Genomic DNA, 56045 nt, shown 5'->3' on the forward strand with positions numbered 1-56045 from the left:
AAGGCAGCGGCGGAAACCAAGCCAGCCAAGGCAGCGGCAGAAACCAAGCCAGCCAAGGCAGCGGCGGAAACCAAGCCAGCCAAGGCAGCGGCAGAAACCAAGCCAGCCAAGGCAGCGGCGGAAACCAAGCCCGCTAAGGCAGCGGCAGAGACCAAGCCAGCCAAGGCAGCGGCGGAAACCAAGCCAGCCAAGGCGGCGGCGGAAACCAAGCCAGCTAAGGCAGCGGCGGAAACCAAGCCAGCCAAGGCAGCGGCAGAAACCAAGCCGGCTAAAGCGGCGGCTGAAACCAAACCAGCAAAAGCTGCTGCTGAACTTATGTCGGCTCGCGTAGCCGCATAAGTAAGCTCTTACGAATATCCCAGTAAACCAATTGTCTTGAACTTGCGACACCGCGCAAGTTTTCTTGCGCGGGTTTTATTGCTGAGGTGGTGAATGTCCAAGAAGGCCCAGTTTTTGAGTGAGCGAGTAACTAAACTTAAGTTTTCATATGAGGCGCTTGAGCCTATTCGCGCGTTGTATAAGGATTTTCTAAATGATTGCCTACCAGATGATATTGATATCGGGATTAAGGCTCATGAGGATTATAGCGAGGAGTTTGAGGGTGTAAGCATGCGCTGGTATTTTGCAAAGTCTGAACGAGCTATAGCTCTATTTCGGGAGGTGCTAGATGGCTGCGAGCTCCACGTAGTGCGAAATATAGTGGGCGATAAAGCTGAAAAAATGAGAGTGCTTCAGGCAAACATTATTGAAATAACAGGAAGCTATCCTACAGGCAGATGGCACTCCGATTTCACAGATGCAGGCTTGAAATTAAATCAAAGTGCAACCGTGCTCACGCCACTGTTAGATTTTAAACCTCATTTCGGAGGATTAGAAACAACCGCTGTGCTTCGAGGCGAGTCGCTGGATTTTGATGAACGCTCGACAGTTCATGCGTACTCTGAGGGCGAAGCTATATTATTTGATGGCACCGGAACAATCCATCGCACTCAGTCTTACAAGGCTAGTTCAGAGGACAAGAGGGTACTTGTATGCTGGCAACTTGGTGAGATTGACGAGACAATGATTCCTGTGTTTGAACGTATTGGCGAAAAAAATGGTGACCCAATGTTTATGCATGAACATTCTGTCTGATTTCCATAGGGTGGCGATAGGGCAATTTTTGATTTGGGTGTGTTCAGCTCGGAAATACTCCATATCGATGACTGCACCTTTGAAGCTCGGGAGCTATCCCTGCTCACCATCCCTTCGGGCAAAGCCTGGCTTAAGAGGATTTTTTAAGCCGGGCTAAACCCTGTTTGATGTGCCCGGCGTTCTCACCAATGGCCCACAAAGCACCTCGGACGTAATCCCCGACTTCAGCACCGCCCTGGGCTTCAACATGTAGCGTTAACTCCATCAACGCCGCCTCTAGGGCGAGCTGATTCTGGTACATCCTTTCCAGCACGCCGGACAACGAGTATTCGTCTGTCATTTTCTTTCTCCACTCCTTGAAATCATCTGAGCATATCCGGCGTGGCGCGGACTAGGGTATCAAGCGCATCTCGCGTAGTTTGTCGAACACGTCGAAAAATGCTTGATCACTCGCCTGGTAGGCGGTGAAGCCCATGGCACGGCTTTTCGACATATCCGTGACAACTTCGATTGGTCGACTAAGGTCTGCATCGGTGTGCCATGGGGGTATCAGGCGACCAATATCTGCTTCTTTCAGGCCGTGCTCCGCGACTAGCAACGATTCGTTTACGGCTGTTCCGTCTGTAGGTTCGTATGTGGGAAGGCATTCTAGGGCACAAGGCCGGGCTAATCGGAGCGCCACCATTTCCTTTAAGATCGACGCTTTATTTCACATCGTCTATCCGTCGGAAGTAGGTACCCAGCTGTGTAGTCGCGACGGATTAGCTACGATCATTTGTTCTTCAATCGCTGGAAAGTGATCCCTATGGAAGGCTCAGCTAACGCTCAGAACTTAGCGGGTGATATGTCGGATGAAGTCATGACGAGAGAAGCGCTTTTCGATCTGGCTTGGTCGACTCCAATGACCAAAATTAGCTCGCGATTCGGAGTCTCCTCCAGCTATCTCACGAAGGTCTTCGTCAGCCTGAATATTCCCAGGCCGCCTGTTGGCTACTGGGCGCAAGTCGCGGTAGGAAAAGCTAAGGCTCGCCCAGTCTTGCCTGAAGCTCAACCTGGCGAACCGACAGTGTGGAATCGAAATGAAGCACCGCTTTAGGTTCAGTGCCTGATGAGTGTGTGTGAAGTCGTGTGCATTGCGCACGCTAAGAGCGCGGAAAGGGGCGGATATGAGCGATTTCAATCAGCTATTGAGCACTAGCGTTGCCGGTATCCTCATAGCTGTCATAAGTAATGCTGTTGACATACCAAATGGCCTCGCCGGTTGGGGTCTGCACCACAGCCTCGTCCCCCCTCTCTTTCTTTAGCAGTGCTCGGGCCATGGGCGAGTCAATCGAGATGTAGTCGTTACGCCCATAAATTTCGTCGTAGCCCACGATTCGGAATTTCTTTAGCTCTCCTTCATCATTCTCAACCTCTACCCAGGCTCCAAAAAACACCTTTCCCTCCTGTTCGGAGGAATAATCGACGACCCTGACGTCCTCTAAGCGTTTGCGCAGATATCTAATCCGTCGATCAATTTCTCGCAGTAGCTTTTTGTTGTACTGGTAGTCCGCGTTTTCGCTCCGATCCCCAAGGGAAGCTGCCCACGTGACCTTTTGAGTGATCTCAGGTCGGTAGACGCGCCACAAGTGATCGAGCTCAGCCTTAAGGGCGTCGTGGCCACCTCGAGTGATGATGTTTGTGGCCAAAGCGGCCTCCTTTTGACGAATTACGCTACTGATCGATGGATGCGCAGGGTAGTTGGCAAGGGGATGTTTGCATTTCTTGAGCGCTCTTTTGCTGCCCCCTTGTTTGAAGCTCAGAGCCTATCATGTGGGCTTTTTTCAAAGTGAGATTGCTTGTTCGCAAAGCTGAATTGACCGGCTACGAAATACGCGAAGCGAAGCCAGAAGCGCTTGCAACTGGATGTTTTCGGAGTACCGAGAGAGTGATCGTGAAGCGGGCTTTTACGAGACCTACTATGGTGAGGAGCCTTCCGTGTATCCCACGGTGTCGGATCAAATCTCCGCCCTGAAGCGTGTTCGTGAGATCGTTATCGATGGGTATATTGAGTGCAAGCCGCGCAGAGACCTGTTGAAGGATCTGGAAATCGCGATCGCGATCATTGAAGGTTAAGCCACTAAGTAGGCCCTGCAGCCTGACAAATCAGCCGTCTACCTCCTAGTTATGGTGGTAGACGACTTTCATCGCGCAATTTTGGTTGGCAATAAGGTCAGGTCTGTTTGTGATTGATGCCGATGATCGTTTGAGCTGGCGTTGGTCTCGGCATTCGAAAAAGCATGCGAGGACGGCTGAGAAGGCGATTTGTGATCGTTTTTGGAATTGATCCGGGGACGTACATCGATCGTTCTTGCGCTGCTGAGGTGCAGGTAGCGTGATCTGAGAAAAATATTTTGATGAGGCGTAAAATTTTTCGTACTCAAAATAGTATGTTTTTCTGAGTATCAATACTATTGCTAGATGCCCGTGTTTAAAGGGCTTTGTTGGAGATAGTATGGCAGGTGCGGTGCTTGGGTGTACTCGGCGTTCTCAGAACGATCACCTTGCGCCGCCGCTTCGCTGACTGCCTGCGTCACCTGCGGGCGGCGCACATGCCACAGCTCATGGAATTCGGCGCGCATCCGCGCTTCACCTTCAGGGGTGATCAGCGCGGTGCCGGCGGTGCGGGGAGGGCGATAACGGCTCATGGCAACTTCTTGTGGTGACGAAGGCTGGAGTCTATCAACCCTCGCGCAAGACTGTCAGCGGACTCGCATTCAATGCCCGGCGCGTGCCAAACACACCTGCGCCGCCAATCAGCGCCGCACCGATCAATGGCAGTACCAGCAACCACGGATGCGGATGCCACGGCAGGTCGAAGGCAAAGCGATACAACACCAGACTCACCACTTCCGAACCAATGGCCGCGAGCAAGCCGCTGACCGCCCCGAGCAAACCGAACTCGATGCGCCGCGCCTTGACCAGCAACTGCCGTTGCGCACCCAGCGCACGCAATAGCGCGCCTTGGCGAATGCGTTCATCCAGCGTCGCCTGCAATCCGGAGAACAGCACCGCCATCCCCGCCGCCAACACGAACAACAACACGTATTCCACCGCCAGGGTGACCTGGGCGAGGATGCTGCGCAGCTGTTCGAGCAGGGCTTCGACCTGAAGGATGGTCACCGCCGGGAATGCCCGTGACAGCTCGACGATCTGCTGATCATGACCGGGTGCCAGATAGAAACTGGTCAGGTAAGTTGCCGGCAGATCCTTCAGGGTGCCGGGCTGGAAGATCATGAAGAAGTTCGGCTGGAAGTTGTCCCAATTGATCTCGCGCAGGCTGGTGACCTTGGCTTCACGATTGACCCCGCCCACGCTGAACACCATCTGATCGCCGAGTTTGAGCCTGAGGCTTTCGGCGACTTTGCCTTCAACCGACACGCCCGGTACGCCATCCGAGGGTTGCCCGGTCCACCACGAACCGGCGGTGAGCTTGTTGCCTGCCGGCAGGTCGGCGGCCCAGGTCAGGCTCAGGTCACGCTGTACCGCGCGGTCACCGGCTGAATCCTTGCTGACGATCTGTTGCACCGGTTCGCCGTTGATGCTGATCAGCCGTCCCGGTACCACCGGGTACAGTGGCGCCGCTTGTGCGGACACCTTGATCAAATGATCGGTGAAGGCCTGTTTGTCGGCCGGCAGAATGTTCAGGGCGAAGTAGTTGGGGGCGTTTTTTGGCAACTGGTTTTGCCAGGTATCGAGCAGTTCGCCGCGCAGCAGGGCGATCAACGCCATCGACAGCAGGATCAAACCGAACGCCAGCGCTTGCCCGGCTGCCGCCAGCGGATGGCGCAACAACTGGCCCAGACCGAGGCGCCACGGCAGCGGCGCGCGGGCGAGCATCCGTCGCAGGCTGTTGAGCAGCAACAGCAGCAGGCCACCCAAGACCAACGCAGCGACCACACCGCCGCCGAGCAGGGCGAAGGTCAGCAACAGATCCAGGCTCAGGCGCCACATGATCAGCCCGAGAGCGCCCAGCGCCGCGCCGTAGACCATCCAGGTACTCGACGGAATCGGCAGCATGTCACGGCGCAGTACCCGCAGCGGCGGCACCCGACCCAGCGCGGCAAGCGGCGGCAGGGCGAACCCGGCGAGCGCTACCAGCCCGGTGCCGATCCCGGCGAGCGCCGGAAACAGCCCACCCGGTGGCACATCGGCAGGCAGAAGATCATGCAACAGAGCGAACAGTCCCAATTGCGCCAGCCAGCCGAGAACCGCGCCACTGAGCGCGGCAAACAGGCCCAATACGGTCAATTGAATGCTGAACAGCAACATGGTTTCCCGGCGCGACAGACCGAGGCAGCGCAACAATGCACTGGCATCGAAGCGGCGACTGGCGAAGCGGTTGGCCGATAACGCGACTGCAACGCCGGCGAGCAACACCGCGACCAGACTGGCCATGTTCAGATAACGTTCTGCCTTGCCCAGTGCACCGCCAATCTGCCGGTTACCGTCGCGTGCATCCTGAATTCGCTGATTGGCCGCCAACCCCGGTTTGATCAGTTGGCGGTAGGTTTCCAGCGCCTGCGGTTCGCCGCGCCACAGCTCGCGATAGCTCACGCGGCTGCCGGGCTGGACCACGCCAGTGGCGGCAAGGTCGTCGAGGTTGATCATCACCCGAGGCGTGAGGCTGTAGAAGTTGCCGGCGCGATCCGGTTCGTAGGTCAGCACGCGGGTCAGCTTCAGGGTTTTCATGCCGACATCGATGCTGTCGCCGATCTTCAGATCCAGCGCAGTCAGCAGACGTGCTTCGACCCACGCTTCACCGGGTTGCGGTTCGCCGCCAGCGGTTTCAGTGGCAAACGGAGCGGCAGCGCTTTTCAGTTCGCCGCGCAGTGGGTACGTGCGGTCGACGGCTTTGATGCTCGATAACTGAATGCCGTTGTCGGTGGCGATGACGCTGGAGAACTCCACCACCTGCGCATGATTCAGGCGTAGCTCGGTGCCGCTGCGGATCTGTTCGTCGCGGGCCGGCGAGCTGCCCTCAAGCACCAGGTCGGCGCCAAGGAACTCGGTGGCGCGCAGCATCATCGCGCCGTTGAGGCGGGCGCCGAAGTAGCCGATGGCAGTACTCGCGGCCACGGCCACGACCAAGGCGAAAAACAACACCCGCAATTCCCCGGCACGGGCATCGCGCATGAGTTGACGTAGCGCAAGACTGAACAGACGCAACAGCGGCAGACGTGCCATCAAGGCTCCAGAGGGGCGACCAGCAGCCCGGCTTCAAGTCGGATCAGGCGCCGGCAGCGATGGGCCAGGCGTTCGTCGTGGGTCACCAGCACCAGGGTGGTGCCGCGTTCCTTGTTCAGTTCGAACAACAAGTCGCTGATGCGCTCGCCGGTGTGGCTGTCGAGGTTGCCGGTGGGTTCGTCGGCGAACAGCACGTCCGGCTCGGCAGCGAAGGCCCGGGCAATCGCCACGCGCTGTTGTTCGCCGCCGGAGAGCTGGCGCGGCGAGTGCGTCAGGCGCTGGCCGAGGCCGACTCGTTGCAGCAATTGAGTGGCGCGTTCGCGGGCGTCTTTGCGGCCATCGAGTTCCAGCGGCAGCATGACGTTTTCCAGGGCGTTGAGGCTGTCGAGCAACTGGAATGACTGGAAGACGAAACCCACGTGTTCGGCACGGATGCGCGCGCGCTGGTCTTCGTCGAGATTACTCAGGCCTTGCCCCGCGAGGATGACTTCGCCGCTGCTTGGCAGGTCGAGGCCGGCGAGCAGGCCGAGCAGGGTGGATTTGCCGGAACCGGACGCGCCGACGATGGCCAGGCTGTCGCCCTTGTTCAGTTCCAGGCTGAGTTCGTGCAGGATAGTCAGTTCACCTTCCGCGCTGGGAACCACTTTGCTGAGGTTCTTCGCGGTGAGAATGCTTGCGCCCATGGAGAATCCGATGCGTGTGTGGTTTTTGAGTGCTGGCCTGGCCTTGATGTGCATGGCCCAGAACGCAGCGGCGGGTACTGTCCTGATCGTTGGCGATAGTATCAGCGCCGGTTTCGGACTGGATACCCGCCTGGGGTGGGTATCGCTGCTCGAGCAACGGCTCAAACAGGAGGGTTTTGACGACAAAGTGGTCAATGCCTCCATCAGCGGCGACACCAGTGCCGGAGGCCAGGCGCGCCTGCCGGCGCTGCTTGCAGAGCATAAGCCGGAACTGGTGATCCTTGAGCTTGGGGGCAATGACGGCCTGCGCGGAATGCCGCCAACGCAATTGCAACAAAACCTTGCGGCGATGATCGACAGCTCGCGTCAGAGCGGCGCCAAGGTGCTGCTGCTGGGCATGCAATTGCCGCCCAACTACGGCAAGCGTTACACCGATGCCTTTGCCGAGGTCTACGGCAAACTCGCGGACGATAAAAAAATCCCGCTGGTGCCGTTTTTCCTCGACGGCGTAGGCGGGCATCCCGATCTCATGCAGGCCGATGGTCTGCACCCGGCAGCCGGGGCTCAGGGCAAGTTGCTGGAAAATGTCTGGCCGACGCTAAAACCGCTGTTATGAGGCTTTTCTAGCGGCAGGCTTTCGGCTAATGTGGCGCCCCCTTATTTGGAGCCCCCGATGCCGCGTCCTGCCTGGTCCCTGTTTGCCTACCAACTGATCGAGCCTGACGAACAGCTGGATCTGTTCGCCTGCCAGGAAGTGCGGGTGCATCTGGTGACCCGTCAACTCGAACTCGGTGGCTCGGCAGACCGCACGTTGTGTGGCAGTCTGCTGCCGGCGCAACCGCGCTGGTCGAGTGTGGATCGCCGGGTGTTCCAGGATCAGCGTCTGTGTTCGTTGTGTCGGGCGATCCTTGAGTCGCAGAAGCGCGGCACCTCGCCGATCTGGCCTGAATTGCGTTTCGAGCTCTAGGATCAACAGATCGCAGCCTGTGGCAGCTCCTACAGAGTCTTGCGTAATCCTGTAGGAGCTGCCGAAGGCTGCGATCTTTTCGCATTCAGCGCGGTCCATCGGCGGTCTCCCCGAATATTCAAAGTGCGGTGTACAATCGCGCTCTTATACCCTTGTTGATCATGCGAAGGATTTTCCGGATGTTGCCGCGCTTTCCTGCCGTCACCCGCTGCCTGTCACTTGCCGCCCTGTGTGTGGCCGGTCCCGTTGCTGCATTGGAGTTTCCCCTGCCACCACCCGGTGAGGACATCATCGGCCAGGTGCAGGTGATCAAGGCCAAATACGAAGACACCTTCGCTGACCTGGGAACCAAATACGACCTGGGCTATTCGGAGATGGTTGCGGCCAACCCGGGCGTCGATGCCTGGCTGCCGGGCGCCGGTACTGAAATCGTCCTGCCGACCCGGTTCATTCTGCCGCCGGGTCCGCGTGAAGGCATCGTGATCAACCTTGCCGAGTACCGTCTCTACTATTTCCCGAAAGGCCGGAACGTGGTGTACACCTTCCCGCTGGGTATCGGTCGTGAAGGTTGGGGGTCGCCGATTGCGCACACCTCGATCATCGCCAAGACGCCGAACCCGACCTGGACACCTCCAGCGTCGATCAAGGCCGAGCACGCCGCCGACGGTGATCCGCTGCCGAACGTAGTGCCGGCCGGCCCTGACAACCCGCTGGGTCCGTTCAAGTTCACCCTGGGCACGCCGGGCTACCTGATACATGGTTCGAACAAGAAGTTCGGCATCGGCATGCGCACCAGCCACGGCTGCTTCCGCATGTTCAACAACAACGTGCTGGAAATGGCGGCCATGGTGCCGGTCGGCACTTCGGTGCGCATCCTCAACGACGCGTACAAGTTCGGCAGCAGTGGCGGCAAGGTCTATCTCGAAGCGCACACGCCAATTGATGACAAGGGCAACCCGTCGGTGGTCGACAAGCACACTGCGGTGATCAACGCGATGCTCAAGCGGGAAGATGTCACCAACAATCTGCGTGTGAACTGGGATGTTGTGCGTGACGTAGTGGCGGCCGAAGATGGCCTGCCAACTGAAATCGGCACGCCGAATACCTCGGCGCCGATGGTTTCGAGCACACCGATCGACTTGCAACAGTAAGCTCGATCAGACCCGCCGATGCTTGAAGCGTCGGCGGGTTTTTTATTGCCTGGACAAAGCGACCGGCAATAAAAAAGCCGACCCAAAAAATGGGTCGGCTTGATAACAATCCCGAGGGATTATTACTTGCGGCTAGCTTTGTCCAGCATGCGCAGAGCACGCTCGTTAGCTTCGTCAGCAGTCTGTTGTGCTTTTTGAGCAGCAGCCAGAGCTTCATCAGCTTTACGGTAAGCTTCGTCTGCACGAGCTTGGGAGCGAGCAGCTGCGTCTTCAGTAGCGGTCAGACGTGCTTCGGTTTCTTTCGATGCGCTGCTGCAACCGGTAGCCAGAACTGCGGCCAGAGCCAGAGCAGAGAATTTCAGAACGTTGTTCATCGTGTTCCCCTTCAAGGACTTTCAATTAAGTGGCTTTCTCCTCCGATTGAGGAAATAGCCGGCGTACATACTACCCATTACTTGTAGTAAGTAAACTGACGTAGCGCAAGAAGCAAAAAAAATTGTAGGCGTTGATTCTTTTTCGAGCAACTTTTAACCAGGCTGTATAAAAAATATCCAGCTGCAAGCCCCGGCCTGAGCGTATTAATGAGAAAAAGTTCCCGTTGCCCGGTGCTGTTTCTGCGTCTTGCACCAAGTCTGCCTAGATGAATTCGTCTACACTTTTGTTCCGATTTTGCATGACGCCTCACATATCTTTGTCGTTCTAGAGGTGACTTTAAAGAAGCGCCTGCGTCTTAAGTCTCGACATTCGGCAATGTTCCGGTGAGCGCCTCGGGAAAATCTTCCCTGCGCCCGCCGCTGCGTCCATGGAGTCACCCGGTCAACGAGCACGATGACGAGCGCACCTTGAGCATTTTCGCCAATGGTGCCTACTATTTATCACGTGCTCGGTTGCGCGAGATCGGTGTGGTTTTTCTCGGTGTCCATCAGGCACGGGGTGGCGTAGATGTTCCTTCGCCGGAAAAACATCGGTAAGGTAGGGGTCAGAATTCAAGACCCGCGAGGAGTAGTGATGAGCGAGGCGTTGTCCATCCACCATGACCAGGCTGGTCATCAGTTCGAGACCAATGTGGACGGTCATCGTGCCTACCTGACCTATATGGATCTGGGGAAACAGACCCTGGATATCTATCGCACCTTCGTGCCCAACGCCCTGCGCGGTCGAGGCATTGCCGCCGCGCTGACCGAAAGCGCGCTGCAGTACGCCGAAGAAATGGGCTACACGGTGATCCCGTCGTGCTCTTACGTCGAGCGCTACATGGAACGTCATCAGCGCCGCGCCGCCAAGATCTGAATCGCACACACAAAAACGCCGGGCAATGCCCGGCGTTTTTTTATGCCCCTGAAACGCTGATCAGCTGCGCTGACGTTTCGGCAGAACATCCTTGAGCTTGGCGTGCATGCTGCGCAGGGTGTTCTCGGTGGCAGACCAGTCGATGCAGGCATCGGTGATCGACACGCCGTATTGCAGGTCGGCGAGGTCTTTCGGGATGGCCTGGCAGCCCCAGTTCAGATGACTCTCGACCATCAGGCCGATGATCGACTGGTTGCCTTCGAGGATCTGGTTGGCGACGTTCTCCATCACCAGCGGTTGCAGGGCCGGATCCTTGTTGGAGTTGGCGTGGCTGCAATCGACCATGATGTTCGGTTTGATTTTCGCCTTGTTCAGCGCCTGCTCGCACAGGGCGACGCTGACCGAATCGTAGTTCGGCTTGCCGTTGCCGCCACGCAGCACCACGTGACCGTAGGCGTTGCCCTTGGTGGTGACGATCGACACGCCACCTTCCTGGTTGATCCCAAGGAAACGGTGCGGGCTGGAAACCGATTGCAGGGCGTTGATCGCCACGGTCAGGCCGCCGTCGGTGCCGTTCTTGAAGCCGACTGCCGAGGACAGGCCGGAAGCCATTTCACGGTGGGTTTGGGATTCGGTGGTACGCGCGCCGATGGCCGACCAGCTGATCAGGTCCTGCAGATACTGCGGGGAGATCGGGTCGAGCGCTTCAGTAGCGGTTGGCAGGCCTTTCTCGGCCAGGTCCAGCAGCAACTGGCGACCGATGTGCAGACCATCCTGAATCTTGAACGAGTCATCCAGGTACGGATCGTTGATCAGGCCTTTCCAGCCAACGGTAGTCCGTGGCTTCTCGAAATACACGCGCATGACCAGATACAGGGTGTCGGAGACTTCCTCCGCCAGCACCTTGAGGCGATCGGCGTATTCGTGGGCAGCCTTGATATCGTGGATCGAGCACGGGCCGATCACTACGAACAGACGGTGGTCGGTGCCATCAAGAATGTTGCGAATGACTTCGCGGCCCTTGGTGACGGTGCGCAGCGCAGCATCGCTCAGAGGGATATCACGCTTGAGCTGATCGGGAGTGATCAGGGTCTCGTTAGAGGCGACGTTTAGGTCGTTGATCGGTAAATCAGCCATCGTTTACTCGTCAGGTCACGGGTGCCGGCCGCCAGCGATCCCCGCGCGGCGGAGCACAGCAGATTTAAGCGCGTCGGGGAGCCGAACCTTAGCGCGTCAGACGCGGCTCGACAATGGGCAAACGCGGCTTTAATCCAGCACTGGCTGGGCAAAAGCCTTGCGCACGCTGTCGTGGGAGAATTCGTCGGCGTGTTGTTCGACCCATTGCAGGGCCAGCGCCTGAACATCCTGCAGATCGTCGTGGGCCTCGTTCATGCGGCAAAAACGTTCGATCTGGCACACCTGTTCGCCCATCCGGGCGCTGAACAGCGTTTGCTCGTCGGTGAATGCGATCCCCAGCAGATAGCCCTTCTTGCGCCGCAGACACCACGCGACATAGCCCGGATAACAGATGTCGGCATTGAGTGTCGGCATGCGCACTTGCAGCGCCGTGCCGTGGCGCCACGCGCGGTGATAATTGCAAGCGATCCCGCCGAGGCTGATAGTGTGCAGCTGTTGCCTGGAAATACACTCGGGCTTGAGCAAGGTCAATTCAACCGGCACTTCGTCCGGATGAGGAATAAAACGTCCCATGAGCACAGACTCCCTGTGTCGGCCATTTGACATTGTTTCCCCCAGTATAGTGGTCGAATCCGAGCTGACCGATTTCGACGCCGACCAGCGGCTGCTGGCGATGAGCGGCGTTTCGCTGGTGATTTTCACCAGTGTCGGCTGTTCCAGCTGCCGCTATGCCAGAGAGGTTTTGCCCGGGTTCGAGCTGGCGGTTGAGCGCCTGTGCTGGATCGATGCCGGCAACAACGGCGGGCTGGTGGAGCGTTATCAGGTCTTTCATTTGCCGGCGCTGTTTGTGGTGCGCGACGGCGAGTTCTTTGGGGCATTGCACACGCGCCTGACTGCCGATGCGCTGAACGCGGCAGTGGCACAGGCACTGGGTCGGATTGCAGAGGAGTTGCCATAGATGGTGGAAGCACACAGCAAACCGGTGATCGGGATTATCGGCACCGGCGCAATCGGCGGGTTTTACGGTTTGATGCTGGCGCGGGCCGGTTTCGATGTGCACTTTTTGCTGCGCAGTGAATTCACCGCAGTGGCTGAACGCGGTTTGCAGGTGGACAGTGCCGTGCATGGCACGCTGACGCTGAACCCGGTGCAGGCGTATGCGAAGGCTGAGGATATGCCAGCCTGCGACTGGTTGCTGGTCGGCGCCAAGACCACCAGCGGCGCCGGGTTGGCCCCGGCGATCATTGCCGCGGCCAGGCCCGGCGCGAAAGTGCTGGTGCTGCAAAACGGTCTGGACGTCGAAGACAGCTTGCGTGAGCTGCTACCCGATTCCCTGCATCTGCTCGGTGGTCTGTGCCTGATCTGCGTGCATCGCGAAGGTCCCGGGCACATCACCCATCAGGCGCTGGGGGCGGTGAATATCGGCTACCACAGTGGCCCGGCGGCAGACGACGCGGGGCGTATGGCGCTGGTCGAGGAGGGCGCCGGTCTGTTCCGCGCCGCCGGTATCGAATCGCAGGCGATGCCCAATCTGCAACAGGCACGCTGGCAGAAACTGGTGTGGAATATTCCGTACAACGGTCTCTCGGTGCTGCTCGGTGCCGGCACCACGCCGCTGATGGCCGACGCTGACAGTCGCGCGCTGATTCAGGCGTTGATGGCTGAAGTGGTGCAGGGCGCCAGGGCTTGTGGTCACGATATACCGCCCGGTTATGCCGAGTACCTGTTCATGATGACCGAGAAAATGCCCGACTATTGGCCGAGCATGTACCACGATTTTCTGCACAAACGGCCGCTGGAACTGGAAGCGATTTACGCCCGGCCATTGGCCGCTGCCAAGGCGGCCGGGTGTGAGTTGCCACGGATCGAAGCGCTGTATCGCACGTTGAGTTTCATCGACCGACGCAACACTTGAGTCGGTTTTCAGGGGAGTGGGGAAGGCATGGCCAAGAACATCGATGACAAACTGGTGCTGGCGATTTCGTCTCGCGCCCTGTTCGACCTGAGCGAGAGTCACAAGGTCTACCTGGCGAGCGGTGTCGAAGCCTACCGGCAATATCAGATCGAACACGAAGACGAGATTCTCGCGCCCGGCGATGCGTTCCCGCTGGTGGAAAAACTCCTGAGCCTCAACAGTCGCCTCGACCGCGCCCGGGTCGAGGTGATTCTGGTCTCGCGCAACAGCGCTGACACCGGTCTGCGTGCCTTCAATTCGATTCACCACTATGGACTGGATATCTCGCGGGCGGCATTCGTCGGTGGGCGCAGTCCCTATCCGTACCTCAAAGCCTTTGGCTGTGACTTGTTTCTTTCGACGCACGCCGAGGATGTGCGCGCGGCGCTGGAAGCAGGATTCGCGGCGGCGACGATTCTCTCCGGCGGCGCCAGTCGCGCGGCCAGTGATGAGCTGCGCATCGCCTTCGATGGCGACGCGGTGCTGTTCTCCGACGAGTCCGAACGCATTTACCAGTCTGGCGGGCTGCTGGCGTTTCAGGCCAAGGAGCGTGAGTCGGCGCGCGAGCCATTGCGCGGTGGGCCGTTCAAGGGGTTTCTGGCGGCGCTCAATGCGCTGCAACGCGAGTTCCCCGAAGACGACTGCCCGATCCGCACGGCGCTGGTCACCGCACGTTCGGCGCCGGCGCATGAGCGGGTGATCCGCACCTTGCGCGAGTGGGACATCCGCCTCGACGAGTCGCTGTTTCTCGGCGGGCTGACCAAATCGGCGTTTCTCGAAGCCTTCGCTGCCGATGTGTTCTTCGACGATCAGACCGGCCACTGCGAGGCCGCGCGCGAAGTGGTCGCCACCGGTCACGTACCGCACGGCATCAGCAACGAACCGTCGATCTAAAGCCCCGGTGCTTCAAGACGTTGCGTCGCACGTCGTACTCGCCAAGGCACTGCTAAGCTGAATCAAATCTCCGCCATTTTGGCACGCGAGGAGGTCATATGATTCGTTCGATGCTGTATGCCACTGACCTCGGTCTGTACGCACCTTTAGTGATGCAGCATGCCCTGGCACTGGCGCGGACATTCAATGCCGACTTGTATGTGGTGCATGCAGTGGAACCCATGGGGCTGTTTGCCGAATCGGTGTTGCAGAGTTATCTCGACGAACAGGCATTGAACGAATTTCACAGTCAGGGTCTGAAAACTGTCATCGCCAATATCGAGCAACGGGTGCTGGACAGTTTTCGCGAAGAGCTGGGCGACGAGGGCGAGCAGGATCTGCAGCGGATTTGCGCGGTTCGGGTGGTGCAGGGTGATCCGGCGCAGGTGATTCTCGACCAGGTGCAGAAACTCTCTGTGGATTTGCTGATCGTAGGCACTCACAGCCACGGCGTAGGGGCGGAAACGCCTTTGGGGCGCACGGCGACCCGGGTCCTGCAATTGGCCAAGGTGCCGGTTTATCTGGTGCCATTGGTGGAGCGCCGGCGCCGGGGGGATCGCTGAGGCGGGAATAATGGCCTTTTGATAAAAAAGTTCTAGATTTATTCATCAAACCATTAATATAGTTATATACCGTCGCTGATGCCCGTGGCGTCTACCTGCTTTGAGGGATACATATGAAGCTTCAACAATTGCGCTACATCTGGGAAGTGGCGCACCACGACCTCAACGTTTCCGCTACCGCCCAAAGCCTTTACACCTCGCAACCGGGTATCAGTAAACAGATCCGCCTGCTGGAAGACGAACTTGGCGTCGAAGTGTTTGCCCGCAGCGGCAAGCACCTGACCCGCGTCACCCCGGCCGGCGAGCGCATCATCACCACCGCTGGCGAAATCCTGCGCAAGGTTGAAAGCATCAAGCAGATTGCCCAGGAATTCTCCAACGAGAAGAAAGGCACCCTGTCGATCGCCACCACCCACACCCAGGCGCGTTATGCATTGCCGCCGGTGATCAGCAATTTCATCAAACAATACCCGGACGTGGCGCTGCACATGCACCAGGGTTCGCCGATGCAGATCGCCGAAATGGCCGCTGACGGCACCGTCGATTTCGCCATCGCCACCGAAGCGCTGGAACTGTTCGGTGATCTGGTGATGATGCCGTGCTATCGCTGGAACCGCTGCGTGGTCGTGCCGCAGGGCCACCCGCTGACCAAGCTGCCGAAGCTGACTCTCGAAGCGCTGGCCGAATACCCGATCGTGACTTACGTGTTCGGTTTCACCGGCCGTTCGAAACTCGACGAAGCCTTCAGCCATCGTGGCCTGACGCCGAAAGTGGTGTTTACCGCGGCCGACGCCGACGTGATCAAAACCTACGTGCGCCTGGGCCTGGGTGTGGGCATCGTCGCCAAGATGGCGGTCGACACCAAACTCGATAACGACCTGGTGGTGCTGGATGCCAGCGAACTGTTCGAGTCGAGCATCACCAAGATCGGTTTCCGTCGCGGTACTTTCCTGCGTGGTTTCATGTGCGACTTCATCGAGAAGTTCGCCCCGCACCTGACCCGCGAAGTGATGGCCAAAGCCATCCAGTGCCACAACAAGCAGGAACTGGAAGAGTTGTTCGACGGTGTCGAACTGCCGGTCCACTAAGACCCTGCCTCAAAGCACCTCGGTGACAGCAAACTGTTGCCGGGTGCCCGCCACCAGAATCTCCACCTCATCACCTTCAAACTTGCCCAGCAGGCTTTTGCCCAGCGGCGAGCGCGGGGTGATGACGGTAATCGGCTGACCCACCACATCGACTTTCAGGCCCGCCGCATCCGGCGCCAGAAACAGCCATTGCTCGCGCCCCTTTTCGTCTTCCAGACCGAGCAGGGCGCCGATCTCGATGCCGCGATTTTCGTCGTAGGCGCGCAGCGTCAGGTTCTGGCACAGCGCCAGTGACTGACGGATTTCCTCGACCCGTTTCGCCTGACCCGCTGCCAGATAAGACGCCTCAAGCCCGAGGGTGTCGTACTTGTTCTCGGCGATGTTCTCTTCGTGGGTCGCGGTTTCATAAGCGGTCTGCGCGGCGCGCTCGGCGATGTCGAGGTCGACGCGCAGTTTGTCGAGGATCAGTTGGTGGACGGTGTGTTTGTTCATGATCAATCGCAGAATTGCAAAACGTTGGCGCGGCTCTTTTCGCTCGGTGCGGTCTGATCCTGTTGCAGCCAGAACTGGCACTTGGGATTCGACTGGTTGCGAGTGCTGCCGCGAGCTTGATCCAGACGAGCCTGCTGCTCGTTCTTGCGCAGGTTTTCTTCGTACTGCTCGAACAGCGGACTCTGTGGCGGAATGTCCGGTTGCACCTGGACGGCCGCTGGTGGCTTGGCCAGTTGCTGCACGGCCTGGGCAACCGGTGCCAGTTGCTCGGTCAACACAAAACGCGAAATCAGCCAGCAAGTCAGGGCAATGGCCAGAAAGCCCAGCCACATGCCCAGGGCAATGCTGCCGGTCAGTTGCAGCGCGCTAAGCTGAACGGGCAAGGGACGACGTGGGTTGGGGCGATAGGGCATGGCTGCCTCCTGGCGGATGATTGCGGGCAAGTGGCGATTGTCGCACGAAGATTAATCGCCGTCGGCTCTTCTGCGCGAGGTCATTTATGCGGACAATCAGTGCTTTTGCCAACGGGAGTCTTGCATGTCGGTACCGAAAACCCGCTGGGATATTTTTTGCACCGTGGTCGACAACTATGGCGACATCGGCGTGACCTGGCGTCTGGCCCGGCAACTGGTAGCCGAGCATGGGCTGGCGGTGCGCTTGTGGGTCGATGACCTGCGCGCCTTCGAACGTATCTGCCCCGAGATCGACATCAACCTTGCGCAGCAATTGCAACAGGGCGTCGAGGTGCGGCACTGGCCGAGCGAATGGCCGCAGACGGAGGCGGCGGACGTGGTGATCGCCGCATTTGCCTGCCAGTTGCCATCGGCGTACATGGACGCCATGACCGAGCGGCAACAGCCGCCGCTGTGGATGAACCTCGATTACCTCAGCGCCGAAGACTGGGTCACCGGCTGTCACGGGTTGCCGTCGGTGAAGTACAAGTCGGTACAGAAATTCTTTTTCTTTCCTGGATTTCGGCCTGGGACGGGCGGCTTGCTGCGTGAAAGCGGGCTGCTGGAGCGGCGTCGGCAATTTCAGCAGGATGCAGCTGCGCAGCGACAATTCCTGCAAGGCCTGGGCGTAGATCGCACAGCGGACGCGCAGCTGATCTCGTTGTTTGCCTACGAAAATGCCGGGCTGGCCAGTTGGCTGGATGTGTTGGCGGCCGATAGCACGCCGACCCATCTGCTGGTGCCGGAGGGACGGATTCTCGGTGATGTTGCGCGCTGGCTCGAGGTCGATGCATTGGCTGTCGGCGATCTGGACGTGCGTCAGGCGCTGACGGTGCAGGTACTGCCGTTCGTCCGTCAGGATCAATACGATCAGTTGTTGTGGTGCTGCGATTTCAACGCGGTGCGCGGTGAAGACTCTTTCGTCCGCGCACAATGGGCCGGGAGACCGATGCTCTGGCACATCTATCAGCAGGACGAAGACATCCACCTCGACAAGCTCGATGCCTTTCTCGCCCTCTACACGAAAGGGCTTTCACCGGCCGCTGCCGAGGCGATGAGCGGTCTGTGGCGGGCCTGGAGTGCCGGGCAACCGATCGGCGAGCACTGGCTGGAGGCCCGTAAACACTGGCCGCAACTGCAGGAAAACGCCGAAGCGTGGTGTCTGGAACAAGGCTTGCAGGCGGATCTTGCCACGGCGCTGGTACAGTTTTACCTAAATTGGATATGATACGCGGCCTAGATTTTTGTAAATCCCATCCAAATTCGGATATTCGCAATGAAAACTGGTAAAGAACTCAAACCCGGTACCGTGATCCGTATCGACAACGATCCTTGGCTGGTTCAGAAAGCTGAATTCACCAAGTCGGGCCGTAACAGCGCGATCATGAAGACCAAGCTGAAGAACCTGCTGACCGGTTACAAGACCGAAACCGTTTACGGTGCGGACGACAAGCTGGACGACGTGATCCTCGACCGCAAAGAAGCGACCCTGTCCTTCATCAGCGGCGACACCTACACGTTCATGGACACCACTGACTACACCATGTACGAGCTGAACGCCGAAGACATCGAAAGCGTTCTGCCTTTCGTTGAAGAAGGCATGACCGACGTTTGCGAAGCCGTGTTCTTCGAAGAGCGTCTGGTTTCCGTAGAGCTGCCGACCACTATCGTGCGCGTAGTTGACTACACCGAAGGCTCGGCTCGCGGCGACACTTCCGGCAAAGTAATGAAGCCTGCCAAGCTGGCTAACGGTACTGAGCTGCAAGTTGCTGACTTCATCGAAATCGGTGACAAGATCGAAATCGACACCCGCGAAGGCGGTTCCTACAAAGGCCGTGCTAAATAAGCACTGCTTTTTACGGAAAGAAAAAGCCCGACCATTGAGTCGGGCTTTTTTGTGCCTGCCGCAAAGATCAAAAGATCGCAGTCTGCGGCAGCTCCTACACTGATCCCTGTAGGAGCTGCCGCAGGCTGCGATCTTTTGCTTGAGTTACACGGTGGTGTGCAGGCGTACGTCAACGTTGCCACGGGTGGCGTTGGAGTACGGGCAGACCTGATGCGCGGCTTCGACCAGGCTCTGTGCATCCGCTTGTTCCAGGCCTGGCAGGCTGATGTGCAGGTCGATGTCCAGACCGAAACCACCAGGGATCTGGCCGATACCGACGTGCGCGGTGATCGAGGCGTCGTCCGGGATTTTGCGTTTGGTCTGGCTGGCGACGAATTTCAGCGCGCCGATGAAGCAGGCGGAGTAACCGGCAGCGAACAGTTGCTCAGGGTTGGTCGCTGCGCCGCCGGCACCGCCGAGTTCTTTCGGGGTAGCGAGTTTGACGTCGAGGACGTTGTCGCTGGAGATCGCACGACCGTCACGGCCGCCAGTGGAGGTTGCGATTGCAGTGTAGAGAGTTTGCATGGTGTGGGCCTCGTCGAGTATTTAATTTGCGCTAAATGTTTGCGCGCTAAGTAAGTGCGAGGTGAATGTAGCTCGCTAATGTTTAGCGCGCAAGATAATTTTCTGAAAAATATGCGCTTCGACGAAGGACTGGTTCGTTTGGTTAGCCTGGAAGGCGCGGTTTAGAGAGGATGGCGGGAAGGTCAGGCGTGGACAAATATTTTTCAGACAACGAGATTACCTGTAGGAGTGAGCCTGCTCGCGATAGCGGTGCAGCGGTCAACACGATGGCGGCGCGTTCACCGCTATCGCGAGCGGGCTCACTCCTGCAGTGGAACAGTAGCGGGCTCAGGTCAGGCTGTCTTGCAGGTGGCTGCGCAGGGCTTGCAACTCCGCTTGCAGTTTCTGCAGGCGTTCCAGGGTGAAGCCGCTGGCGCCAAGGATGCATTGCGGAATGGTTTGCGCCTTGTCGCGGAGTGCTCGACCTTGCTCGGTCAACTCGACAATCACCACCCGTTCGTCTTCACGGCTGCGGGTTCTGCTGAGCAAACCTTCGGCTTCCAGACGCTTGAGCAGTGGCGTCAGCGAACCCGGATCAGTGAGCAACCGCGTGCTGATTTCGCCCACGGTCAAACCATCCTTTTCCCATAGCACCATCATCGCCAGATACTGCGGGTAGGTCAGGCCCAGCGCCTGTAGCAGGGGCTTGTAGACCTTGGTCATCATCAGCGAAGTGGAGTGCAGGGCGAAACAGGCCTGGTTGTCCAGCAGCAGGTGATCGCAATTGTCGGGGGTGTCGCGTTCGGTGGTCATGGCAAAGCCTTGTTCGATGATGGGCTTGAATCTAGCGTCCGAATGTTTAATGCGCCAGATAATTATCCAGAATCTAGTGCCGGCCCAGCTCGCGCTGCAGCGCCAGATCCCACGGCGGCACCGGGCTGAAGCGGGTCTTCAGGTATTCCAGGAGCAGACGGCTGCGCGAGTGGGTCTGCTGTTCCATGCGCAGTGCATAGATGCCGGTGGTCTCTGGTTGCGGCAGGCCGTTCTCGCAGAACAGCGGCAGCAGTTCGCCACGCAGCAGGTACTCACTGGCCAGCCAGGTCGGCAAATGCGCGACGCCCAGTCCGGCCAGTGCCCCGCACACCAGCGCTTCGGCATTGTTGGCGCTCATGCGGATGCGCGCGGGGCGATGCAGTTGCATTTGCCCGTCCAGTTCGAAGCGCCAGGCGAAGGGCGGGGCGAGGCCTTCCCAATCCAGTCCGTCATGTTCACTCAACTGTGCGGGATGGCTCGGCGCGCCACGGCGCTTGAGGTAGTCGGGGCTGGCACAGGCAATGCGCACCATGCTCGCCAGCGGGGTGGCGACCAGCCGCGTATCGGCCATTTGCCCGGCGCGCAGCACCAGATCGACTTTGCCCAGATTTGAGCCGTGCATGTCGATGAAACTGTCGATCAGGTGCAACTGCACATCCAGCCCCGGGTACAGCACCAGAAAGTCAGCGATGACCGGCGCGAGATGGCGGCGACCAAAAGCGGCCGGGGCATCGATACGGATCAAGCCTTCCGGCGCACTGCTCAACGACACCGCCTCAGCACGGGCCAGTTGCAGTTCGCTGACAATGCGCCGCGCCCGCTCGGCAAACGCCAACCCGGCCGGGGTTGCCCGTACGACGTGGGTGCTGCGGATGAACAATTGGCTGCCGACCGCGTTTTCCAGGCTGTCAATGCGCCGCGCCACGGCAGAGGGCGTCAGCGGATGACGACGGGACGCCGCAGAAAAACTGCCGCTCTCCAGCACATCGAGAAACAGCCCGAGCTGTTCGGTCAACTGATTGGGATTCATAAGTGCTTCGGTGCTTGTGCGAAATTGGCATAGCCATTGTGCGTTGCTGTGCGTTTCCCCGCCAGCCTCGACTGCGTAGGATGATTCGCCTGACGGATGAGGACATCGCTGTGATCGAGTTTTTGTTGTACCTGCTGTTTGGCGCCGCCCTTGGCACACTGGGCGGGATCTTCGGCATCGGCGGTGGTTTGATCGCCATTCCGCTGCTGGGCGTGTGGTTCGGCCTCGATCAACAGATCGCCCAAGGCACGGCGCTGGTGATGGTGGTGCCCAACGTGATGCTGGCGCTGTGGCGCTATCATCAGCGCAATCGCATCGAACTGCGTCATGCGCTGCCGTTGGCAGTCATGGGTTTTTGCTTTGCGTGGATCGGTTCGATCTGGGCGGTGGGCATTGATGCGCAAACCATGCGTATCGGCTTTGTCGCGTTCCTTGTGGTGCTCTCGGCGTACAACCTGCTGAAGATGTTCGGCAAAAAAACCGCCGTGACCTCCGAGATGCGTTACTCATGGCCATGGCTGGGTGTTCTCGGCGCAGCGTCCGGGACCATGGGCGGTCTGTTTGGTGTCGGTGGGGCCGTGGTGGCAACGCCAGTGCTGACCAGCCTGTTCGGTACCAGCCAAGTGGTCGCCCAGGGCCTGTCGCTGGCGTTGGCATTGCCGAGCACCGGCGTAACCCTGGTGACCTACGCGGTGCACCACGAAGTGGACTGGATGATCGGCCTGCCGCTGGCCATTGGCGGTCTGGCCAGCATCAGTTGGGGGGTGAAAGTCGCCCACGCCATGCCGGAACGGCTCTTGCGCGGGCTGTTTTGCGGCTTTCTGGTGCTGTGCGCGGTGATGCTCGCCTTTAAAGTTTGAAGCCTTCGACGATGTGCTCGGCCAGGCATTCGGTGATCGGCGACGGATTGTTCAGATTGCGGATCAGCATGATGCTGGCCTCGGGCAGCAACGGCAGATCCTCGGCAGCGCCTAGAATGCGCATGTCCGGGGTGATCAGGCTTTCCAGCTGCGCGGTGATCGCCAGACCCGCGCTCACCACCGCCATCAGCGCCGACAGGCTGGTGCTGTTGTAGGCGATGCGGTAGTCGCGGCCCATCGCGTCCAGCGCATTGCAGGCCCACAAGCGGCAGAAACAATCACTGTTGAACATCGCCAGCGGCAACGGCGTTTGCTCGTGGGCGCTGAAATTCTGCGCCTCGGCCCAGACGAAACGCTCCTTGCGCAGCAACTGACCGATCTCGTTGCCCGGCTCGCGGGTGACGATCGACAAGTCCAGATCGGTGCGCTGCAACAACTGTTTGCTGGACTCGCAATGCACTTCGATCTGGATCAGCGGGTAGAACTGAGCGAACCGCGAGAGGATCCCGGGCAGAAACCGCATCACGTAATCGTCCGGCGTACCGATGCGCACGGTGCCGACCATGTGTGGCTCGCGCAGCGTGTTGAACACTTCGCTGTGCAATTTCAGGATGCGCCGCGCGTAACCCAACAGCACCTGGCCTTCGGCGGTCAGGCGCACCTGGCGGCCGTCGCGCTCGAACAACTGGCGTTGCAGCACGTCTTCTTCCAGCCGCTTCATCTGCATGCTCACCGCCGATTGCGTGCGGTTGACCATTTCGCCGGCGCGGGTAAACCCGCCCTGATCGGCAATTGCGACGAAGGTGCGCAGGACATCGGTATCGATACTGGGGTAGGCCGACAATTGATGAATCTCCGTGATGAATGCCATCAGAAACATTCGTTGGATTGATCTTAGCGCCAGCGCGAGACTTGAGCCATCCACAAGGAGGGCAACACGATGAAAGGTCAAAGAGAGTATGTAGACGACACAAAATTTTCCGGCCACGGCCATATCGTTTCCGATCTGCTGCACAAGTTCAGCCGCTGGTACGAACTGCACCGTGAACGCGAGTTGCTCGCCAGTCTGAGCGACGAAGCGCTGAAGGACATCGGGGTCAGCCGTGCCGATGTCGAACACGAGGCCATTCGGCCGTTCTGGGACGATCCGATGCATAAATGATCAGGGCCTTACTACACAAACCACTTTCAGGTGAGGTAGGTTGCGAGCAGACAAGGAGATGTTCATGCCCGCGACTCTGGCCTTTTCCCTCAAACAGGCGCGACGTCTGGCGCTGGCTGCCCAAGGGTTCAACGGGCGCCAGCCGCCGACCGTCAAGGCGCCGCAGCTCAACCGGCTGATCGAGCGGCTGGGTCTGCTGCAGATCGATTCAGTCAACGCCGTGGTGCGCTCGCACTATCTGCCGCTGTTTTCCCGTCTGGGTTCCTATTCTTCCGATCTGCTCGACCAGGCTGCCTGGAGTTCGGGCCGTCGGCGCACGCTGTTCGAATACTGGGGCCATGAAGCGTCGCTGCTGCCACTGGCGATGTATCCGTTGATGGGCTGGCGCATGCAGCGCGCCAGAACTGGCAGAGACATTTATCAGCAACTGGCGAAGTTTGGTCTTGAGCAGCAGGAGGTTGTGCGCCGGGTTTTAAGCGCGGTTGAGGTGCGCGGCGCATTGGGCGCCGGCAGCCTGTCGACCCGCGAGGACAAGGCCGGACAGTGGTGGGACTGGAGTGCGGAAAAGCATGCACTGGAATGGTTGTTCGCCGCCGGTGAAGTGACCGTGGCCGGCCGCCGCGGTTTTGAGCGTTTGTATGATTTGCCGGAGCGAGTCATCCCAACGCAGATCCTTCAGCGACCGATGCCGGATGAAGCCGAAGCCCAGCGTGGTCTGCTGCTGCACGCGGCCCAGGCACTGGGCGTCGGCACGGAAAAGGATCTGCGGGATTATTTCCGCTTGAACCCGGGTGATGCGCGACCGCGTCTGGCGGAACTGGTCGAGGACGGGCAGTTGCAGACCTGCGAAGTCGCTGGCTGGCGGCAGATTGCCTACTGCCTGCCGCAGTCGAAAGTCCCACGTAAAGTTGTCGCCAGTGCGCTGTTGTCGCCGTTCGATTCGTTGATCTGGGAGCGCAGCCGCACCGAGCGGCTGTTTGACTTCCGCTACCGGCTGGAGATTTACACGCCGCAGGACAAGCGGGTCTATGGCTATTACGTGCTGCCGTTTTTGCACAACGAGCGGATTGCCGCGCGGGTCGATCTACGCGCCGAGCGGGCGTCGGGGCGGTTGGCGGTGCATGCGGTGCACGAAGAGGAGCCGGGGCTGGATGAAGAGGGGATGCTGGCGCTGGCGCTGAATTTGCGGCAGATGGCCGATTGGCTGGGACTGGAGCGGGTGCAACTGAATTGTCAGCGCGAGAGTGCGGGGCGGTTGCGGGTGGCATTGGCTGAAATCTGTAGTGACTGAACTGGCCCCCACAGAGATCTTTGGGTGATCTTGATCCCTGTAGGAGCTGCCGAAGGCTCGGGCCGCGATCGGACGATCTTTTGATCTTGATCTTGATCTTAAAAACAAGATCAAAAGATCGCAGCCTTCGGCAGCTCCTACAGGGATACAGGTCAACCCATATGGGAGCCAGCCTGCTGGCGATGGGGGCGACTCGGTCTAGCGGCGGACTTGTTTCAGGGTTTCCGCAATCAAAAACGCCAGTTCCAGCGACTGGTCGGCGTTCATCCGCGGATCGCAGTGGGTGTGGTAGCGGTCCGACAGTCCGTCTTCAGTGATCGGCCGCGCGCCACCGATGCACTCGGTGACGTTCTGCCCGGTCATCTCGATGTGAATCCCGCCGGCATAAGTGCCTTCGGCTTCGTGCACCTGGAAAAACTGCTTCACTTCGCCAAGGATCTGCGCGAAGTCGCGGGTCTTGTAGCCGCTGCTGGCCTTGATGGTGTTGCCGTGCATCGGGTCCGAGCTCCACAGCACCTGCTTGCCCTCACGCTGCACCGCGCGGATCAGTGCCGGCAGGTGATCGCAGACCTTGTTCGCACCCATGCGCGCGATCAGGTTCAGGCGGCCCGGATCGTTGTCCGGGTTGAGCACGTCGATCAGGCGGATCAGATCATCCGGGTTCATGCTCGGGCCGACTTTCACCCCGATCGGGTTGTTCACCCCGCGCAGAAATTCGACGTGGGCGCCGTCGAGCTGACGGGTGCGGTCGCCGATCCACAACATGTGCGCCGAGCAATCGTAGTAATCGTTGGTCAGGCTGTCGCGACGCACGAAGGCTTCTTCGTAGTTCAGCAGCAGCGCTTCGTGGGCGGTGAAGAAACTGGTTTCGCGCAGTTGCGGCGAACTGTCCATGCCGCAGGCGCGCATGAACGCCAGGGTCTCATCGATGCGGTCGGCAAGATGGCTGTATTTTTCGGCCAGTGCCGAGTTGGCGATGAAATCCAGATTCCACTTGTGCACCTGATGCAGGTCGGCAAAACCGCCCTGGGCGAAGGCGCGCAACAGGTTCAGGGTGGCGGTGGACTGGTGATACGACTGCAGCAGGCGCTCCGGATCCGGCACGCGGCTCTTTTCGTCGAAACCGATACCGTTGACGATGTCGCCGCGGTAGGCGGGCAGGGTCACGCCGTCAATGGTTTCGTCGTTGGCCGAGCGCGGCTTGGCGAACTGGCCGGCCATGCGCCCGACCTTGACCACCGGGCAACCGGCGGCGAAGGTCATGACGATCGCCATCTGCAGCAATACTTTGAAAGTGTCACGAATCTTCGCTGCAGAGAATTCGGCAAAGCTTTCCGCGCAATCGCCGCCCTGCAGCAGGAACGCCCGACCCTGAGTCACTTCGGCAAACTGACGGCGCAGCTCGCGCGCTTCGCCGGCAAACACCAGCGGCGGATAGCTGGCCAGGGTCTGCTCGACCTGGCGCAGATGCGCCGCGTCAGGGTATTGGGGTTGTTGCTGGATCGGCAGGGCGCGCCAGCTGTCAGGGCTCCAGGGTTGGCTCATCACGGTCTCTGATTGGTTCTTCGCAGGGGAAGCCCATGGTAGCAGCAATTAGTGCGTGACCTGCTCCCGCCCCATCACCGACAATCGCCGCTTTGCCACGGCGCCGGAGCGGTGCCATCGCGTCACCGCGCCCGGTGACCATCAGGAGACGAAATGACTGAGGAGCGCGTCGAGCTGTTGCTCGCCGAGGTACAGGATGAGTTCGGCGTGATTCGCGTGCTGGAAGTGGCCGATTACCGCTTTCTGGAATTTGGCGATGCCATCGAACAGAGTTGCGTGTTCACCGCCGATCCGAGCTGGCTCGAATACGACTACACCCGGGCGATGCTGATTGGCGCGTTGTGCCATGAGCAACCGGAGAGCGCGCTGTTTCTCGGCCTCGGTGCCGGCACGCTGACCCAGGCCTGCCTCAAGTTCCTGCCGCTGGAAGACGTCGAAGCCATCGAGCTGCGCCCGGACGTGCCGCGCCTGGCCATCGAGTATCTGGGGCTGGATGACGACCCACGCTTGTACATTCGAGTCGGCGATGCGCTGGAGTTGCTGCCGACGGCCGAGCCTGCGGATCTGATCTTTGTCGACCTCTACACCGACGTGGGGCCGGGTGTCGGGCATCTGGCCTGGAGTTTTCTCGGCGACTGTCAGAAGCGCCTGAATCCGGGTGGCTGGCTGGTGATCAACCAGTGGGCCACCGATGATGGCAAGCCGTTGGGTGCAGCGTTGCTGCGCGGGCTCTACCACCGGCATTACTGGGAGCTGCCGGTGAAAGAGGGCAATGTGATTCTGATTGTGCCGGCAGATCTGGATCAGGTGCTCGACATGCAGGCCCTGACCGCCCGCGCCGAAGCGCTGGCGCCGCGATTGGGATATTCGTTGCAGTCGTTGATCAACAGTATCCGCCCGGCCACTTGAGTTTTCAGTCAAGGCCTTGTTGGCCGATCCGGCCCTATCGCGAGCAGGCTCACTCCTACATTGGAATGCGTTTTCCCTGTAGGAGTGAGCCTGCTCGCGATAGAGCCCTGACAGGCGCCATCATTCTCAGATCCCTTTGAAGACCCCGGGGCGCCGCTCCACCAGCGACCTCACTCCCTCCTTGGCATCTTCACTCCCCAGCAACTTCTTCACCAGCGCCGGCAACCCCTGTGCCGCCGCCGTCTCACCTTCATACCGCGCCTGCCGCGCCGACATCAGCGTCGCCTGCACCCCCAACGGTGCCTGCCGGGCAATCCGCTCGGCCAGTTTGATCGCCCGTGGCAACAGATCCTCGCTGGCCATCACTTCCTGCACCAGGCCCAGGTGCAGCGCATCATGCGCATCGAACTCGTCTCCGGTCAGCAGCCAGCGCATCGCGTTGCCCCAGCCGGCCACCTGATGAAAGCGTAAAGTCGCGCCACCAAAAGGAAAAATCCCACGCTGCACTTCCATTTGCGCGAAGCGGGTATTGCTCGCACACAGGTTGATGTCGGCGGCCAGCATCAACTCGATGCCGATGGTCAGGCAGTAGCCTTGCGCGGCAACAATCACCGGTTTACTCACTCGCGGTCCGACGAAAACACCCCACGGGTCGCAACCACCGGTCGGAACCTGCCAACCTTCGGTGAGGGCAGCGCTGGCATTGAGCAGATCCAGACCGGCGGTAAAGTGCTCGCCATGCCCGAACACCACCGCGACCCGCGCTTCACTGTCGGCCTCGAACTCACCGTAGGCCAGGCTCAGCTCATTGAGCAGATCAAGGTCGAACGCGTTGCGTTTGGCGGCTCGGTCAAGGCCGATCAAGTGGACATGACCACGACGTTCACGGCTGACGCGGCCGGGGCAGGGCTGATTCATGGGGAGATCCTCGGGCGGGAAGGGCGGGTGCAGCGACGGTATGCCGCACATCGGTGAATCGTTTAAGCGTCATCGCCCGCAAGGCCGGGCCTTTGAAAAATAGACCTTCGCACGATTATCCGCAAAACCCCGTCAAACAGCGCTGACACACGGATTCAGGCGATAAAAAAAGCTCCCTTTTTGGGCAAAATCCGGTATAGTGCGCGCCGGCCTTTAACCGGGCCGCGTTTAGGTAGCGCAATTTCCCGAAGTCAGCTTCGGCTGCACGTCCGCATTGCGGGCTCTTCCCGGACGATTCTTTTTTTCATTCATTCGTTTTCGCAAATCCCCGCCGACAAAGCTGCCAGGGCGACTCTAGAGTCTCAACACGGCATGCGCAGCTTTGGAGCATGGGTCTTTGCGGATGCACTTAGAGGCAGACCCATGACCCAGGAAACCGGCGGATTCGCCGCTTTTAATCTTAACCCGAATATTCTTGCAGCCGTCGCAGCGACCGGCTACGAAGAGCCTTCGGCGATTCAGCAGCAATCGATCCCGATCATCATGGCCGGCCAGGACATGATTGGCCAGGCGCAAACCGGTACCGGTAAAACCGCCGCGTTCGCACTGCCTATTCTGCACCGCATCGATCCTGCCAAGCGCGAACCGCAAGCCCTGATCCTGGCGCCAACCCGAGAGTTGGCGCTGCAAGTAGCAACCGCTTTTGAAACCTACGCCAAGCAAATGCCAGGCGTCACCGTTGTAGCCGTTTACGGCGGCGCGCCGATGGGCCCGCAACTCAAGGCTATCCGTAATGGCGCACAGATTGTTGTCGCTACCCCGGGCCGTCTGTGTGACCACCTGCGTCGCGACGAGAAAGTCCTGTCGACCGTGAACCACCTGGTTCTCGACGAAGCTGACGAAATGTTGAAACTGGGCTTCATGGATGACCTGGAAGTCATCTTCAAGGCTCTGCCAGCGACCCGTCAGACCGTTTTGTTCTCGGCTACCCTGCCGCAGTCGATCCGCGCCATTGCCGAACGCCATCTGCGCGATCCGCAACACGTCAAGATCCAGACCAAGACCCAGACCGTTACCGCGATCGAACAGGCTCATCTGTTGGTTCACGCTGACCAGAAGACCTCTGCCGTTCTCAGCTTGCTGGAAGTGGAAGACTTCGACGCGCTGATCATGTTCGTGCGCACCAAGCAGGCGACTCTGGATCTGGCCAGCGCCCTCGACGCCAAAGGCTACAAAGCCGCTGCGCTGAACGGTGACATTGCCCAGAACCAGCGTGAGCGCGTGATCGACTCGCTGAAAGATGGCCGCCTGGACATCGTTGTGGCGACCGACGTTGCTGCCCGTGGTCTGGACGTTCCGCGCATCACCCACGTATTCAACGTGGACATGCCGTACGACCCGGAATCCTACGTGCACCGTATCGGCCGTACCGGCCGTGCCGGCCGCGAAGGTCGTGCGCTGCTGCTGGTGACTCCGCGTGAGCGCCGCATGCTGCAAGTGATCGAGCGTGTCACCGGTCAGAAGGTTGCCGAAGTGCGTCTGCCGGACGCTCAGGCTGTTCTCGATGCACGCATCAAGAAACTGACCAACAGCCTGTCGCCGCTGGTCGCTGATGCCGAGTCGACTCACGGCGAACTGCTGGATCGCCTGACTGCCGACATCGGTTGCACTCCACGTGCTCTGGCTGCAGCCCTGCTGCGCAAGGCGACCAACGGTCAAGCGCTGAACCTGGCTGCGATCGAGAAGGAACGCCCACTGGTGCCGAACAACGCACCGCGTGGCGACCGTCCTGAGCGTTCCGGTGATCGTCCTGAGCGTGGTGATCGCGAGCGTCGCGCGCCAATGCCTCTGGGCGAAGGTCGTGCCCGTTGCCGTACCGCGCTGGGTGCGCGTGACGGTATCGCCGCCAAGAACCTGCTGGGCGCCATCCTCAACGAAGGTGGTCTGGCTCGCGAAGCAATCGGTCGCATCCAGGTGCGTGACAGCTTCAGCCTCGTCGAGCTGCCGGAAGATGGTCTGGACAAACTCCTGACCAAGCTGAAGGACACTCGTGTCGCTGGCAAGCAGCTGAAACTGCGTCGCTACCGCGAAGATTGATCCGCCCTTGGGCTGATTGATCGAACATAAAAAATCCCCGACTGGTTCGGGGATTTTTTTTGCTTGTCTTTCAAGATCAAAAGATCGCAGCCTGCGGCAGCTCCTACAGGGGGGAACGCATTCTGAAATGTAGGAGCTGCCGCAGGCTGCGAACTTTGCTTTTGCTGTTGCGTTTATCCGAAACGATAAATATCCATGCCTAATGCACCCATCGTGAACCCCTGGTGCGCCACACTGAACTCACCCCCGGCACCGCGGGCGAAATACAACGGCAACAAATGCTCATCACTCGGATGGCTGCGCACCGCTTGCGGTGCCTGCTGACGGTAGTCGTGCAGTGCTGCCTCATCATCGGCCGCAAGCTTGTCGATCATCCAGTCACGGAAGTCCCGTGCCCATGGCTCGACGCTTTCCGGGCCGGCGTGCCAGTCCAGTTCGCGCAGGTTGTGGGTGATGCTGCCGGAGCCGATCAGCAAAATGCCCTGAGCACGCAGGCTCGCCAACGCACGTCCGACTCGGGTTTGCAGTGCCGGGCCGCTGCGGCTCGGCAGCGAGACCTGCACCACCGGGATGTCCGCCTGCGGGTACATCAGAGACAGGGGCACCCATACGCCGTGATCGAACGGTCGTTGTGGATCAAGGCGTGCCGACAGATCAGCAGCATTCAGCAGTTGGGCAACTTCGGCCGCCAGTTGCGGATCGCCCGGTGCCGGATATTGCACCTCAAACAGGGCGCGGGGAAAACCGCCGAAGTCGTGCCAGGTTTCTGGGTGCGAGTTGCTGCTGACCAGCAACTCCTGGCTTTCCCAATGCGCGGAGACAATCACGATGGCTTTCGGCCGCGGCAGTTCGGCAGCCAGACGCGCCAGAGCCGGGCCACTGGCGCCGGGTTCCAGGGCCAGCATCGGTGAGCCGTGGGAGATAAACAGGCTGGGAAACATGGAAAGGTTCCTGAGCGGTAAGATGGCCTCATCTTCAGTCAGATCAATGATCTAAATCTAATATAAGTTTTAACGCCTTTTGATCGAATTTTTTGGGGTGATGCATGCAGCCTGAGTTTTGGCACAAGAAGTGGGAATCCAATCAGATCGGCTTTCATCTGCCTGAGGTGAACCCCTATCTGCAGCGTCACTGGGCGGTACCGGCAACGGCGCGAGTGCTCGTGCCGTTGTGTGGGAAAAGTCTGGATTTGGCGTGGCTGGCCGGGCGCGGGCATCAGGTGCTCGGAGTGGAATTGTCGCAGAAGGCCATTGATGACTTTTTCAGTGAGCAGCAGGTAACGCCGCAGGTCAGCGAGAAGGGGCTGTTTAAGGTTTATCGCGCCGATTCCATCGAATTGTGGTGCGGTGATTTCTTCGCCCTGACAGCTGACGATGTAGCGGACTGCGCTGCGTTGTACGACCGGGCAGCGCTGATCGCCTTGCCGTCAGCGATGCGTGAGCGCTATGCGGCGCATCTGCAACAAATCCTGCCGCCAATTGTGCGAGGCTTGTTGATTACACTGGATTACGATCAGACGCAGATGCCAGGGCCGCCGTTTGCAGTGAGCGATGATGAGGTGCAGCGCTTGCTGGGTGGCGCCTGGCAGGTGCGGATGCTGGATGAGCAGGATGTGCTGGGGGAGAGCTGGAAGTTTCTGCAGGCGGGGGTGACGCGGTTGGAGGAGCGGGTTTACCGGGTTTCTGGACAGTAGCAGGCAGTGCCGGCCCTATCGCGAGCAGGCTCACTCCTACAATGATTTGTTGTGAATCGCGAATTGTGTGAGTGCCACAGAACCCTGTAGGAGCGAGCCTGCTCGCGAAGAGGTCATCAGCAACAACCATTATTCGTATGTATAAAAAAGGCCCGCATCACTGCGGGCCTTTTCGTTACTGCGCCAGTCGAATCAACCGCGACGACGCAGCGCGTCGATACGCTCTTCCAGCGGCGGGTGGCTCATGAACATGCGGGCAAAGCCCTGTTTGATGCCACCGTTGATGCCGAAGGCGTTCAGGGTGTCCGGCATGTGCACCGGCAGGCCCTGTTCAGCGCGCAGGCGTTGCAGCGCACCGATCATCGCGTTGGTACCCGCCAGACGTGCGCCGGCTTCGTCGGCACGGAATTCGCGCTTGCGCGAGAACCACATGACGATGGCGCTGGCGAGGATGCCCAGGACTAGTTCGGCGAAGATCGTTGCCACGTAGTAGGCGATGCCCTGGCCTTCTTCGTTCTTGAAAATCACCTTGTCGACGAAGTTGCCGATGATCCGGGCGAAAAACATCACGAAGGTGTTCACCACGCCCTGGATCAGCGCCAGGGTGACCATGTCACCGTTGGCCACGTGACCGATTTCATGGGCCAGAACGGCTTTCACTTCATCCGGCGAAAAGCGCTCGAGCAGGCCCTGGCTGACCGCGACCAGCGCGTCGTTCTTGTTCCAGCCGGTAGCAAAGGCGTTTGCTTCGTAGGCCGGGAAAATACCGACTTCGGGCATCTTGATCCCGGCTTCGCGGGACAGTTGCTCGACGGTTTGCAGCAGCCATTGCTCATGCCGGGTACGTGGCTGGCTGATGATCTGGGTGCTGGTGCTCATCTTCGCCATCCACTTGGAGATGAACAGCGAGAACAGCGAACCGGCGAAACCAAAGACCGCACAGAAAACCAGCAGCTGACTTAGGTTGAGATCAACCCCGTTGGCCGCCATGAACCCGTTGAAGCCAAACAGGCTCAGGGTGATGCTGGCTATCAGCACGACCGCCAGGTTAGTGGCCAAAAACAGCAGGATGCGCATCATGGTTGTAGAAATCTCCTCAAGCTAAAGATGTAGCGTACTGCGGGGTATATAAGGTGCGGCACCGGGCGATTCAACCGAGTGACTATTTCAAACTGTGTCCTACAGCGGATTCCAGGGTCTGCAGGTCATTGCTTACGACCGAAACCGAAAGGGCTGACAGACAGTCGCCACCCGCCGCCACTACGCCAGAGGCGTGTCAGCCATACGAATCGCAAGTGTAGAAGGCGCAGCGAGGTGGAGAGTGCAGAAGTGTTGCTGAATCAGACAGTGCGCAACGTTCGGGCCGTTGCGCACCGTTGACCGGTTACTGGCGGTAGGACTTGAGGAAGTTGCCGATGCGTCCGATGGCCATCTCGAGATCGTCGACACGGGGCAGGGTTACCACGCGGAAGTGATCCGGCCACGGCCAGTTGAAGGCCGTGCCTTGCACCACCAGCAGCTTCTCGGAGAGCAGCAGGTCGAGGACGAATTTTTCGTCGTTGTGGATCGGGCAGACCTTCGGGTCGATCCGCGGGAACGCATACAGCGCGCCCATCGGCTTGACGCAGCTGACACCCGGAATATCGTTGAGCAGCTCCCAGGTGCGGTTGCGCTGCTCCAGCAGGCGACCTTGCGGCAGCACCAGGTCATTGATGCTCTGATAGCCGCCGAGGGCGGTCTGGATCGCATGTTGGCTCGGGACGTTGGCACACAGGCGCATGTTGGCCAGCATGTCGATGCCTTCGATGTAGCTCTGGGCATTGTGTTTCGGCCCGGAGATGGCAATCCAGCCGGAGCGGAAACCCGCCACGCGGTAGGATTTCGACAGACCGTTGAAGGTCAGGCACAGCAGATCCGGCGCCAGCGAAGCGGTGCAGATGTGCACGGCGTCGTCGTAGAGGATCTTGTCGTAGATCTCGTCGGAGAACACTACCAGGTTGTGCGCGCGGGCGATTTCCAGCATGCCCAGCAGCACTTCCTTCGAATACACCGCGCCAGTCGGGTTGTTCGGGTTGATGATCACCATGGCCTTGGTGTTCGGAGTGATCTTGGCCTTGATGTCGGCCAGATCAGGGAACCAGTCGGCGCCCTCGTCGCACAGGTAGTGCACGGCATTGCCGCCGGCCAGGCTCACGGCGGCGGTCCATAGCGGATAGTCCGGGGCCGGTACCAGCACTTCGTCGCCGTTGTTGAGCAGTGCCTGCAGCGACATCACGATCAGCTCGGACACCCCGTTGCCCAGGTAAATGTCTTCGATGCCAACACCTTCGACATTTTTTTGCTGGTAGTACTGCATCACCGCTTTACGGGCGCTGAACAGACCTTTGGAGTCGCTGTAGCCCTGGGCGGTCGGCAGGTTGCGGATCACATCCTGAAGAATTTCGTCCGGCGCTTCGAAACCAAACGGCGCCGGGTTGCCGATGTTCAGCTTGAGGATGCGCTGGCCTTCCTCTTCCAGACGTTTGGCGTGCTTGAGCACCGGGCCGCGAATGTCGTAGCAGACGTTGGCGAGCTTGTTCGATTTGCTGAACTGCATGGCGATGTGATCCCGAAAATGAACGATCCAGACGGTGAATGGACAACCGTACTGGGATTCCTGCGTCTTCGCACAGGCGGAGCCTTGCGCCGTGGCGCCGAGAATCCGTTTGAATGCGCCCGGTCTGGCTGCCAGACTGGCGTGTGACGAGGCGCAATCATACGTGCCACCCGATCCGTGGAAAAGGTACAGATCGGGCTTTTTCAGCCGCTGAGGTGTGATGATGGAAAAGTTGGAAAAAACCCTGGAAGAATGGCGGGAGATGCTCGACCCCGAGCAGTACAACGTATGTCGCCTGAGCGCCACCGAGCGACCGTTCTCTGGCAAATACAACGACACCAAGACTGACGGCGTTTATCACTGCGTCTGCTGCAATGAGCCGCTGTTCGATTCCAAGACCAAATTCGATTCCGGCTGCGGCTGGCCGAGCTTCTACGCGCCGATCGGCGAAAGCGCCATGACCGAAATCCGCGATACCAGCCACGGCATGATCCGCACCGAGGTCAAATGCGCTCGCTGCGATGCGCATCTGGGCCACGTGTTCCCCGATGGCCCGCCACCGACCGGCCTGCGTTATTGCATCAACTCGGTGTGCCTGAATCTTGAGCCGCGCGAATGAACTGCTCGCTTGACCGGCTCGCTTGATCCACCGTGTAGGAGCTGCCGGAGGTTCGGGCCGCGTTCGGCAGCTCCTACAGGGGTATTTGCAATCAATTAAATTGCACACAATTTAATTGCTCGCTATGTTTGACCTTTCCCGATAACCCGTGGAGCCGTCTCATGAGCGACAACCTGCTGAATATTCCTGTCACCACCATCAAGGGTGAGCAAAAGACCCTGGCCGATTTCGCCGGCAAGGCCGTTCTGGTGGTCAATACCGCCAGCAAATGCGGCTTCACCCCGCAGTACAAAGGCCTGGAGGAGTTGTGGCAGACCTACAAGGATCAGGGCCTGGTGGTCCTGGGGTTTCCGTGCAATCAGTTTGGCAAGCAGGAGCCGGGCAACGAAGGCGCGATCAGCGAGTTCTGTGAGCTGAACTACGGCGTGAGTTTCCCGCTGTTCAAGAAGATCGATGTCAACGGTTCTGAAGCGCATCCGCTGTTCGTGCAGTTGAAAAAGCGCGCTCCGGGTCTGCTCGGCTCCGAGGGCATCAAGTGGAACTTCACCAAGTTCCTGATCGGCAAGGATGGGCAACTGGTCAAGCGTTTCGCCCCGACCACCAAGCCGCAGGACATCAGCGGCGAGATCGAAGCCCTGCTCAAATGAACAGCCTGCCCGACGATTCGCTGAAGCTCGACAGTCAGTTGTGCTTCAAGTTGTATGCCGCGTCCCGGGCGGTGATTCGCGCTTACAAGCCGATGCTCGAGCAGCTCGGCCTGACCTACCCGCAGTACCTGGCGATGCTGGTGCTGTGGGAGTGGCAGGACAGCGCGCCGGAGCAACCGACGGTCAAGGCTTTGGGCGAGCGCCTGGCGCTGGACTCCGGCACCCTGACGCCGTTGCTCAAGCGGCTTGAACAATTGCAGTTGGTGCAGCGCCAGCGTTCGGCGCGCGACGAGCGTGAAGTGCATCTGAGCCTGACCTCCCAAGGTCAGGCGTTGCGCGAGCAGGTCGGGCCGCTCAAGGCGCGGTTGTTGTGCGACAGCGGGGTGGACCTTGATCGGCTCAACGATTTGCGTAACGGTCTCGATCACCTGCTGGGGCAGATCAAAGCGCTGACGTAGTCGGAATCCACTGGTCGAGCAGGGCCGCCAGCTCTTCGCGGCGGAACGGCTTGGCCAGGTAATCGCTCATGCCGGCCGCACGGCAGCGCTCGCGTTCCTCGGACATGGCGTTGGCGGTCAGCGCGACGATCGGCAGGTGCGGCCAACGCCCGCTCTGGCGAATCTGCCGGCTCGCTTCGTAGCCGTCCATCACCGGCATGTTGCAGTCCATCAGCACCAGATCGAATTCATCGTGCTCCAGTTGATCCAGCGCTTCGGCGCCGTGGGCGGCGACCACCACATCGCAACCGAGCTTGCCGAGCATGCCTTTGGCCACCAGTTGGTTGACCGGGTTGTCTTCCACCAGCAGCACCCGTCCGCGGCGTTGGACTGCCAGGCTCTCGAGCTGCGCATCGTTGATCGTGGTGATGTCCGCCAGCAGGATGCGCCGCAGGATCTGATACAGCGCGTTGCGCGCCAGTGGTCGGGCCTGTTGCTGCAGTGGCGCCAGCGCGACGGCCTCTTCGCTGGGCATGAAGCTGCCATAAGCGGTGACAACGAGAATCGGCGCGCTGAGGGTCGGGCGCAGACTGAACAGGCATTCCGGGCAATCGGTGATCAGCAGATCGGGTGACAGGCCCAGCAACGGGTCGTCCATCGTGCGCTGTTCATAAGTCACGCCCCACACCGGCAACAATGTCTTGAGCAGTTCTGCGAGGCCGCTGCTGGCAGCGGTGATCGCCAGTACCTTGCCGTGCAGCGGCGGCGGCATGACCGCACGGGTATGGCATGGCAGCGGCAGTTCGGCGCAGAACTGGCTGCCGAAACCGGCCTCGGAACTGATGGTCAATCGGCCTTGCATGGCCTCGCACAGGTTGTAGGTCAGTGCCAGGCCGAGGCCGGTGCCGCCGTACTGTCGGGTGATACCGGCGCCGGCCTGGGTGAACGGCTGGAAGATTTTCACCTGGGCTTCCTGGGCGATGCCGATGCCGGTGTCGCAGACCTCGATGCGCACCCCGTCGTCATGGGCTGACAGACGCACATCGACCCGGCCGAAGCGGGTGAACTTCAGGGCATTGGACAGCAGATTGCTGACAATCTGCCGAACCCGGGTCGGATCCCCCAGCACCAGCGCCGGGAAATGCGGGTCGATCAGGCAGGTCAGTTCGACGCTGGGCGCGGCGTTCTGCGACAGCAGGTTGGCGGTGTCCTCGATCAGTGAGCCGAGATCGAACGGGATGTGTTCCAGCTCCAGTTGCCCCGCATCGAATTTGGACAGGTCGAGAATATCGTTGAGCAGCTCCACCAGCACCTTGCCCGAGTCGTGGGCAATCGACAGCTGTTGCTGCTGCTCGGCATTCAGCGGCCCGTCGAGGGACAGGGCGATCATCCCCAGCAGGCCATTGAGCGGGGTGCGAATCTCGTGGCTCATGTTGGCGAGGAATGCCGAGCGCGCTTCGGCCATGTCCAGTGCGGTGCTGCGGGCGACTTCCAGTTCTTCGTTGGACTGGCTGAGCCGGGTATTGATGGCCTTGAGCTCGGCGGTACGGGCCGAGACGATGTGCTCCAGTTGCCCGAGGTAATCGGTCAGGCGGTTTTCGGCGTTGCGGCGTTGCTGGATTTCCGTGGCGATATTGTCGAACTGCTGGTTGGCGACTTTGACCAGTACACCGATCTCGTCGTTGGCGTGGCCGGCCGGACATTCCAGGGTGGTCGGTTCTGCGCTGCGTGCGTCACGCGCGCTGAGTTCCCGGATCAGGCGCACCAGTGGCTTGGTCAGCATCACGTAGAACAGCGCCAACAGGATGCCGGTGAGGATCAGGCTGCGGGCAAAACCGTTGAGCAGAGTGACTTCGGCGCGACGCAGGAACCGGCTGCCGAACGCGTAGGTGTCGACCTCAAGACTCAGCGTGCCCAGTGATTCTTCGGGCAGGTGGTCGAGGTACAGGCGGTCTTCGAACTGGCGCTTGGCGCCGAACATGAAGTCGCTGATCACCCGATAACCGCTTTGCAGCTCCGGGCGTTTGACGTTGGCCAGGACATTGCCGTTGTTGTCGGTCAGTTGTGCCGAGATGATCGCCGGCGAACGCAACAGGCCCAGGGTCAGTTCCTGCGCCAGTTCCGCGTCGATGTTGTAGGCGATACGCGACGCCGGATTGTGGCTGATTTCCAGCAAAGACAGGATTTCACGGTTGATGGAGGCGTCTTCGCTGGCATAATCGATGCCGATTTGCAGCAGGCTGAGCAGCGTGCCCAGAATGAACCCGACCAGCACAGTGAATCTGGCTTGTTTGTAAGACAGCCGGTGGGTGAATTTGATATCCATGGGGTGTTGAACCACTTCCGTTTCCCTTCGCTGCTCAAGCATAGTCGATCATGTATGGATACCGAGGTTCCCGAATCGCCTTGTAACAAGGCCTGAGCGGGGATGGAGGTCTGTCTGTCGTCGCTGGATCGACATCATCACTGTGAACGTGCCCGAGGAGAAGACGTGGATTCCCGATTGAATGCTTTTCTTGAACGTGCCGAGTCGGTTCTGGCGCGGATCGAACCCTTGCTGCCGGCGGCGCGTCCGCTGATCGACTGGGAAACCTGCCTGGCGGCGCGCTGGCAGCGTGACGGGCGCAGCGGGTATTTGCTGCCGCTGGAAGTCAGCCTCGACATGCGCCTGTCCGACTTGATCGGTGTCGACCGTCAGTTGGAACAACTGGGCCGCAACACCCAACAGTTTCTCGATGGCATGCCGGCCAACCATGCGCTGCTCTGGGGCTCGCGCGGCACCGGTAAATCGTCGCTGGTGCGGGCGCTGCTGGCCGAACACGCCAAGGCCGGCCTGCGTTTGATCGAAATCGAGCGCGACCATCTGGCCGACCTGCCGCGCGTGGTCGAGCAGATCGCCAAACTACCGCAACGCTTCGTGCTGTTCTGCGATGACCTGTCGTTCGAGTCCGGCGAAGGCGATTACCGCGTGTTGAAAAGCGTGCTCGACGGTTCGCTCGAGCAGGCACCGGAAAACGTTTTGCTGTACGCCACTTCCAACCGCCGCCATCTGGTGCCGGAAAAGGAAAGCGACAACGAAAACTGGAAACGCGTCGACGGCGAACTGCATCCGAGTGAGGCGGTGGAAGACAAGATCGCCTTGTCGGACCGTTTCGGCCTGTGGCTGTCGTTTTATCCGTTTACCCAGGAACATTTCCTCAACGTCGTCGAACACTGGATCGGCCAGTTGGCCGCCAAGGCCGGTTTGAGCTGGCAGCGCGACGAAGCACTGGACATCCTCGCCGTGCGCTGGGCAACCGGGCGCGGCAATCGCAACGGACGTTGCGCGTACCAATTCGCCCGTTACTGGGTGGGACTGAAATTGCTGGAGCACAAGGCATGATTGATTTGCAACAAAGCGGCCAGGGCCTCGAAGGCTATGGCATGTTGGCCGCACAACTGGAATCGCTGCTGGCCGACGAGCGCGATTTCATCGCCAACGCCGCGCAGTTTTCGGCGTTCCTGTTCAATCAGCTCGACGATTTGAACTGGGCCGGTTTCTACCTCAATCGCAACGAGGAACTGGTGCTTGGCCCGTTTCAGGGGCAGATCGCCTGTGTGCGCATTCCGTTCGGTCGCGGTGTATGTGGCGCGGCAGCGGCCAGTCGGCAGACCCAGTGCGTTGAAGACGTGCATGCGTTCCCCGGTCATATCGCTTGCGACAGCGCCTCCAACAGCGAGCTGGTAGTGCCACTGGTCAAAGACGGTCGGTTGATCGGCGTACTCGATCTCGACAGCCCGAAACTGGCGCGTTTCGGCACCGACGATCAGGCCGGTATCGAGCGACTGGCGGCGATCTTCCTGCGTCTGACCGACTGCTGATCAGATGCTCAGGCCAGCCTTGCGCAGCAAGCTGGCCGGATCCACCGCATCGATCTGGCGCGGATCGAGAAACCGCACGGCGTACTGCATGTACACCCCGTCGTTGATGAACAGCGCAAACAGCTCGGGGTCGATGTGCGCCTCGCGGGACATGGTGGCCATGATCCCCAGGGCTTCGCTCAAGGATTTGGCCTTCTTGTACGGTCGATCCGCCGCTGTCAGCGCCTCGAAAATATCGGCAATCGCCATCATCCTCGCCGGCAGGCTCATGTCCTCGCGCTTCAGACGTTTGGGATAACCGCTGCCGTCCATCTTTTCGTGATGACCACCGGCAATTTCCGCAACGCTGTCCAAGTGACCGGGGAAGGGCAGGTGGCTGAGCATCAGAATCGTCTGCACCATGTGGTGATTGATGATGTAGCGCTCCTCGCGAGTCAGCGTGCCCCGGGTAATGCTCAAGTTGTAGAGTTCGCCGCGATTGTATTTATGACGCGGCACATCCAGTTTGAACCCCCACGGATTGTCTTCCGGAATCAGTTCGCTGTCGGCGCGTTCGATCAGGTGTTCGGGCTTGTCCGCCAGCAGTGGCTCGCTGACCGGCAGATTCGCCGCCGGCGTTTGCGCCTGGCGGCGGTTTTCCTCCCATGACACCCCCAGTCGATCATCAAGGGTGCGCGTCCAGCGGCGCTCGGCGATTCGCTCAAGGCGCTGCAGATCGACGGGTGCCATGGCCTCACCGCCCAGATTGCAGCGGGCAACAAAGGCAAAGTCATCGTCCAGCTCTGTCAGCGTGGCGTCACGCAGTTCGCACAGTCGCGCCTCGTTGCCGCCCAGCGCCAGTGCCTGCCAGTAGCTGATCCAGGCATCGCGCTTGAGCACTTCGAAGCGGGTGCGGATTTCGTGGATGCGATCGTTGAGGGTTTCCAGTTTGGTCGCCTTGTCGACGACATACTCCGGCGTCGTGACCTTACCGCAATCGTGCAGCCAGGCCGCGATGTGCAGGGCTTCCCACTCATCTTCGCTGGGCTGATAGCTCTGGAACGCCGGCGCCTGGCTGGCGGCCGCGGCCTGCGCGAGCATCAGGGTCAGTTCCGGCACGCGCTGGCAGTGGCCGCCGGTGTACGGACTCTTGGCATCGATGGCGCCGGCCAGCAACTGAATGAACGCGTCGAGCAACTGCTTCTGCTTCGCTTGCAGGCGCTGACTTTCGATACTCACCGCCGCCGCGCCAGAGACTGCTTGGAGGAAGGCGATGCGGTCCGGGCGCAGTTTCTCCAAGTCCTGAGCGCTGCCGCTGTCGTTGATCAGCAAAAGCAGCAGGCCGATGGTTTCGTTGTGGCGGTTGCGCAGGCGGATTCCGATCAGGTGGATGCGCGGCGACGTCATTGCCAGCAACACTTTCTGCAAGTCCCCGGCCTGTTCGAAGCCAAGGCTGCTGACCACGTTGTCAGCGTTGATCAGTTGCCGGAACCACGCCGGCCCTTGATCGGCCAGGAGATCCCGGCCCAGTACAGCGAACTCGCCCGGCTCGTGCGAGGCACCATCAATGACCAGTCCGTAAGGCTCCATCCGGTTGCCATCGCTTTCGCGCAGATAGATCAACCCCGCCTGCGCCTGGGCGATTTGCACCGTTTCGAACAGCACCCGTTGCAGCAGCGGGGCGAAGCGGGTTTCGGCGCACAGACTGTCGGTGATGCGGAAGAAACTGCCGAGTGTTTCCTTCATGCGGGCCATCGACAGGCTCAACTGATCAACCTCCAGGACCGGCGAGCGACGGGCGACCGGAAAGTTGAAATCGAAGCTGCGAATCGCGTCGGCTTCCTTGACCAGCGCATGCAGCGGCTTGACCAGAATCCGTGAGGTCAGCCAACCCAGCGGCAGGCACAGCAGCAAGGTCGCCAGGGTGATCAGTGCACCCTGCCAGCGCATGCGGTAGGCGTCGACCAGCAACTCATCCTCTGGCACCAACAGGGCCATTTGCAGACCTCTCGGCCCACCCTCCTGCAAATCGCTGCGGGCGACGATCCAGTGGCGGCCATCGACGTTCAGCCGTTTGCCCTGATGCGTGGTGGACAGTAACGCGTGCAGGTTCGGGCTCAGATCGGCGGCCTTGGCCAGGCGTGCGCTGCTGTCATCGACAATCAGGCGGCTGCTGTCCGGATAGGCTACGGCATTGCCATCGGCATCGAACAACACGATTTCGGTGGAGGGGGTGACCACGTGTTTGAGCAAGGTGGCCGAGAGTGCTTCCAGCGTCAGGTCGGCACCGATCACGCTGGTTGCGCTGCTGCGTCGTGCCAGGGTAGTGCCCACGTTGTGTGTGGAGAAAAACACATAGGGCTCGGTGGTGATCTGATCACCCTGTTGCAGGGCGTTGGTGTACCAGTTGCGAGTGCGCGGGTCGTAGCGGTCGTCGGGATTGTCCTGGCGTCCGACGAGTGTCAGCGCCTGGTCGAAGAATAGCGACTGCGACGACGCAGCGCCGCTGGCATCGTGCTCGATGCTCCAGACCTGATAGGCCGACGTCGGCGGCGCCTTGAGCAGGGTTTTCAGGGCGCTGGTCCGCAGCGGCCGGACCATGAAGAAGTCGCCGTTGCTGTAGCCCAGATACAGCGAAGCGAGATCGGTGTTGTCCTTGAGTGACTGACTGAACGGCTTGAGCAGCGCCAGACGCTGTTGCAGGTTCGAGGCCCCGGCCGCCTGGTTGTCGGCCAGCAGGCTGAGCAGATGACGGATCGGTTCGTAGGTTGAATGCAGGTCCAGGCGCACGTCCTGTTCGATGCGATTGAACAGGTTTTCACTGCTAGACAGGATGATCCGGGTGGTCTGGCGATAATTGAACAGCCCCAGCACGACACCTGTCAGCAACAGCAGAAAGGTGAACATGACGCTGATGTGCACGTGCAACGGGAACCGGCGTTGTTCCGGGCGCAGTGGGCTGGGCATTGCTGACTCTCCATTGAAGTAAACACACTGCTCAGCGTTCAAGCATAGTTAAGGCTCGGTCATTGTGCTTTCTGCGAACGGTTCCAATTGTTGCTGCAACGCCTGCTCCAGTTCGACCATCGCCGCATCGGTGGCCTCGATGCAGCGCACGATGGCCGGCACAGACGTGGTCTGCAGGCAGGCTTGTTCCAGCGCATCGCAGCAGACGATCAGACGCGAAGCCTGGGCGATCCGTGCGGCGCCCTTGATCTTGTGCGCCACCACCGCCAGTGCCTCGCGATCATTGTGCGGCGCCAGGGCCAGCAGCTCCTCGCGATCGAGGCGGCTGCTCTTGAGCAATTGCGTGAGCAGGCGCCGGGCTTGAAGCGGATTGCCGCCGGTCAATTGATGCAAGCCCTCGAGATTGAACGCAGGTTCAGGGGTTGCCGGTTGCAAGCCATTGACCCACTGGCTCAGCGCGCTGAGGCTCAGGGGTTTGAACAGGCAGTCATTCATGCCTGCCTGTTTGCAGCGCTGCACTTCCTCGGGTTGCGCGTTGGCCGTGAAGCCGAGGACCGTACAAGGCGGACGGCCCGTGCGTTGTTCTTCCTGACGGATGGCCGCCGCCAATTCGTAGCCATTCATCAGCGGCATGTTGCAGTCGGCGATGACCAGGTCGAATTCATCGTCCTGCCACTTCGCCAATCCGCTGCGACCTTCTTCGGCAAGGCTGAAACGGTGCCCGAGGAACTCCAGTTGCTGGCACATCAGCAGGCGATTGGCGGGGTGGTCGTCGACCACCAGAATATTCAGCGGCGCACCTGACACGCGGATCGGCGATTCGGTTTTCGCCATGGCTACCCTGCATGGCAGCGTTTGCAGCGGCAGCGACAGGCAGACCTGGGTGCCGATCCCCGGCTGACTGCTCAATTGCAACTGACCGCCCATCATTTCACAGAGGTTGCGGCTGATCACCAGCCCCAGTCCGGCGCCGCTGCGGGCCTGCTGGCGGCCACTGTCAGCCTGGGCGAACGGCTCGAACAGACGTTGTTGATCTTCAATGCTGATGCCGACGCCGGTGTCGTGGATCGTCAATTGAACGAGCGAACACTTGCCGGCAGCATTGGGCAGCACGTCCAGCGTGACCCGCACCTGCCCGCTCTGGGTGAATTTGATGGCATTGCTGATCAGGTTCGACAGGATCTGCTTGAAGCGCAGCGGATCCAGTTCCACATCGACTTCGAGTCCCGCAGGATTGACAGTCAGGGGCAGAGCGAGGTTTTTCTGACGAGCAAGGCCGTCGAAGATCCTTACCACCGAAGCGACGGTGTCGACCAGATTGACCCGCTCGGGAGTCAGGCTCAGGCGTCCGGACTCGATCCGTGCGATATCGAGGATGTCGCCGATCAGCCCCAGCAGATCCTTGGCCGAACAGTAGGCGGTTTCGATGGACGAGCGATCCGGCGCCTGATCGGTCATGCGTTCGAGCGTCAATTCGAGCATGCCGATAATGGCATTCATCGGCGTACGGATTTCGTGGCTCATGGTCGCCAGAAAGGTACTTTTCGCACGGTTGGCGTTGTCCGCCTGTTCCTTGGCGGTGCGCAGTTCATCGAACAACTGGCGGCGGTCACTGATATCGATCCAGCCACCGATGATCCCTTGTACATCGCCGCAGGAATCGCGGTAAGGCAGGATCCAGTGATAGATCGTCAGACGCCGGCCACCGATGTGCAACGGACGGTCGAGCAGCAGCGGCGTCCCCTCAGCCACAACCCGCTGGTAATCCGCCTCGAAGGCCTGGGCTTCGAAGGCATTGCTCAGGGTGCCTTGCATGACACTCTTGCCGATGACGTCTTCGCGTTTGGCGTTGAAGGCTTCGAGGTAGCTGTCGTTGCAGCTTTGCAGCAAACCCCGGCGATCGCGCACGTAGATCGGATGAGGTGTGCCGTTGACCAGTGAACGCATGAACTCGAACTGATCGTTGAGTGCCCGCTCGGCGGCCTGGCGTTGCTTGATCTGGCGCCGCATGTAGGCGTTCCAGATCAGGGACAACAACAGCAGCAGGCAGGCTGCGCCGATCAGTTGGTAAAACAGACGCTGATAGTGATGCCAGTTGCTTTGCGCAGCATTGGAAAAACCGCGCCAGCGGCTGTTGATGACCCCCAGCTCTTCGGGGCTGATGCTCAGCAGGGCCTTGTCGAGGATCGAGCCGAGTTCGCTGTTGTCACGGGCCGTGGCCAGCGAAAAGGCTGCCTGACGGGTGCCCAGGGTGGTGGTGATCTGTAACTGATGCTCGAAGATCCGCGACGAAATCAGATAGTTGGCGATCACCAGCGAGGCGACGGCACCATCGGCCTTGCCTTCGGCGAGCAAGGTCGCGGCGCCGAAGGTATCGGAGGTTTCGGTCAGGTGGATATCAGGGAACTCGCGACGCAGGTAGTCGGCCATGGGACTGCCTTGGGCAATCGCCAGGTATTTGTCCTTGAGCTGCGTCGGATGGGTCGGGCTGTCAGTGGATTTGCGGGTCAGCAGGACGAAGGAATTTTCCAGATAGGGACGGCTGAATTGCAGGGTCTTTTCCCGTTGCGGGCTGGGTAGCAACGCCGCGATCAGATCGGCCCGGTGCTGATTGATCTGCTCGACCATGTCATCGTCGCTGCGGCTGCGCACCAGTTCGAAACGCATGCCGGTGCGCAGGCGCAGCAATTCGAGCAGGTCTGCGGTGATCCCGCGCAGATTGCCGTCGCTGTCGAAGAACGTCAGCGGCGCGAACGCTTCGTTGACGACGACGCGCAGCACCGGATGCTGTTTGAGCCACTGTTCTTCGTGATGGGTCAATTGCAGTTTCTGGTCGGTCAGCAGGATGTCGCTGCCGGCGCTCCAGCGTTTGGCGATGCTGTCCCGTTCACTGGCCGGTATGGCCTGCAGTGCGGTGTTGATGATGGCCAGCAGTTGCGGGTTATCGGCGTGCACGGCAAAGCTGAAACCATGGGCTTCCTGTTTGCCGAAATTGGCCATGCGGATGTTGTTCAGATAGCCCTTGTTGATCATGTAGTGGGTGGAAATGGTATCGCCCAGAAACACGTCGGCCTGATCGAAAGCCACCGCGTTGATTGCGTTTTGATAGGACGGGTAGGACGTCAGGATGGCCTTGGGGTACAGCGCCTTGACTTCGTTCTGCGGCAGATAGTGATAGACCATGCTCAGGCGCAGTCCGGCCAGGCCCTCGGTGAGCGTGCGGGTTTCGTCTTCGCGGGTGACCAGTACCGGCTGGTCGATGGCGTAGGGGATTGAAAGCAGGATGTCGACGTTACTGGCCTCGAAACCGTTGGCGGTACCGAGCATATCGACCTGACCGGCTATCAGCGCGCGTACCGCAGCTTCCCGTGAGGCAAAGCGCTTGACCCGGACCGGCAAGCCCACAGCCTGTCCGAGCAGGCCGGCGTAGTCGGCGGTAAAGCCTTCGTAATCGCGACCGCTGGCGGTCATGTCGAACGGCGGATAATCCGGTGCGGAAGTGCCCAGTACCAGTTCGTGGCGAGTCTGTAACCATTGCCGTTGCGCGGGCTGCAGAGACATGGCCAGCGCTTCGTGGCTCGAACGGCTGCGCAGCACATAATCCTGCGCAGTGACGAGGTCGGCATATGCCTGAGAGGTCAGGCACAGGCTCGCACACAATATGGCGAGATAGATCTTTAAACGTCTGGGCATTCAGGCTCTCACACTAGCGCGTTGCGCTTGGCCATCTCGATAAGTTCCACCAGGGACCTGGCTTTCAGTTTCTGCATCAAGCGTTTTTTATAAGTGCTGACGGTTTTGTTACTGAGGAACATGCCCTTGGCAATTTCCTTGTTGGTGCGCCCTTGGGCAAATAACTGCAGAACCATGAGTTCGCGGTCATTGACGGCTTTGAATAATTCCAGCTCGGCGTAACGCACATCGTCACTGCGTACCGGATTCAATGCCTGACTGGGGAAATAGTTGTAACCGGAAAGTACCGCTTTTATGGCGCTGACCAGTTCGCTCAAGTCTTCTTCCTTGCACACATAACCGGATGCGCCGGACTGCATGCAGCGAATGCCGAACAGCGTCGGGCATTGCGCCGTCAGTACCAGGGTCTTGAGCGGAGTGCCCATGGCGTTGAAGCGGGCGAGGACTTCCAGGCCGTCGAGTTTGGGGATGCTGATATCGAGGATGATCAGGTCGGGCATGCATTCGCGAACCATCTGCATGGCATCGACCCCGTTGTCGGTTTCGCCGACGACCTTGTAACCTTCATGCTCGAGGAGCATTCGAACGGCAAGTCGGATGACGGGGTGATCATCGACAATAAAAACGGAGTTCATAATCAAATCCCATACGTGCGCGAATAAAGCGCGCACCTTAGCTCAGATAAATGAGCGATCGCATGAACTCGCAGGGCTCTAGCAGCAATATAGGATAAGTCCTACACACTAAAGGGAAATTGACTACGACAAAACTCTGTGTCGCGTAAGGAAGTGTTTAGGTTATTTGTTTATCTGAATGTTTTAAGTTGCTGTTTGGTTATTGAGAAAACAGCGTTTGATTGAATTGTTTCGTCGTTAAACGGATTACGTTTGGTCTGCGCAGCTATCGAACATCGCTGAGCCACTTTAATGGATCAATCCTTCAACCGGGCTTCGCACTGACCCGGTTGAGGAAGGTGCCCTGTCAGTGGCTGGAGCGCCCGGTCATTTCCAGCGCCATCTCACTGGCATAGCTGTCGGTCATCCCGGCGATAAAGTCGATCATGCGCAGGAACGAGGTGTGCAACGGCCCGTGGGGATCCGGTGCATTGTTGCCCAGCAGATCGAGGATCCGTCGGCTCTTGAACGACGGCGTGCGACCGCCGTGTTGCTCCAGCGCGGCGCCGCAGAACGCGTTGAGGAGAATTTCCAGCGTGGTATAGGCGCCGATTTCATGCAGCGTCTTGCGCTTGTCCTGGAAGATCTTCTTGCGGGCGATGTCTTTGGCGTTGAGTACGCAGCGTTTGGCCGGGCCGTGCATGTGTTCCACCAGGTCGCCGTGCAGGGTGCCGGCCAGCAGCGCATCCTGTTGCTCGACGAATGCCCGGGCGGCGGCGTTGGTCAGGTGTTCGATGGCCTTGCCGCGCAGGATCGCCAGTTTGCGTCGACGCGAATCCTGCGGGCCGAGCTGGCGATAGGTTTCCGGCAGATCGTCACCAACCAGACCGAGCAGCAGCGACTCGACTTCCGTGTATTCCAGAAGCTCCATTTCCAGGCCGTCTTCGAGGTCGATCAGCGCATAGCAGATGTCGTCGGCCGCCTCCATCAGGTACACCAACGGGTGCCGCGCCCAGCGCTGGTCTTCCAGTTGCGGCAGGCCGAGCTTGTGGGCGATCTGCTCCAGCAGCGGCAGTTCGCTCTGATAGCAGCCGAATTTGTGTTTCTTGTAGCCCAGCGAGTCGGCGTGACGTGCGGTCCACGGATATTTCAGATAGGTGCCGAGGGTGGCGTAGGTGAGGCGGGTGCCGCCGTCGAACTGGTGATACTCAAGTTGAGTCAGCACCCGGAAGCCTTGCGCGTTGCCTTCGAAATTGAGGAAGTCACCGCGCTCGGCTTCGCTCATGCCGTCGAGCCAGCCGCGCCCGGCCGCCTGCTGGAACCAGTGACGAATCGCGTCTTCACCGGAATGCCCGAACGGCGGATTGCCAATGTCATGGGCCAGGCAGGCCGATTGCACGACCATGCCCAGATCGCTCGGGTCGCACCAGTCGGGCAGGGCGCTGCGCAAGGTTTCACCGACGCGCATGCCCAGCGAGCGTCCGACGCAGCTGACTTCCAGCGAATGGGTCAGACGGGTGTGGATGTGGTCGTTACTCGATACCGGATGCACCTGGGTCTTGCGACCAAGGCGGCGGAAGGCACCGGAGAAGATGATGCGGTCGTGGTCTTTGTGGAACGGGCTGCGGCCCAGTTCTTGCGGGCTGTGCAGCGGTTTTCCAAGGCGTTCGCGGTTGAGCAGGGTCTGCCAATCCAAGGCTGGTTCTCTCCGTCGGTGACTGGGATGACTGTTGCCCTAGCTTCCCGGTTCAGCCACGCCCCTGCAAGCGGAACTACAAACCCGCGGCATCAATATCGATCAGCAGCAGGCGTTCGCCGTTATCGAAGAACTGGCCGGCGGTCAGGCAATACTGGTTGCTCGTGGCATCACGGTAGGTGCTGGACAGGGTCAGGCGCCGTTCTTCCCAGCCTTCGGCGAGCAAATGATAGAAATACGGACGCCATGACCAGTTGTGCCCGAGGTAGCGGTTATCGGCGACCCAGCCGTTGTTGCGCCATTCGAGGTTGGGCGTGAGTTGGGTGCCATGGCGGTCGCATTGGTAGAACCGCAACAACCACGGAAAAGCCTCCAGTTGCGGCAGCGCACTGAGCGGCGCGTGGGCCTGAGCCCAGGCCTGGAGGATCGCCATCAGTTCGCCGAGCTGCTGACGCATCTGCATCAGGCGCCCGCGTTCGGCCAGCTTCTGCCGCACGTAACGCTGGCGCAGTTCAGCAAAGCGCTGCACGAAGGCATCGGTTGAATAGAACGCCTCCTGCGCCCGGGCGAACAGGAAACCCTGGACGTAACGTGAGCCGCACTCCAGGGCGAAATTGAGCTGGGCCTCGGTTTCCACGCCTTCGGCAATGATCCAGCAGCCGGTCTTCTCGGCCATTTGCGCCAGAGCCTTGACCACATCACTGCTCGGCCCGCCCAACGCGGCGGCCTGGAACAGGCGCATGTCGAGTTTGAGAATGTCCGGCTGTAACGCCAGCACCCGATCGAGCTGCGAATAACCCGCGCCGAAGTCATCGATGGCGATCCGTGCTCCGGCCTCGCGGTAGCGCGCCACCACTTCGGCCAGACGCTGACTGTTGCCACCCAGTTCAGTGATCTCGAACACAATGCGTTGCGGATCGACGCCGTGTCGCAGCATTTGCTTGAGGCTGGGCAGCGGCTGATCGGCGCGCAGGCGACTGATCCAGCGTGGCGACATGTTCAGGCTGAGAAACCACTCGGCGGGGGCTTCATGCAGTCGGCTCAGGGCGTTGTCGCGGATCTGTCGGTCGAGGCGGCGCAGGGCGATGGCGGGTGTGCGCGGGTCGGCGAACAACGGCCCGACCGAGGCCAGTTGGCCGTCAGGCTGGCGCAGGCGACCCAGTGCTTCGACCCCTGCAATACGTCCGGTAGCGGTATCGATGAAAGGCTGAAAGCAGGCGAGCGGTTGCCCGTCGATCACGGAGCCTCCTTAGTCGTTCTTGTTCTGGATGAACCCGCCGACCAGGTAGGCACGCGGGATTGAACCTCTTGGTAAAGAGGTTCAATCCCGCGGTTATTGCAAGAATGCAGCCAGATGCGCCGGCTTAGCGTTTGCCCGAACTCTGCATGACCAGTTTGATCAGTGGCCCGAGGCTGGTACCCAGACGTATCAGCCGGGTCAGCCCGCCGACGCCACCGCTTTTTGCACCTTTGCCGGTGATAAAACCCAGCAGGGTGACGGCGGCCACGCCCCATAGCGGCGCGTGCTTGATGCCGAAGCCGCCTTGCAGGCTTTGCGTCATGCCGCGCATGCGTTGCAAGGGTTGCAATACTTGCCCGGCTTCGTGGCGGATTTCCTGACGATGCATTTCCATGCGCAGGCGGATCAGCGCCTTGCGCATTTCCCGGCGCGAGCTGTTGTGTGGCAGTTCAGGCAGGCTCATGGCAGCAGACGCTCCCGATCATTGGCCAATTCTTCCAGCGTGCCGTGGAAGGGCGAGGATTCATCGAAGACTGCTGCCTTGAGGCGCAACCCGCAGAAAGCGGCCGCCAGGGTGTAGAACACGCACAGACCGATGATCGCTGCCAGGCGATAGGTATCCCAGAACACGATCAGTACCAGCGTCGACAGACCGACCAGCAACAGCAGGGCAAACACCAGCGCCAGGCCTGCGAACAGCAACAGGCTGACGGTACGTGCTTTCTGCTCCTGCAATTCGATGCCGAACAGTTCGACATGGCTGTGCAGCAAGCCGAGAACAGCGGCGCCCAGACGCCGCGTGGAGGAAGTAGTGCCCGACCCCAGGCCGGATTCGCCGATCGACATGATCAGCGCCGAGTGGCCAGCAGGCCAATCAGGAAGCCCACCCCGGCGGCGATGCCCACCGACTGCCAAGGATTGGCTGACACATAATCTTCGGTGGCGGTGACCGCCGCCTGGCCGCGATCGCGCAGGGTGTCTTCGGTCAGCTTCAGCGTTTCCCGGGCGCGCAGCAGGCTGTCGTGGATCTGATCACGCAGCTCATCGGCCTGATCGCCCGCCAGGGACGCGGTGTGTTCGAGCAACCGCTCGGTGTCGGCGACCAGAGTCTGGAAGTCGTTCATCAGGATTTCTTGAGCAGTCTTTGCCTTGATGCTGGCCATGGGTGGATCTCCGTAAGTGACGTCTGAAGCGTTCGAGTATGAGCCTTGCGCGAAGGTTCAGTACAAATGACTGGTACAGCTTTTGCTATGTCGTGGTGCGTCCTGTCGCCGCCGTGCGCTGTTGGCGGGCGTACATGCCGCAAAACCTTAACTCAAATAATCCTGGTTCGTGTCAGGACATCGACCTTGTGCGCCAAAGCGGTTCATCGCAGCTTCAATGCGCAGACCGATCGGTTGCAACTTGGTGCATGAATTGCCCGCACGAACCGCTTTGGTGCCTTTTTAGCCTTCAGGTCTGCCTCTTTATGGAAAATCTGCAAAGCGCTGTGGACACGCTGGTTCACAGCTCCAACACGTTGTTCATTCTGATCGGTGCGGTGATGGTGCTGGCGATGCACGCCGGTTTCGCCTTCCTTGAAGTCGGCACGGTTCGTCAGAAGAACCAGGTCAACGCGCTGTCGAAAATTCTCAGTGACTTTGCGGTTTCGACCCTGGCCTATTTCTTTATAGGCTATTGGATCTCCTATGGGGTGACCTTCCTGCAACCGGCGGCGGTGCTGAGTGCCGATCACGGTTATGGGCTGGTGAAGTTTTTCTTCCTGCTGACGTTTGCTGCGGCGATTCCGGCGATCATCTCCGGCGGCATCGCCGAACGCGCGCGATTCGTTCCGCAGTTGTGTGCGACGGCGCTGATCGTGGCGTTCATCTACCCGTTTTTCGAGGGCATGATCTGGAACGGCAACTACGGTCTGCAGGCCTGGCTGACGGCACGTTTTGGCGCGGCGTTCCATGACTTCGCCGGATCGGTGGTGGTACACGCCATGGGCGGCTGGCTGGCGCTGGCGGCGGTTTTGCTGCTCGGCCCGCGCAACGGTCGTTATCGCGACGGGCGTCTGGTGGCGTTTGCGCCGTCGAGCATTCCGTTTCTGGCGCTGGGTTCGTGGATTCTGATTGTCGGCTGGTTCGGTTTCAACGTGATGAGCGCACAGACCTTGCAGGGCGTCAGCGGTCTGGTGGCGGTCAACTCGCTGATGGCCATGGTCGGCGGCACGGTGGCGGCGTTGATCGTCGGGCGCAATGACCCGGGCTTCCTGCACAACGGCCCGCTGGCCGGGTTGGTGGCGATCTGCGCCGGTTCCGACCTGATGCATCCGGTCGGCGCTCTGGTGACTGGTGCGATCGCCGGTGCGCTGTTCGTCTGGTGCTTTACCGCCGCGCAAGTCAAATGGCGCATCGACGATGTGCTCGGTGTCTGGCCGTTGCACGGTTTGTGCGGGGTGTGGGGCGGGATCGCCTGCGGCATCTTCGGCCAGACTGCGCTGGGTGGCCTCGGCGGTGTCAGCCTGATCAGTCAGTTGATCGGCACCGCCCTCGGTGTGGTGGTCGCACTGCTCGGCGGATTCGCCGTCTACGGCGTGATCAAGGTCTTGCATGGCCTGCGCCTGAGTCAGGAGCAAGAGTATTACGGCGCCGACCTGTCGCTGCACAAGATCGGCGCGGTGAGTCAGGATTAGGTTTCCTCATCGTCGGCGCCGCGGTACAAACCGTGCAGCAGACGATAACGGTCACTGCGCACCTGATCGACTCGCTCTTGTACCTGACGTGCTGGCAGACCGAGCATGATCAAGGCGTGAGAGCCGAGCATCAGGCTTGATTCCAATAGCTCCGGCACCACTTCGGTGGCGCCGGCAGCCTTGAGTTCCGTCAGTTGGCTATCGTCGCGGGTGCGCACCAGAATCGGCACCTGATCATTGTGGCGGCGCGCCTCTTCAAGGATTCGCAGGGTAACGTCGCTTTGATCCACTGCGATCACCACCAGCCGCGCGCGCAGCAATCCGACGGCAATCAGCAGGTCGGCGCGAGACGAGTCGCCGTAATGCACATTGCTTTCGCTGGCGGAGGCTTCCTGGATCCGCACCGGGTCGTTGTCCAGTGCGATGTAAGGTTGATTGGCATTGCGCATGAAACGGCCGATGGACTGGCCAACCCGCCCGTAGCCGCAAATCACCACATGCTGGTCGAGGTCGGCGTTGAGCGCACTTATCTCTTCGATTTGCGCCTCCTGATTCGGCTTGCGATGCAGGCGCAGGGCAATTTTCGGTGCCCCGCGCAACAACAGCGGGGTCAGCAACATCGAGCAGAACGTCGCCGCCAGCAGCAGACCGCCCAGCTCGTCAGGCAGCATGCGGTTTTGCTGCATCTGCGCCATCAACGCAAAGCAGAATTCCCCGCCCTGCGCCAGGGCCAGGCCGCTGCGCCAGGCAGTTTCGTGATCGCTGCCGCGCCACTTCACCAAAAGCGCGACGATTGTGCCTTTGATCAGCATCAGGCCGAGGGTCAGGCCGAGAATCAACAGGCTGTGACTGACGAACAGTTGCAGATCGATCAGCATGCCGATGCTGACGAAAAACACCCCGAGTAGAATGTCGCGAAATGGCCGGATGTCGGCTTCGATCTGATGGCGGTAGTGACTCTCGCCCAGCAGCATGCCGGCCAGAAATGCGCCGAGGGCAGGGGACAGGCCCAGCAGGTGCGTCAGCCAGGCGGTCAGCAGCACAATCACCAGCGCCAGCAGCACGAACAATTCCGCCGAGCGCGAGGCCGCCACTTCATGAAACAACCGTGGCAACAACCAGCGGCTGGCCAGCAGCAGACCGAAAAACAGCACCACGGTCTTCACCAGCGTCAGCGGCAGCGCCCAGTACCAGGCTTGCGCGCTGCTCCCGGCGAACACCGGCACGAGGGTCAGTAACAATACCGCGACCACGTCCTGAAACAGCAGAACCCCGACAGCATTCTGCCCATGACTGCTGAACACTTCGCCCAGGCTGCTCAACTCCTTGGTGACAATCGCCGTCGATGACAACGACAGCCCTGCGCCAAGCAGCAGGGCCGGGGTCACCGGCATGCCCAGCAGAATCAGCATCAATCCCAGTAACGCCGTGCTGAGCAACACCTGCTGGCTGCCCAGGCGAAACACCACCTGGCGCAGCGCGATCATTTTCGACAGGGAAAACTCCAGGCCCAACGAAAACAGCAGAAACACCACGCCCAACTCGGCCACGTCCGGCAGGTGCTCGCTCTCATTGATCCAGTCGAATGCAGTTGGCCCTACCAACAATCCTACGCAGAGATAGCCCAGCACCGGCGGCAAGCGCAGACGGCGAAACAGGGCAATCATCACCAGGGAAGAGGCGAGGATGATCAGCAGGTTGGCAAACACAAGACACTCCGATATCAGGCTCAGGCCTCTCAAGCGTAGAGGCAAAAAACGCGGGAGCATGGCCTGATTGGCTTTTCTGTGGACTGATTTGCGTCAGGGTTTTGCGTACGGGGTGTCGTGTTCGAGCCTTTGGGCGACAGCGGCTCGACGGGTTTTCAAGGCGCGCCTAGAATGAACCTTCATTTTTCCGGTTGAGCGATCATGCCTCCTGAATGTCAGTTGTTCGGCACCTTGGGATGCCATTTGTGTGAGGTGGCAGAGGCCGAGTTGATGCCTTTTGTCGAGCATGGTTTGCTGGTCGAACTGGTGGATATTGCTGACAATGAATCCTGGTTCGAGGCTTACAGCCTGCGGATTCCGGTACTGCGCCGAGTTGATACCGGCGCCGAGCTGAGCTGGCCGTTCAATGCCGACCAGGTGGTGGCTTTCCTGCGCTGAGCCTGTTTCTTCGGTGGCGCGGCATTGCTTTCCGCCGGTCGCGACCGTGCATCCTTCCCTTGGCACTTTGCGGTTTATTCGGTTACTGTATGTGCATACAGTAATTGGGTGGGCCTGCTGCTTTTCATCACTTGAGCAGGTGAATCCGGCAGTCAGAGGGACGAACCGTGGTCAATGTCGAACAGTTGAAGAACAGCGTGAACCGGATGTCGGTTGACGTGGTGCGCGAGGCGGTCCTCGAGTTGCGCCTGGACGGACTGGTCACGGAGGGCAAGACGCCTTTCAACAAACTGCATTTCAACACCTGTTTTGCCGAGATCGAAGCGCTGTTCCAGCGTGCCGGTTATCACAAACAACTGGATGTGGTCGGTTATCAGGGGTTGTTGTACGCCTTGTATGACCCGGGGCGCTGGGAGGCGGTCGATGTGCTGCGCTGGCTCAAGGAATTCACCGAAGCTGCCGCGCTCAAGTCGATCCCGGCCTGAGGCGGGTGGTGGAATCGACGCTAGGTTCGGATCGCTCAGTGTTGGATAATGCCGACCTGCATTGAGGGTTCGAATTTCCGTATGTCCACACCAACATTTTCCGCTGCGCAGAATCAGGCCAGCACCCTTTACCTGCCTCCGGGTGCCTGGCTCACCGTACTGGATTGCCTGTGTGAGCATTTCAGTGCGATCAGCCGCGAGCAATGGCTGGACAGAATCGCCCGGGGCCGGGTACTGGATGGTCAAGGTCAGCCGATTGCGCTGGATCTGCCGTACAAGGAAGGCCTGCGCATTCACTACTTCCGTGAAGTGCCGGATGAAAAGCCGATCCCGGTGCATGAGTCGATCCTGTATGCGGACGAGCATCTGGTGGTGGCCGACAAACCGCATTTTCTGCCAGTGACGCCGGCTGGTGAATACGTCGAGCAGACGTTGTTGCGGCGTCTGATCCGCCGCCTTGATAACCCGCATCTGGTGCCGCTGCATCGTATCGACCGGCACACGGCGGGGCTGGTGATCTTCTCGGCCAATCCGCAGACCCGTTCGGCCTATCAGTCGTTGTTCCCGACCCGGCAGATCGACAAGCGCTATGAGGCGATCGCCCGTGCGC

The 56045-nt window shown here is 59.9% G+C and carries 56 protein-coding genes and 2 pseudogenes (1 of these 58 running past the window's edge); 28 read left to right on the forward strand and 30 right to left on the reverse strand.

Features of this window, described 5'->3' with window-relative positions; genetic code table 11:
• Together BW33_RS15080 and BW33_RS15085 are read left to right on the forward strand one after the other, a co-directional pair.
• A partial coding sequence (locus BW33_RS15080) for a DUF4573 domain-containing protein (protein WP_152546131.1) occupies nt 1–339 on the forward strand: 339 nt, incomplete at its 5' end.
• Nucleotides 340–432: 93 nt separating this feature from the next.
• Nucleotides 433–1134, forward strand: coding sequence for a hypothetical protein (locus BW33_RS15085; protein WP_047599827.1), 702 nt, complete (start codon nt 433–435; stop codon nt 1132–1134).
• A gap of 130 nt (nt 1135–1264) precedes the next feature.
• Here the strand turns inward: BW33_RS15085 and BW33_RS15090 are convergent, their stop codons facing one another.
• The 6 genes and pseudogenes from BW33_RS15090 to BW33_RS15120 form a co-directional block, all read right to left on the reverse strand.
• A complete protein-coding gene (locus BW33_RS15090; protein ID WP_047599828.1) occupies nt 1265–1474 on the reverse strand; it encodes a hypothetical protein in 210 nt (69 codons plus the stop codon).
• 51 nt (nt 1475–1525) lie between these two features.
• Nucleotides 1526–1729, reverse strand: a pseudogene (locus BW33_RS15095) (NAD-dependent dehydratase); the annotation flags it as partial.
• Nucleotides 1730–2318: 589 nt separating this feature from the next.
• A complete protein-coding gene (greB, locus tag BW33_RS15100; protein ID WP_047599830.1) occupies nt 2319–2822 on the reverse strand; it encodes a transcription elongation factor GreB in 504 nt (167 codons plus the stop codon).
• A gap of 828 nt (nt 2823–3650) precedes the next feature.
• Nucleotides 3651–3821, reverse strand: a pseudogene (locus BW33_RS15110) (transcription elongation factor GreB); the annotation flags it as partial.
• 34 nt (nt 3822–3855) lie between these two features.
• On the reverse strand, nt 3856–6360 hold the full coding sequence (locus tag BW33_RS15115) for an ABC transporter permease (protein WP_047599832.1): 2505 nt from the start codon (nt 6358–6360) through the stop codon (nt 3856–3858).
• Entirely contained in the window at nt 6360–7043 is a 684-nt protein-coding gene (locus tag BW33_RS15120; RefSeq protein ID WP_047599833.1) for an ABC transporter ATP-binding protein, read from the reverse strand. The genes BW33_RS15115 and BW33_RS15120 overlap by 1 nt, the downstream gene beginning before the upstream one ends.
• Before the next feature lie 10 nt (nt 7044–7053).
• Here BW33_RS15120 and BW33_RS15125 point away from each other — a divergent pair, with 10 nt between their 5' ends.
• From BW33_RS15125 to BW33_RS15135, 3 genes are all read left to right on the forward strand, one after another.
• Nucleotides 7054–7659 (forward strand): arylesterase, encoded by a 606-nt coding sequence (locus BW33_RS15125; RefSeq protein WP_047599834.1) that lies wholly within the window; start codon nt 7054–7056, stop codon nt 7657–7659.
• A gap of 57 nt (nt 7660–7716) precedes the next feature.
• A complete protein-coding gene (locus BW33_RS15130; RefSeq protein ID WP_003226812.1) occupies nt 7717–8010 on the forward strand; it encodes a hypothetical protein in 294 nt (97 codons plus the stop codon).
• 179 nt (nt 8011–8189) lie between these two features.
• On the forward strand, nt 8190–9161 hold the full coding sequence (locus BW33_RS15135; protein ID WP_047599835.1) for a L,D-transpeptidase family protein: 972 nt from the start codon (nt 8190–8192) through the stop codon (nt 9159–9161).
• A 122-nt stretch (nt 9162–9283) separates the two neighbouring features.
• Here BW33_RS15135 and oprI read toward each other — a convergent pair whose 3' ends face one another.
• Nucleotides 9284–9535 (reverse strand): outer membrane lipoprotei OprI, encoded by a 252-nt coding sequence (gene oprI / locus BW33_RS15140; protein ID WP_003199355.1) that lies wholly within the window; start codon nt 9533–9535, stop codon nt 9284–9286.
• Nucleotides 9536–10169: 634 nt separating this feature from the next.
• Between oprI and BW33_RS15145 the strand changes: the two genes are divergently transcribed.
• On the forward strand, nt 10170–10451 hold the full coding sequence (locus tag BW33_RS15145) for a GNAT family N-acetyltransferase (RefSeq protein ID WP_003226804.1): 282 nt from the start codon (nt 10170–10172) through the stop codon (nt 10449–10451).
• Nucleotides 10452–10511: 60 nt separating this feature from the next.
• Here the strand turns inward: BW33_RS15145 and BW33_RS15150 are convergent, their stop codons facing one another.
• Nucleotides 10512–11588, reverse strand: a complete 1077-nt coding sequence (locus tag BW33_RS15150; RefSeq protein WP_003226802.1) for a 3-deoxy-7-phosphoheptulonate synthase — start codon at nt 11586–11588, stop codon at nt 10512–10514.
• 129 nt (nt 11589–11717) lie between these two features.
• A complete protein-coding gene (locus BW33_RS15155) occupies nt 11718–12161 on the reverse strand; it encodes a PilZ domain-containing protein (protein WP_047599836.1) in 444 nt (147 codons plus the stop codon).
• On the opposite strand from BW33_RS15155, the gene BW33_RS15160 reads away from it, so the two are divergent.
• The 5 genes from BW33_RS15160 (at nt 12160) to cysB (ending at nt 16126) form a co-directional block, all read left to right on the forward strand.
• Nucleotides 12160–12546: a thioredoxin family protein gene (locus BW33_RS15160; RefSeq protein ID WP_052032724.1), complete on the forward strand. Its 387-nt coding sequence runs from the start codon at nt 12160–12162 to the stop codon at nt 12544–12546. The genes BW33_RS15155 and BW33_RS15160 overlap by 2 nt on opposite strands.
• Nucleotides 12547–13503, forward strand: a complete 957-nt coding sequence (locus BW33_RS15165) for a putative 2-dehydropantoate 2-reductase (protein ID WP_047599838.1) — start codon at nt 12547–12549, stop codon at nt 13501–13503.
• A gap of 27 nt (nt 13504–13530) precedes the next feature.
• Nucleotides 13531–14436, forward strand: a complete 906-nt coding sequence (locus BW33_RS15170; RefSeq protein WP_047599839.1) for a 5'-nucleotidase — start codon at nt 13531–13533, stop codon at nt 14434–14436.
• 98 nt (nt 14437–14534) lie between these two features.
• A complete protein-coding gene (locus tag BW33_RS15175) occupies nt 14535–15038 on the forward strand; it encodes a universal stress protein (RefSeq protein ID WP_027613453.1) in 504 nt (167 codons plus the stop codon).
• 113 nt (nt 15039–15151) lie between these two features.
• Nucleotides 15152–16126, forward strand: a complete 975-nt coding sequence (gene cysB / locus BW33_RS15180) for an HTH-type transcriptional regulator CysB (protein WP_007908591.1) — start codon at nt 15152–15154, stop codon at nt 16124–16126.
• 9 nt (nt 16127–16135) lie between these two features.
• On the opposite strand, the gene BW33_RS15185 is transcribed toward cysB, so the two are convergent.
• Nucleotides 16136–16618, reverse strand: coding sequence for a GreA/GreB family elongation factor (locus BW33_RS15185; protein WP_003226791.1), 483 nt, complete (start codon nt 16616–16618; stop codon nt 16136–16138).
• 2 nt (nt 16619–16620) lie between these two features.
• Nucleotides 16621–17031 (reverse strand): hypothetical protein, encoded by a 411-nt coding sequence (locus tag BW33_RS15190; protein WP_047599840.1) that lies wholly within the window; start codon nt 17029–17031, stop codon nt 16621–16623.
• A gap of 124 nt (nt 17032–17155) precedes the next feature.
• On the opposite strand from BW33_RS15190, the gene earP reads away from it, so the two are divergent.
• Together earP and BW33_RS15200 are read left to right on the forward strand one after the other, a co-directional pair.
• On the forward strand, nt 17156–18298 hold the full coding sequence (gene earP / locus BW33_RS15195; protein ID WP_047599841.1) for an elongation factor P maturation arginine rhamnosyltransferase EarP: 1143 nt from the start codon (nt 17156–17158) through the stop codon (nt 18296–18298).
• Between the two features lie 48 nt (nt 18299–18346).
• The gene (locus BW33_RS15200; protein ID WP_047599842.1) at nt 18347–18916 is read left to right on the forward strand and encodes an elongation factor P; all 570 of its coding nucleotides are present in this window, start codon (nt 18347–18349) and stop codon (nt 18914–18916) included.
• Between the two features lie 144 nt (nt 18917–19060).
• On the opposite strand, the gene BW33_RS15205 is transcribed toward BW33_RS15200, so the two are convergent.
• From BW33_RS15205 to BW33_RS15215, 3 genes are all read right to left on the reverse strand, one after another.
• Nucleotides 19061–19480, reverse strand: a complete 420-nt coding sequence (locus tag BW33_RS15205; RefSeq protein WP_047599843.1) for an organic hydroperoxide resistance protein — start codon at nt 19478–19480, stop codon at nt 19061–19063.
• Nucleotides 19481–19807: 327 nt separating this feature from the next.
• Nucleotides 19808–20272: a MarR family winged helix-turn-helix transcriptional regulator gene (locus BW33_RS15210; protein ID WP_047599844.1), complete on the reverse strand. Its 465-nt coding sequence runs from the start codon at nt 20270–20272 to the stop codon at nt 19808–19810.
• Between the two features lie 73 nt (nt 20273–20345).
• Nucleotides 20346–21302, reverse strand: a complete 957-nt coding sequence (locus BW33_RS15215; protein WP_047599845.1) for a LysR family transcriptional regulator — start codon at nt 21300–21302, stop codon at nt 20346–20348.
• Between the two features lie 110 nt (nt 21303–21412).
• Between BW33_RS15215 and BW33_RS15220 the strand changes: the two genes are divergently transcribed.
• Complete coding sequence (locus tag BW33_RS15220; protein ID WP_027613445.1) at nt 21413–22162, forward strand: sulfite exporter TauE/SafE family protein; 750 nt, start codon at nt 21413–21415, stop codon at nt 22160–22162.
• Here the strand turns inward: BW33_RS15220 and BW33_RS15225 are convergent.
• Complete coding sequence (locus BW33_RS15225) at nt 22152–23006, reverse strand: LysR substrate-binding domain-containing protein (RefSeq protein WP_025113145.1); 855 nt, start codon at nt 23004–23006, stop codon at nt 22152–22154. The two genes, BW33_RS15220 and BW33_RS15225, sit on opposite strands and share 11 nt — an antisense overlap.
• Before the next feature lie 96 nt (nt 23007–23102).
• Here BW33_RS15225 and BW33_RS15230 point away from each other — a divergent pair, with 96 nt between their 5' ends.
• Nucleotides 23103–23324, forward strand: coding sequence for a DUF1127 domain-containing protein (locus BW33_RS15230; RefSeq protein WP_007964812.1), 222 nt, complete (start codon nt 23103–23105; stop codon nt 23322–23324).
• Nucleotides 23325–23388: 64 nt separating this feature from the next.
• Nucleotides 23389–24615 (forward strand): winged helix-turn-helix domain-containing protein, encoded by a 1227-nt coding sequence (locus BW33_RS15235; RefSeq protein ID WP_047599847.1) that lies wholly within the window; start codon nt 23389–23391, stop codon nt 24613–24615.
• Between the two features lie 198 nt (nt 24616–24813).
• On the opposite strand, the gene BW33_RS15240 is transcribed toward BW33_RS15235, so the two are convergent.
• Nucleotides 24814–26160 carry a class II 3-deoxy-7-phosphoheptulonate synthase gene (locus BW33_RS15240; RefSeq protein ID WP_047599848.1) on the reverse strand — a complete coding sequence of 449 codons (1347 nt, stop codon included), beginning with the start codon at nt 26158–26160 and terminating at the stop codon, nt 24814–24816.
• Nucleotides 26161–26313: 153 nt separating this feature from the next.
• Here BW33_RS15240 and BW33_RS15245 point away from each other — a divergent pair, with 153 nt between their 5' ends.
• Complete coding sequence (locus tag BW33_RS15245; protein ID WP_047599849.1) at nt 26314–27069, forward strand: spermidine synthase; 756 nt, start codon at nt 26314–26316, stop codon at nt 27067–27069.
• A 126-nt stretch (nt 27070–27195) separates the two neighbouring features.
• Here the strand turns inward: BW33_RS15245 and BW33_RS15250 are convergent, their stop codons facing one another.
• Nucleotides 27196–27987 (reverse strand): crotonase/enoyl-CoA hydratase family protein, encoded by a 792-nt coding sequence (locus BW33_RS15250; protein WP_047599850.1) that lies wholly within the window; start codon nt 27985–27987, stop codon nt 27196–27198.
• 423 nt (nt 27988–28410) lie between these two features.
• On the opposite strand from BW33_RS15250, the gene BW33_RS15255 reads away from it, so the two are divergent.
• On the forward strand, nt 28411–30084 hold the full coding sequence (locus BW33_RS15255) for a DEAD/DEAH box helicase (protein ID WP_047599851.1): 1674 nt from the start codon (nt 28411–28413) through the stop codon (nt 30082–30084).
• A 173-nt stretch (nt 30085–30257) separates the two neighbouring features.
• On the opposite strand, the gene BW33_RS15260 is transcribed toward BW33_RS15255, so the two are convergent.
• A complete protein-coding gene (locus tag BW33_RS15260) occupies nt 30258–31025 on the reverse strand; it encodes a DODA-type extradiol aromatic ring-opening family dioxygenase (protein WP_047599852.1) in 768 nt (255 codons plus the stop codon).
• A gap of 104 nt (nt 31026–31129) precedes the next feature.
• Here BW33_RS15260 and BW33_RS15265 point away from each other — a divergent pair, with 104 nt between their 5' ends.
• Nucleotides 31130–31777 carry a thiopurine S-methyltransferase gene (locus BW33_RS15265; RefSeq protein ID WP_047599853.1) on the forward strand — a complete coding sequence of 216 codons (648 nt, stop codon included), beginning with the start codon at nt 31130–31132 and terminating at the stop codon, nt 31775–31777.
• A gap of 192 nt (nt 31778–31969) precedes the next feature.
• On the opposite strand, the gene htpX is transcribed toward BW33_RS15265, so the two are convergent.
• Nucleotides 31970–32857, reverse strand: a complete 888-nt coding sequence (gene htpX / locus BW33_RS15270) for a protease HtpX (RefSeq protein ID WP_007964827.1) — start codon at nt 32855–32857, stop codon at nt 31970–31972.
• A 304-nt stretch (nt 32858–33161) separates the two neighbouring features.
• Complete coding sequence (locus BW33_RS15275) at nt 33162–34373, reverse strand: pyridoxal phosphate-dependent aminotransferase (RefSeq protein ID WP_003226761.1); 1212 nt, start codon at nt 34371–34373, stop codon at nt 33162–33164.
• 223 nt (nt 34374–34596) lie between these two features.
• Between BW33_RS15275 and msrB the strand changes: the two genes are divergently transcribed.
• The 3 genes from msrB (at nt 34597) to BW33_RS15290 (ending at nt 36097) form a co-directional block, all read left to right on the forward strand.
• Nucleotides 34597–34992: a peptide-methionine (R)-S-oxide reductase MsrB gene (msrB, locus tag BW33_RS15280; RefSeq protein WP_047599923.1), complete on the forward strand. Its 396-nt coding sequence runs from the start codon at nt 34597–34599 to the stop codon at nt 34990–34992.
• 161 nt (nt 34993–35153) lie between these two features.
• Nucleotides 35154–35639: a glutathione peroxidase gene (locus BW33_RS15285; protein WP_047599854.1), complete on the forward strand. Its 486-nt coding sequence runs from the start codon at nt 35154–35156 to the stop codon at nt 35637–35639.
• A complete protein-coding gene (locus BW33_RS15290; protein WP_047599855.1) occupies nt 35636–36097 on the forward strand; it encodes a MarR family winged helix-turn-helix transcriptional regulator in 462 nt (153 codons plus the stop codon). The genes BW33_RS15285 and BW33_RS15290 overlap by 4 nt, the downstream gene beginning before the upstream one ends.
• Here the strand turns inward: BW33_RS15290 and BW33_RS15295 are convergent.
• On the reverse strand, nt 36081–38402 hold the full coding sequence (locus BW33_RS15295) for a hybrid sensor histidine kinase/response regulator (protein WP_047599856.1): 2322 nt from the start codon (nt 38400–38402) through the stop codon (nt 36081–36083). The genes BW33_RS15290 and BW33_RS15295 overlap by 17 nt on opposite strands.
• 165 nt (nt 38403–38567) lie before the next feature.
• Between BW33_RS15295 and BW33_RS15300 the strand changes: the two genes are divergently transcribed.
• Together BW33_RS15300 and BW33_RS15305 are read left to right on the forward strand one after the other, a co-directional pair.
• Nucleotides 38568–39458: an ATP-binding protein gene (locus BW33_RS15300; RefSeq protein ID WP_047599857.1), complete on the forward strand. Its 891-nt coding sequence runs from the start codon at nt 38568–38570 to the stop codon at nt 39456–39458.
• On the forward strand, nt 39455–39937 hold the full coding sequence (locus BW33_RS15305) for a GAF domain-containing protein (protein WP_047599858.1): 483 nt from the start codon (nt 39455–39457) through the stop codon (nt 39935–39937). Before BW33_RS15300 ends, BW33_RS15305 begins: the two co-directional genes overlap by 4 nt.
• Here the strand turns inward: BW33_RS15305 and BW33_RS15310 are convergent, their stop codons facing one another.
• The 8 genes from BW33_RS15310 to BW33_RS15345 form a co-directional block, all read right to left on the reverse strand.
• Entirely contained in the window at nt 39938–42883 is a 2946-nt protein-coding gene (locus BW33_RS15310; protein ID WP_047599859.1) for an HD domain-containing phosphohydrolase, read from the reverse strand.
• A 48-nt stretch (nt 42884–42931) separates the two neighbouring features.
• A complete protein-coding gene (locus tag BW33_RS15315; protein ID WP_047599860.1) occupies nt 42932–46576 on the reverse strand; it encodes a transporter substrate-binding domain-containing protein in 3645 nt (1214 codons plus the stop codon).
• Between the two features lie 8 nt (nt 46577–46584).
• The gene (locus tag BW33_RS15320) at nt 46585–47211 is read right to left on the reverse strand and encodes a response regulator transcription factor (RefSeq protein WP_007969092.1); all 627 of its coding nucleotides are present in this window, start codon (nt 47209–47211) and stop codon (nt 46585–46587) included.
• Between the two features lie 346 nt (nt 47212–47557).
• The gene (locus BW33_RS15325) at nt 47558–48886 is read right to left on the reverse strand and encodes a deoxyguanosinetriphosphate triphosphohydrolase (protein WP_047599861.1); all 1329 of its coding nucleotides are present in this window, start codon (nt 48884–48886) and stop codon (nt 47558–47560) included.
• A 76-nt stretch (nt 48887–48962) separates the two neighbouring features.
• Complete coding sequence (locus BW33_RS15330; RefSeq protein ID WP_047599862.1) at nt 48963–50126, reverse strand: EAL domain-containing protein; 1164 nt, start codon at nt 50124–50126, stop codon at nt 48963–48965.
• Between the two features lie 124 nt (nt 50127–50250).
• Nucleotides 50251–50589, reverse strand: a complete 339-nt coding sequence (locus tag BW33_RS15335; RefSeq protein WP_047599863.1) for a hypothetical protein — start codon at nt 50587–50589, stop codon at nt 50251–50253.
• Nucleotides 50586–50972 (reverse strand): phage holin family protein, encoded by a 387-nt coding sequence (locus BW33_RS15340; protein ID WP_007969088.1) that lies wholly within the window; start codon nt 50970–50972, stop codon nt 50586–50588. Before BW33_RS15340 ends, BW33_RS15335 begins: the two co-directional genes overlap by 4 nt.
• A gap of 2 nt (nt 50973–50974) precedes the next feature.
• Complete coding sequence (locus tag BW33_RS15345) at nt 50975–51289, reverse strand: DUF883 family protein (RefSeq protein ID WP_003226733.1); 315 nt, start codon at nt 51287–51289, stop codon at nt 50975–50977.
• Nucleotides 51290–51594: 305 nt separating this feature from the next.
• Here BW33_RS15345 and BW33_RS15350 point away from each other — a divergent pair, with 305 nt between their 5' ends.
• Nucleotides 51595–52803, forward strand: a complete 1209-nt coding sequence (locus BW33_RS15350) for an ammonium transporter (RefSeq protein ID WP_047599864.1) — start codon at nt 51595–51597, stop codon at nt 52801–52803.
• Here BW33_RS15350 and BW33_RS15355 read toward each other — a convergent pair.
• Entirely contained in the window at nt 52800–54512 is a 1713-nt protein-coding gene (locus tag BW33_RS15355) for a cation:proton antiporter (protein WP_047599865.1), read from the reverse strand. The two genes, BW33_RS15350 and BW33_RS15355, sit on opposite strands and share 4 nt — an antisense overlap.
• 201 nt (nt 54513–54713) lie before the next feature.
• Here BW33_RS15355 and BW33_RS15360 point away from each other — a divergent pair, with 201 nt between their 5' ends.
• From BW33_RS15360 to BW33_RS15370, 3 genes are all read left to right on the forward strand, one after another.
• Nucleotides 54714–54950, forward strand: coding sequence for a glutaredoxin family protein (locus BW33_RS15360; RefSeq protein WP_047599866.1), 237 nt, complete (start codon nt 54714–54716; stop codon nt 54948–54950).
• 167 nt (nt 54951–55117) lie between these two features.
• Nucleotides 55118–55435 carry a transcriptional regulator gene (locus BW33_RS15365; RefSeq protein ID WP_003226726.1) on the forward strand — a complete coding sequence of 106 codons (318 nt, stop codon included), beginning with the start codon at nt 55118–55120 and terminating at the stop codon, nt 55433–55435.
• Between the two features lie 81 nt (nt 55436–55516).
• Nucleotides 55517–56045 carry the 5' portion of a pseudouridine synthase gene (locus BW33_RS15370; protein ID WP_047599867.1) on the forward strand. The gene runs 362 nt beyond the window's last position, so the window shows 529 of its 891 coding nt (coding positions 1–529); it begins with the start codon at nt 55517–55519; its stop codon lies off the right edge, out of view.

This window comes from Pseudomonas sp. RIT288 (genome assembly GCF_000631985.1).
Classification (GTDB): Bacteria; Pseudomonadota; Gammaproteobacteria; order Pseudomonadales; family Pseudomonadaceae; genus Aquipseudomonas.

Coding starts and splice junctions, on each gene's coding strand:
- BW33_RS15085 (WP_047599827.1), top strand. CDS start 433: ATGTCCAAGAAGGCCCAGTTTTTGAGTGAGCGAGTAACTAAACTTAAG.
- BW33_RS15090 (WP_047599828.1), bottom strand. CDS start 1,474: ATGACAGACGAATACTCGTTGTCCGGCGTGCTGGAAAGGATGTACCAG.
- BW33_RS15115 (WP_047599832.1), bottom strand. CDS start 6,360: ATGGCACGTCTGCCGCTGTTGCGTCTGTTCAGTCTTGCGCTACGTCAA.
- BW33_RS15120 (WP_047599833.1), bottom strand. CDS start 7,043: ATGGGCGCAAGCATTCTCACCGCGAAGAACCTCAGCAAAGTGGTTCCC.
- BW33_RS15125 (WP_047599834.1), top strand. CDS start 7,054: ATGCGTGTGTGGTTTTTGAGTGCTGGCCTGGCCTTGATGTGCATGGCC.
- BW33_RS15130 (WP_003226812.1), top strand. CDS start 7,717: ATGCCGCGTCCTGCCTGGTCCCTGTTTGCCTACCAACTGATCGAGCCT.
- BW33_RS15135 (WP_047599835.1), top strand. CDS start 8,190: ATGTTGCCGCGCTTTCCTGCCGTCACCCGCTGCCTGTCACTTGCCGCC.
- oprI (WP_003199355.1), bottom strand. CDS start 9,535: ATGAACAACGTTCTGAAATTCTCTGCTCTGGCTCTGGCCGCAGTTCTG.
- BW33_RS15145 (WP_003226804.1), top strand. CDS start 10,170: ATGAGCGAGGCGTTGTCCATCCACCATGACCAGGCTGGTCATCAGTTC.
- BW33_RS15150 (WP_003226802.1), bottom strand. CDS start 11,588: ATGGCTGATTTACCGATCAACGACCTAAACGTCGCCTCTAACGAGACC.
- BW33_RS15160 (WP_052032724.1), top strand. CDS start 12,160: ATGAGCACAGACTCCCTGTGTCGGCCATTTGACATTGTTTCCCCCAGT.
- BW33_RS15155 (WP_047599836.1), bottom strand. CDS start 12,161: ATGGGACGTTTTATTCCTCATCCGGACGAAGTGCCGGTTGAATTGACC.
- BW33_RS15165 (WP_047599838.1), top strand. CDS start 12,547: ATGGTGGAAGCACACAGCAAACCGGTGATCGGGATTATCGGCACCGGC.
- BW33_RS15170 (WP_047599839.1), top strand. CDS start 13,531: ATGGCCAAGAACATCGATGACAAACTGGTGCTGGCGATTTCGTCTCGC.
- BW33_RS15175 (WP_027613453.1), top strand. CDS start 14,535: ATGATTCGTTCGATGCTGTATGCCACTGACCTCGGTCTGTACGCACCT.
- cysB (WP_007908591.1), top strand. CDS start 15,152: ATGAAGCTTCAACAATTGCGCTACATCTGGGAAGTGGCGCACCACGAC.
- BW33_RS15185 (WP_003226791.1), bottom strand. CDS start 16,618: ATGAACAAACACACCGTCCACCAACTGATCCTCGACAAACTGCGCGTC.
- BW33_RS15190 (WP_047599840.1), bottom strand. CDS start 17,031: ATGCCCTATCGCCCCAACCCACGTCGTCCCTTGCCCGTTCAGCTTAGC.
- earP (WP_047599841.1), top strand. CDS start 17,156: ATGTCGGTACCGAAAACCCGCTGGGATATTTTTTGCACCGTGGTCGAC.
- BW33_RS15200 (WP_047599842.1), top strand. CDS start 18,347: ATGAAAACTGGTAAAGAACTCAAACCCGGTACCGTGATCCGTATCGAC.
- BW33_RS15205 (WP_047599843.1), bottom strand. CDS start 19,480: ATGCAAACTCTCTACACTGCAATCGCAACCTCCACTGGCGGCCGTGAC.
- BW33_RS15210 (WP_047599844.1), bottom strand. CDS start 20,272: ATGACCACCGAACGCGACACCCCCGACAATTGCGATCACCTGCTGCTG.
- BW33_RS15215 (WP_047599845.1), bottom strand. CDS start 21,302: ATGAATCCCAATCAGTTGACCGAACAGCTCGGGCTGTTTCTCGATGTG.
- BW33_RS15230 (WP_007964812.1), top strand. CDS start 23,103: ATGAAAGGTCAAAGAGAGTATGTAGACGACACAAAATTTTCCGGCCAC.
- BW33_RS15235 (WP_047599847.1), top strand. CDS start 23,389: ATGCCCGCGACTCTGGCCTTTTCCCTCAAACAGGCGCGACGTCTGGCG.
- BW33_RS15240 (WP_047599848.1), bottom strand. CDS start 26,160: ATGAGCCAACCCTGGAGCCCTGACAGCTGGCGCGCCCTGCCGATCCAG.
- BW33_RS15245 (WP_047599849.1), top strand. CDS start 26,314: ATGACTGAGGAGCGCGTCGAGCTGTTGCTCGCCGAGGTACAGGATGAG.
- BW33_RS15250 (WP_047599850.1), bottom strand. CDS start 27,987: ATGAATCAGCCCTGCCCCGGCCGCGTCAGCCGTGAACGTCGTGGTCAT.
- BW33_RS15255 (WP_047599851.1), top strand. CDS start 28,411: ATGACCCAGGAAACCGGCGGATTCGCCGCTTTTAATCTTAACCCGAAT.
- BW33_RS15260 (WP_047599852.1), bottom strand. CDS start 31,025: ATGTTTCCCAGCCTGTTTATCTCCCACGGCTCACCGATGCTGGCCCTG.
- BW33_RS15265 (WP_047599853.1), top strand. CDS start 31,130: ATGCAGCCTGAGTTTTGGCACAAGAAGTGGGAATCCAATCAGATCGGC.
- htpX (WP_007964827.1), bottom strand. CDS start 32,857: ATGATGCGCATCCTGCTGTTTTTGGCCACTAACCTGGCGGTCGTGCTG.
- BW33_RS15275 (WP_003226761.1), bottom strand. CDS start 34,373: ATGCAGTTCAGCAAATCGAACAAGCTCGCCAACGTCTGCTACGACATT.
- msrB (WP_047599923.1), top strand. CDS start 34,597: ATGGAAAAGTTGGAAAAAACCCTGGAAGAATGGCGGGAGATGCTCGAC.
- BW33_RS15285 (WP_047599854.1), top strand. CDS start 35,154: ATGAGCGACAACCTGCTGAATATTCCTGTCACCACCATCAAGGGTGAG.
- BW33_RS15290 (WP_047599855.1), top strand. CDS start 35,636: ATGAACAGCCTGCCCGACGATTCGCTGAAGCTCGACAGTCAGTTGTGC.
- BW33_RS15295 (WP_047599856.1), bottom strand. CDS start 38,402: ATGGATATCAAATTCACCCACCGGCTGTCTTACAAACAAGCCAGATTC.
- BW33_RS15305 (WP_047599858.1), top strand. CDS start 39,455: ATGATTGATTTGCAACAAAGCGGCCAGGGCCTCGAAGGCTATGGCATG.
- BW33_RS15310 (WP_047599859.1), bottom strand. CDS start 42,883: ATGCCCAGCCCACTGCGCCCGGAACAACGCCGGTTCCCGTTGCACGTG.
- BW33_RS15315 (WP_047599860.1), bottom strand. CDS start 46,576: ATGCCCAGACGTTTAAAGATCTATCTCGCCATATTGTGTGCGAGCCTG.
- BW33_RS15320 (WP_007969092.1), bottom strand. CDS start 47,211: ATGAACTCCGTTTTTATTGTCGATGATCACCCCGTCATCCGACTTGCC.
- BW33_RS15335 (WP_047599863.1), bottom strand. CDS start 50,589: ATGAGCCTGCCTGAACTGCCACACAACAGCTCGCGCCGGGAAATGCGC.
- BW33_RS15340 (WP_007969088.1), bottom strand. CDS start 50,972: ATGTCGATCGGCGAATCCGGCCTGGGGTCGGGCACTACTTCCTCCACG.
- BW33_RS15345 (WP_003226733.1), bottom strand. CDS start 51,289: ATGGCCAGCATCAAGGCAAAGACTGCTCAAGAAATCCTGATGAACGAC.
- BW33_RS15350 (WP_047599864.1), top strand. CDS start 51,595: ATGGAAAATCTGCAAAGCGCTGTGGACACGCTGGTTCACAGCTCCAAC.
- BW33_RS15360 (WP_047599866.1), top strand. CDS start 54,714: ATGCCTCCTGAATGTCAGTTGTTCGGCACCTTGGGATGCCATTTGTGT.